The following is a 54829-nucleotide window of genomic DNA, read 5'->3' as shown; positions in this document are numbered from 1 at the left end:
CACCATCTTTAATACAAAAGATACCTTTTAAACGTTCTCCTTCGTTAAAAATAGCTTCTCCTTTTTTAATAATTTTTGATGTTTTACAATTAGACATCTTTACTATTTCCTCTTTACTTAAATGTTTAAGAGAATTTAGTTGACGAATAATACATTGCTCACATTTACTCATAATGACTGGTGATATTTGGGGTCAAAGATATTAAAAAAGTGATATATATCATATTTTAAAATGCGATTCTTATTGTAAATTTGTAAAAGGCAAAAGAGTAAATATGAAATCTACACAATGTTATCACTGTGGTGATTCTTGTGATGGTAATTTAATTAAATTTGATGATAAATCATTCTGTTGTAACGGTTGTAAAACAGTATACGAGATTTTTTCGGATAACGACTTAACTTGCTATTACAATTTTGAGGATAATCCTGGGGCAATACCTACTGAAATTCAAGGAAATTATGACTTCTTGGACAACTTAGATATTGTAGATAAACTGCTCGATTTTAATGATGGAAACACACAAATTGTAACATTATATATTCCACATATTCACTGTAGTTCTTGTATTTGGGTTTTAGAAAACTTACATAAGTTGAACCCAAAAGTATCATCATCTCAAGTTGATTTTCCAAAGAAAAAAGTAAGAATCACTTATAACTCTGATGAAACTTCATTAAAAGAGATTGTTCTTTTAATGAGTTCTATAGGATATGAGCCTTATATTAGTTTAGAAGATTATGATAGTGGCAAAAAAGCAGTTGATAGAAGCTTAATTTACAAATTAGGAATTGCTGGTTTTGCTTTTGGAAATGTTATGTTTTTGTCATTTCCAGAATACTTTCAAGTTGATGGTTTTTGGATTGAAAACTACAAAAACATCTTTAGATGGCTGATGTTTACCTTTTCTCTTCCTGTGGTTTTTTATGCAGGACAAAGTTACTTTATATCTGCTTATAAAGGTTTACGTTCTAAAATATTAAATATAGATGTTCCTATCGCACTTGGTATTGCTGTGTTATTTATAAGAAGTACTGTAGAAATTATTTTTGATTTAGGAACTGGCTTTTTCGATAGTTTAACTGGTTTGGTTTTCTTTTTATTATTGGGTAAATTTTTTCAGCAAAAAACATATAACTTCTTGTCTTTTGAGCGAGATTATAAATCTTATTTTCCAATTGCTGTTACTCGAATTTCTTCAAATCAGCAAGAAGAAAATATACAGATTTATGACATTGAGAAAGGAGATAGGTTACTTATTAGAAATCAAGAATTAATTCCTGTTGATGGAATTTTAATAAACGGAAATGCAGAAATAGATTATAGTTTTGTTACTGGTGAAGCAGAACCTGTAGCAAAAAAATCTGGTGATAAACTTTTTGCTGGAGGAAAGCAACTTTCAGGAATTCTAGAAATGGAGGTTTTAGCTTCTGTTTCTCAAAGTTATTTAACTCAGTTATGGAGTAATGATGTGTTTCAGAAAGATAAAAAATCTAACTTTAAAACGATTACAGATACTATAAGTCAGAATTTTACAATTGTTGTTTTGTTAATTGCTTTTACCTCAACTACTTTCTGGTTTTTTTTTGATGCTAGTAAGGCGTTAAATGTTTTTACAGCAGTTTTAATTATTGCATGTCCATGCGCTATAGCATTGGCCGCACCTTTTACTTTGGGTAATATGTTACGCATTTTTGGTAAGAAGAAGTTTTATTTAAAAAATGCAACAGTTGTAGAACAATTAGCAGCTATTGATACTATTATTTTTGATAAAACAGGAACACTAACAACTCATAAAGAAGATACCATTTCTTATGATGGAATTCAATTAAATAAGGAAGAGAAAAGCTTATTGAAAAGTTCGCTAAGAGCTTCTAATCATCCATTAAGTAGGACCTTGTATAGTACTTTTGATGATGTAGAAGTTTTTACTCTTTCAGATTATAATGAATTAGTTGGTAAAGGAATTCAAGTAACTTATAATGACACAAGTTTAAAGTTAGGTTCATCATCTTTTGTGAAAAATAATGATCAAAAATCTACTTTAGATACATCAGTTTATATCAGTTTTAATGATGTGTATAAAGGGAAGTTTGTATTTAAAAATTCATATAGAGAAGGAGTAAAACTATTATTTAATTCTTTGAAAAATGATTATAATTTAGCTGTTGTTTCTGGCGATAATGAAGGTGAAAGAGTCTATTTAGAAGAGAATTTACCTGAAGGTACAGATTTGCTTTTTAATCAAAAACCAGAAGATAAATTAGAAGTCATTGCGAATCTTCAAAAAGATAATAAAAAAGTTGCCATGATTGGTGATGGTTTAAATGATGCAGGTGCTTTAGCTCAAAGTGATGTTGGTATTGCTTTATCAGAAAACATTAATGTATTTTCTCCTGCTTGTGATGGAATTTTAGATGCATCAGAATTTAATAAAATAGGAACCTACATAAAAGCATCAAAAAAAGCAATTCAAATAATTAAGTATAGTTTTATATTGTCTTTGTGTTATAATGTAGTTGGGTTGTATTTTGCAACAACAGGTCAGTTAGAGCCAGTAATAGCAGCGATCCTGATGCCTTTAAGTTCTATAAGTATAGTGGTTTTTACAACAATTTCTACAAATATATTAGGTAAAAAAATAAAATAAGCATTATGAAAGTAGCTTCGTTTTTAGAAAATATTAGATACAATTCAGATAAACCAGCTTTGTCATTATTATTAGATACAGATTTTTCTAAAGAAATACGAATTGTATTTAAAAAAGGTCAAGTAATGGAAGATCACCAAGCACCATTTGCAATTATTGTTCAAGTAATTAAAGGGTGTATTGATTTTGGTGTAAACAATGAATTTGAGAAATTAAATGATGGAGATATAATTTCATTAAAACCACATGAAGTTCATAATCTTACAGCAATGGAAGATAGTGTTGTGAGATTAACTTTATCAAAAACTGATAGTGTAAAAAGGGTTAAAAAAGCCATTTCAGATAATTAAGTTGATATAAAATTTCGTATATTAGAATAAGATTTTAAGATAAAAAAAGTAGTAATATGAGTGTACATATAGCAGCAAAAAAAGGAGAAATAGCAGAAACAGTTTTACTACCAGGAGATCCTATGAGAGCAAAATGGATTGCAGATACTTTTCTAAAAGATATTGTTCAATACAATGATGTTCGTGGAATGTTAGGTTTTACAGGGACTTATAATGGAAATAAAATATCAGTTCAAGGTACAGGGATGGGAATTCCATCAACATTAATTTATTGTACAGAATTGATTGTGGATTATGGAGTAAAAAACTTAATTAGAGTTGGTTCTGCAGGTTCTTATCAAAAAGATGTAAAAATTAGAGATATTGTTTTAGCAATGGCAGCTTCAACTAATTCTGGGTTGAATACAATTCGTTTTAACGGAGCAGATTTTGCACCAACAGCAAGTTTTAAATTATTTCAAAAAGCAATTGAAGTTGCAAAAGAGAAAAATATTTCTATAAAAGCTGGAGGAATCTTAAGTTCTGATGAATTTTATGCTGATGAGTTTGAAAGTTATAAAAAATGGGCAGATTATGGTGTATTGTGTGTAGAGATGGAAACAGCAGGTTTGTATACCGTTGCTGCAAAACACAATGTAAATGCATTGTCTATTCTAACTATTTCTGATAGTTTAGTTACTAAAGAAAGAACTACTGCAGACGAAAGAGAACAGACTTTTAAAGAAATGATAGAAATTGCTTTAGAGCTTTCTTAATAAAATAGAAATGACAAAATCATTAGTACAAAAATATAATATTCCAGGACCAAGATATACGAGTTATCCAACGGTACCTTATTGGAATAAAGAAGGAATTGATAAACAAGACTGGATTCAATCTTTTCAAATATCTTTCAAAGAAAGTAATTCTACAGAAGGAATTAGTATTTATATTCACCTTCCTTTTTGTGAAAGTTTGTGTACTTTTTGTGCATGTCATAAACATATAACAAAACGTCATGAAGTTGAAGAAGAATATATTGAAACGGTTTTAAAAGAATGGAAATTGTATGTTGCTTTGGTTGATGAAACTCCGATTGTTAAAGAATTACATTTAGGTGGAGGAACTCCTACTTTTTTCTCAAAAGAGAATTTAGAATACTTAATGGATGGAATTTTTTCACTGTCAAACAAACATCCAGAAGCCGAATTTAGTTTTGAAGGTCATCCAAGTAATACAACCAAAGAACAATTACAAACGTTGTTTAATTGTGGTTTTACAAGAGTTAGTTTTGGTGTGCAAGATTATAATGAAAAAGTACAAAAAGCAATTCATAGAATTCAACCTTTTACAGAAGTAGAACAAGTTACAAAATGGTCTAGAGAAATTGGATATACTTCTGTAAGTCACGATTTAATTTTTGGTTTGCCTTTTCAAACAAAAGAAAACGTAATTTATACCATCAACAAAACCAAAGAATTACAACCAGATAGAATTTCATTTTACAGTTATGCACATGTGCCTTGGGTAAAAGGTGTTGGTCAAAGAGGTTTTAATGAGGACGATTTACCTAAGAATGATGAAAAAAGAGAGCTTTACGAAATAGGTAAAGAACTTTTTGCTGAATTAGGTTATGTAGAAATTGGTATGGATCATTTTGCTTTAAAAACGGATAGTTTGTATGAAGCAACCATCAACAAAACATTACACAGAAATTTTATGGGTTATACAGCCAATAAAACGCAGTTAATGGTTGGTTTGGGAATGTCTGCAATTTCAGATTCTTGGTATGCGTTTGCTCAAAATGTAAAAACGGTAAAAGAATATCAGAAAGTTGTAAATGAAGGTGTACTTCCAATTTTTAGAGGACATCTATTATCCGAAGAAGATAGAGTTATCAGAAAACACATTTTAAATATTATGTGTCATTTTACCACTTCGTGGGAAGAAGATACAATGAAGATAAAAAACATTGAAACACATTTAGCATTGTTAAGCGAAATGGAGCAAGATGGATTGGTTAAAATTGATGTAAAATCAAAATCATTATCAATACCAGAAAGCGCAAGGCCTTATGTAAGAAACATTTGTATGGCTTTTGATGTTCATTTATTAAAAAACAAACCAAAAACACAATTGTTCTCAATGACAATTTAAAATAATACCAAGGCGATATTTAAAACATGATAAATGTCATGTTTTAGGTAATTTTCCAATAGTATTTTTGAAAAATCAATTATCAGGCAAGATATGAGCGTAATATACCTACTACTAACTATTAGTATAATAGTGGCAATCTTATTTTTTATCGCATTTATTTATTCAGTAAGAACTGGGCAATTTGATGATTCATATACGCCATCAGTTCGCATGCTGTTTGATGATGAATTGGTGAAAGAGAAAAAAGAAAAATCAACTAAAGACTAAATATTTAATTTATGGAGATGCAACAGTTTTATTACGATAATAAAATCGTTAAGAATTTTATCTACGCAACACTACTATGGGGAATAGTAGGTATGTCAGTAGGTTTACTCTTAGCTTTTTTGTTTTTATTCCCTAACCTTACAGACGGAATTCCTTGGTTAAGTTTTGGACGTTTAAGACCTTTACATACAAATGCTGTAATTTTTGCCTTTGTAGGAAATGCAATTTTTGCAGGAGTTTATTATTCTCTTCAACGATTGTTAAAAGCGAGAATGGCAAGTAACTTTTTAAGTAACTTCAATTTTTGGGGTTGGCAATTAATTATTGTTGCTGCAGCTATTACTTTACCTTTAGGATATACATCATCTAAAGAATATGCAGAGTTAGAATGGCCAATAGATATTGCAATTGCACTTGTTTGGGTTGCTTTTGGTGTAAATATGATTTGGACGATCTTACAAAGAAGACAACGTCATTTATATGTAGCAATTTGGTTTTATTTAGCAACATTTGTAACCGTAGCTGTACTTCATATATTTAATAGTTTAGCATTACCAGTTGGTTTCTTAAAATCTTATTCTGTTTATGCAGGTGTGCAAGATGCTCTTGTGCAATGGTGGTATGGGCATAATGCTGTGGCATTTTTCTTAACAACTCCATTTTTAGGTTTAATGTATTATTTTGTTCCTAAAGCAGCAAACAGACCAGTATATTCTTATAGATTATCTATAGTACACTTTTGGTCATTAATTTTCTTATACATTTGGGCAGGACCACACCATTTATTATATACAGCTTTACCAGAATGGGCTCAGAATTTAGGAGTTGCATTTTCTATTATGTTAATTGCTCCATCTTGGGGTGGTATGATAAATGGATTGTTAACCTTGCGTGGAGCTTGGGATAAAGTTAGAACAGATCCTGTTTTAAAATTTATGGTAGTTGCAATTACAGGTTATGGTATGGCTACTTTTGAAGGACCAATGTTATCTTTAAAAAATGTAAATGCAATTGCTCACTTTAGTGATTGGATTATTGCCCACGTTCACGTTGGTGCATTAGCTTGGAACGGATTCTTTACGTTTGGAATGTTGTATTGGTTAGTACCAAGAATGTTTAAAACAAAATTACACTCTTTAGCATTAGCAAATTTCCATTTCTGGATTGGTACTTTAGGTATTATAATGTACACATTACCAATGTATGTAGCAGGTTTTGTACAAGCTTCTATGTGGAAACAATTTAATCCTGATGGATCTTTAACTTATGGTAACTTCTTAGAAACTGTAAACGAAATTATACCAATGTATTGGATGCGTGCAATTGGAGGTACTTTATTTATTCTAGGAGCATTCGTAATGTTATATAATGTTATTAGAACAGTTAGATCAGGAACTGCTGTAACAGATGATTTAGCAGAAGCTGCAGCATTAACAAAAGTTTCTGAACACAGAACTAAAGGTGAAGGATGGCATACTTGGTTAGAAAGAAAACCAATTAAATTAACAATTTATGCAACTATTGCAATCTTAATTGGAGGAGCGGTTCAGATTATTCCAACATTATTGGTAAAATCTAATATTCCAACAATTAGTAGTGTAAAACCTTATACTCCTTTAGAATTAGAAGGACGTGATATTTATATTAGAGAAGGTTGTGTTGGTTGTCACTCTCAAATGGTAAGACCTTTTAGAAGTGAGGTTGAGCGTTATGGAGAATATTCTAAAGCAGGTGAGTTTGTATATGATCATCCATTTTTATGGGGATCTAAACGTACAGGTCCAGATTTACATAGAATTGGTCAAAAATATAATGATAGCTGGCATTTAAACCACATGTACGATCCACAAAGTACTTCGCCAGGTTCTATTATGCCATCTTATAAATGGTTAGTTAGAGATGAACTTGATAAATCTGACATTGAAACAAAAATGGAAGTGATGGTTACTTTAGGTGTACCATATACTGAAGATGAAATTGCAAATGCACAACAGCATATGTTAGATCAAGGAACTAAAATTGAGCAAAATTTATATGCAGATCCTGATTTTGCAAAAAATTATGAAGCTGATAAAAAATATGCTGAAGAAAACGGAGAAGTTTTTATAGAAATGAAGAACAGAGAAATTGTAGCTGTAATTGCTTATATCCAACGTTTAGGAACTGATATAAAAGTTAAAGACGAACAAAAAACAACTAAAAACTAAGACTATGTTTAAATTTATCAAAGGTCATCTTGAGACTATTACTGGTATAGAAATATATCCTTTAATATCATTAATCATTTTCTTTACCTTTTTTGTAGGCTTATTTTTCTGGGTTGTTACAGCTAAAAAAGAATATATTAATACAGTAAGTAATTTACCATTAGATAATTAAAACGAAATAATATGAAAAAATATTTTCAATCTACGATATATGTAATTTTTGTAATTGTTACGTTTTTAGCGCTTGCAAAGTCGTTTATGGTGTACGAAAACCCATTAGATATTTATGAGAACCCGTTAGTTTGGGTAGCTCTAATTGGTTTTATTTTGGTAGTTGTTTTAAAAGAAATGGTAAATGTAATTGCCATTAGTAAAGCAACTGAACTTCAAAATGAAAAACTAGGTATTGTTCCTGAAGAAGGTAATGCATGGATTAAGAAATTAATACATTCTTGGACAGATACTAAAGATATTGACGAAGAAGAGGAAATAATTTTAGATCATAATTATGACGGAATTCAGGAGTTAGATAATAATTTACCACCTTGGTGGGTATATATGTTTTATGCAACAATTGTTTTTGCTGTAGTTTATTTAGTAAGATTCCATGTTTTAGACGGGGATACTCAAATAGTAGAGTATAATAAAGAAGTTGCTGAAGCAAAAGCATCATTAAAAAAATACAAATCAACTGCTACAGATTTAATCACTGCAGATAATGTAACTTTATTAACAGATGCTAAAGATTTAGGGAGAGGTAAAGCTATTTTTAAATTAAACTGTGCATCTTGTCACCTTGCAGATGGTGGTGGATCTATTGGTCCTAATTTAACAGATGAATTCTGGATATTAGGAGGAGGAGTGAAAAATGTTTTTACAACTATCTCTAATGGAGGTAGAGACGGTAAAGGAATGATTGCTTGGAATAAAACCTTAAAAGCTGCAGATATGGCTAAGGTAGCAAGTTATGTGATTTCTTTACAAGGAACTACACCTGCAAATGGAAAAGCAGCACAAGGAGAAAAGTGGGTAGTAGAAGAAGCAACTAAATAAGTAGAGAAAGTTAATTCGTGTAGTTATGGAAACTCCTGAAAACGAGAAATTTAGAGATAGTATCGGTACGATTGATAAATCTGGTAAACGTTCTTGGGTTTTTCCTAAAAAACCGAGTGGAATTTTTTATAAGTACAGGTCGTATGTTAGCTATTTTTTGCTCATAATCTTACTTTCAGCTCCATTTATAAAAATTAACGGAAATCAATTTTTACTATTTAATGTTTTAGAACGTAAGTTTAATATTTTCGGATTTCCTTTTTGGCCACAAGACTTTCATTTATTAGTTGTTTCATTGATAATTGGAGTGGTGTTTATCATTCTTTTTACCGTAGTTTTTGGTCGTATTTTCTGCGGATGGATTTGTCCACAAACCATCTTTCTAGAAATGGTTTTTAGAAAAATAGAATATTGGATCGATGGAGATAGAGGAAAACAAATTCGTTTAAGTAAACAACCTTGGAATGCAGAAAAAATTAGAAAAAGAGTTCTGAAATGGATTATTTTCTTTATAATTTCTTTCGTCATTGCAAATGTGTTTTTAGCTTATTTAATTGGTGGAGATACATTAATTAGTTACATCACTGGAGATCCTTTAGATAATGTTAGTACACTTATTTCATTAACAATATTTACGTGTGTTTTCTATTTTATTTTTGCATGGTTTAGAGAACAAGTATGTATTATAGCTTGTCCTTATGGTAGGTTACAAGGAGTTTTATTAGATAATAAAACGATTAATGTAGCTTATGATTATGTACGTGGAGAAGGTGAGAAAGGAAGGGCGAAATTCAGAAAAAATGAAGACAGAGCTGAAGTTGGAAAAGGAGATTGTATAGATTGTAAACAATGTGTTGTTGTTTGCCCAACAAATATTGATATCAGAAATGGTACACAGTTAGAGTGTGTAAATTGTACAGCTTGTATTGATGAGTGCGATCATATGATGGAGAGTGTTGGCTTACCAAAAGGATTAATTAGGTATGCGAGTGAAGATAGTATTGCTAAAAAGATTCCATTTAAGTTAAATGCAAGAATTAAAGGTTATTCTGCAGTCTTATTAATTTTAATAGGTATTTTAATAGGAATGTTGTTTTTAAGAAACGATGTTGAAGCTACAATTTTAAGATTACCAGGTCAATTGTATCAACATAAAGACAATAATATTATTAGTAATGTATATACTTTTAAAGTAATTAATAAAACAACAAAGGATATAAATGATGTTAGCTATAAATTATTATCACATAAAGGAACTATAAAATTAGTTTCTAATCACGATTTTATTGTGCCTAAACAAGGTTTAGCTGAAGGTACTTTATTTATAGAGTTAAATGCTTCTGCATTAAAAGGTGATAAAGATAAGCTAGAAATAGGTGTTTATAGTGGTGATAAATTAATTGAAACAACAATAACTAACTTTCTTGGACCAAGAAGTTATAAATAATTAAGATTATGAAATTTAACTGGGGAACAGGAATTGTAATTTCAATCATTGCTTTTATGAGTTTTATTATGTATTTCGTAATAACGATGAGTACAGATAAAAGATTTAAACATGATTTGGTAACAGAAAAATACTATCAAAAAGAATTAGCATTTCAAAAACAAATAGATGCGACACAAAACGCATTTAAGTTGAAAGAAAAAATAACATTAATTAATACACTAGAAGGTTTACAAGTACTATTTCCATCAAATTTCAATCCAAAAGAAATTGAAGGTAAAGTGTTCCTATATAGACCGTCTAATAAACAATTAGATTTTGAAATACCAATTTCAATCTCTAATACATATTTGCTCGTGCCTGAGAAACGTTTATTAGATGGTCGATGGAACATTACTGTTTCATGGAGCTATAAAAATACACCATATTTATTTAAAAAAGAATTGAATCTATAATGTTTCTATCGGCAATTATATTTGGTTTATTAGGAAGCTTTCACTGTGTTGGTATGTGTGGTCCTATAGCATTTATGTTGCCAATTGATAGACAAAACAAAACTAAAGGTCTTTTTCAAATTTTAAGCTATCATTTAGGAAGATTGTTTAGCTACAGTTTAATTGGATTATTATTTGGGTTTTTAGGAAAAGGTTTTTATTTCTTTGGGTTTCAACAGCAATTATCTATTGTAGTTGGTATTAGTATGATTATTGTAGTTATTTTTCCAACTTTTTTTTCTAAAGTAAATTTCTCAAAAAATATTACAAGGATTATTTCTAAAGTAAAAAATGCACTTGGAAAAGAACTAAAAAAGAAAAGAAATGATACTTTTTTTACCATTGGTTTTTTAAATGGTTTTTTACCTTGTGGATTAGTTTATATGGCTGTTTTTGGAGCATTAGCAACTACAAACGCTTTTTTAGGTAGCTTATATATGTTCATATTTGGTTTAGGTACAATTCCTTTAATGACTGCAGTTGTTTATTTGGGGAATTTCACCAAAGGATCTCTAAGAAAAAATATTCAAAAAATGATACCGATTGTTGTTGTTATTATTGGTATTCTATTTATTTTAAGAGGGTTAGGTTTAGGTATTCCATATATTTCACCAGTTCCTGTTGTTGATATTGTCTCTAATAATACTTCTTGTCACTAGTTACATTTCTTACGTTTTATTATTATTTACTTTCTATTTTATAAAGAAAGCAATAAAATCATATAAAAATTGTTTAAATACAATGTTAAATCTTTAAGATGCAAAGTATTTATTATAAGAAAAACGATATATTTGATGACCTTAAAAATAATATCACTTTAATGAAGTTAAATTACGTTCGATTCTGTTTTTTCTGTGTTTTATTTTTTTCTTTTAAAAATTATTCTCAAGAAACTTTACCTATATATCAAGATTATTTATCTGATAATGTGTTTTTGGTACATCCATCTGCAGCAGGTATAGGTAACTCAAGTAAACTTCGTATGACTGCAAGACAACAGTGGGCTGGTATACCAGATGCACCTGCTTTGCAAACATTAAGTTTTCATACAAAATTCAGTGAAGAATCTAAAGCGGGTTATGGTTTTATCTTATTTAATGATAAAAACGGTTATCATTCACAAAAAGGTGTTCAAGGTACATATTCTTATCATTTACCATTAAGTGATGGTCGTCTTTTTGAGCAACTTTCTTTTGGTTTGGGATTTACTTTTGTTCAAAATCAAGCAGATCAAAGATCTTTTGGTAATGATGATGTTGCAGCAATTATACAAAGTACAAGTTATTATAATGCAGATTTTAGTGTTGCTTACCACAAAGGAGGTTTTTCTTCTTATTTTACAGTAAAAAATTTATTACTTACTGCAAAAAATAATTTAAATGTTCAAGAACCTTTAGATTTAAGAAACTATATTTTCTCAGCAGGGTATTATTATGGTGAAGACAATTACATTCAGTTAGAACCTTCTTTAATGGTTCAGTTAAGAGAAAGTACTGGTCAAAGAATAGCTGACTTTAATATTAAAGCATATAAAACTTTTTCAGAAACTCAAATTTGGGCGGCATTGTCTTATAGAAAAAGTTTTGATACAAATGCTATTGATAATGCTCAGTTTATATCACCAATAATAGGTTTAAACTATGATAACCTTATGTTTTCATATACTTACACTAATCAGATGAATGATACCGTATTAACAAGCTCAGGATTTCATCAAATTTCTGTAGGTATTAATTTATGGACTAGAAAGCAAAGGGGAGCAGCTTGTCCTAATATCAATTCTGTTTTTGGAGGTTTTTAAAAACTTTCTTCTATAATTTCTACTTTGTTATTAGTATTTGAAATTAACATTTGTAATACTTTTCTGTCTTTGTTGATATAAAATTGATGCGTACTATTTTCTTTTGTATTGTTGATCAATTGATGCTTCTTTAAAATTGCCTTAGTTTGTTTTGCAACAGCTTCACCCGAATCTATAATTTGCATTCTATCTCCAACTAGTTTTCTAATTTGTGGAATTAAGTATGGGTAATGAGTACAACCTAAAACTAAACAATCTACATCTGCTTTTATTAAAGGTTTAATATATGACGAAAGCAGTTTTGTCATTTCATCAGAATATAATTTTCCTTTTTCAATAAGTTCAACTAAACCTTTACCAATAATTTCCTTTCTTATAATTTTTTGATTGATAGAACTTGAAGTTTTTTCAAATAATTCGCTATTTAATGTACCTTCAGTGGCAAGTATACCAATTGTATTGGTTTTAGTTTGCAATGCAGCAGGTTTAATAGCAGGTTCTATTCCTATAAAAGGAACATCGTAATTTTCTCTTAAAACTTTAATAGCATTTGTAGTTGCAGTATTACAGGCAACTACAATAATTTTACAATTTTGTTTTAGTAAAAATTCAGTATTTTTAATAGCTAAATTTATGATTGCGTGTTTGCTCTTATCCCCATAAGGAGCATTTTTACTATCTGATAAGTAAATAGTATTCTCTAATGGTAAAAGTGCGTTAATTTCTTTCCAAATAGAGGTTCCACCAACACCAGAGTCGAATATACCTATAGGAAATTTATTGAGTTTTACCATATATTGTAAAAATAAAAAAACCTACTGAATTTCAGTAGGTTTTAGTTTTATTATTAAGTAGTAATCTTAAAAACCTAATTTAGTTTTTACAGCATTGTAAATGTCTTCACCTTTTTTCACTAATAAACCTTTACCTACAGAAGCATCTAATACATATAAAATACCTTTAGTAGCTGCTACATCTTCGATAGCTTTTTGAGCTTTCTCAATAATAGGCTGTAAACCAGCGTTTTGTCTGTTTTGCATGTCTTGGTAAGCAGTTTTTCTTAATTGTTCTAATTTCCCTGCTTCAATTTGAAGTTCTTTAGCTCTTGCCTCGTTCGTTTGATTTGTTTGAGTTTTAGATTCAGCCATATATTTTTTCTGTGTAGCTTCAATCTTCTTTCCCATACCTTCTATATCATCTTGGTAAGTTTTACCAAGCTTTTCCATATTAGATTTTAATGTTTTTGTTTGTGGCATTTCTGACACTAATTTTTCGAAGTCTATATGACCTACTTTTTGTGCATTTGAAACACCAGCTACTCCTAGAGTAAATACAGCAATTAATAGTAACGTTTTAAAATTTTTCATTCTTGTTTTGATTTAATTATTATTCTTGTCTTTTTGTTCTTGTTCTTTTTTCTTTCTTAAAGCTTCTTTTTTATCACGTAAAAGTTGTCTAGCTGCTTCACGTTTTTTTAATAATGCTTCTCTTTTTTCTGCTATTAGTTTCTTTTTTGCTTCAGCAGCAGCAATTTTCTTTGCTTTAGCATCTTCTTTTTTAGTAACTACTTCTTTTTGCTTACTTGTTAATTCTTTTTTAGGAATAACTTTTTTATTATTCTTCTCGCTCTTTTTCTTCTTTTTACTATCTACTAATCGTGTACGATCTATAGTTGCTAAAACAAGGTCGCTAATATCGTATTTTTTATTTGAAAAAAGCATGACTAAGTCACTAGATTTATCAAAAACGAAATCATATTTTTTTCTTTTAGAAATACTTTGAATAGCATTGTAAACTTGATCCTGAATTGGCTTTACCAATTGTTTTCTCACTGAAAACATATCTCCCTTAGGTCCAAAGTATAAAGATTCAAGTCTTCTTAATTCTACTTGTTTTAAATTAATCTCTTCTTCTTTTTCTTCAATTAAATCTTTTGTTAGAATCGCTTTTTCGTTTGCTAAATCTGTTTTTAAAATTTCTATATGTCTTCCTTGATCATCTAATTTTTTTCTCCACTTTGCAATTTTTGCATCAAGAGTGTTTTGAGCTTCAAGATATTCTGGAACATTTTCTAGAATATACTCCATATCTATATAAGCAATTATTTGATTTCTTTGCGACCAAGAAAAAGTAACACTAAATAAAAGAACGACTAATAAAAATATTTTTTTCATTTGTATAATGTATTTAGAAAAAACCGTGCCAAAAAAACTTTTTCCTTACAGTGTTACAGTTTTTTTAGAATTGTTTTCCAATAATAAAGTGTGTTTGCCAACCAGATTTAACAGTTTGTCCAGGTAAAGGATCAAAACCATGTGCGAAATCTATACCTAATAAACCAAATGCAGGCATAAAGATTCTTACACCAACTCCAGCTGAACGTTTTAAGTCAAACGGGTTATATTCGTTAAAATTGTCATAAGAATTACCAGCTTCTAAAAAACCTAATGTGTAGATAGATGCTGAAGGAGCATCAGTGATAGAATAACGAAGTTCAAGCTGAAATTTGTTATACATTGTTCCTCCATATGTAGATGATAATCCACTATTTTCGTAACCTCTTAATCCTACTGTTTCTCTACCATCTAATTGATATGCAGCAATACCATCACCTCCAACAAAATAGCGTTCAACTGGTGTGTCACCAAGTTCACTATTATAATGTCCTAAGTATCCTAATTCTGCATTAGTCATTAAAACTAATTTGTCAGTAAAAGCAGTATACCATTTTCCTTTAAAATTCAATTTATAGTATTCTAACCATTTATATTTTTCTGTAGCATCTAAATCTGGATCAGAATAGTCTTTATCACTCAATAAAGAATATGGAAAAGTTGCTTTAGCACCTATAGAAAATTCTGAACCATAAGTTGGGAAAATTAAACTTGGTCCTGCAGAATTTCTTGATAAAGAAATGTTGTAAGATAAATTATTTAAGGTTCCGTTATTTAAGTTCAAACCAGCTAATCCAAAACTATAATCATTAGATTTTAAAGCTTGATAACCTATTGTTTGTGATAATTGAAAATAATCATCGGGCCATTGTAAACGTTCTCCAAGACCTACAGAAGCTCCAATAATACTTAAGCTTTTACTTTTATCAACATCATAAGTTGTATAATCTAATTGATATTGATTAGAAGAATATACAGAAAAAGATAATGATTTTGGTTTTTTACCTCCTAACCAAGGTTCTGTAAATGAAAAGCTATATGTACTATATGTTCTACTTGTTTGTAATCTTAAAGATAAGGTTTGACCATCTCCCATAGGTAATGGTTTGTATGCTTCTTTATTAAAAATATTTTTGATTGAGAAGTTATTAAAAGATAAACCTAAAGTACCAATGAAAGATCCACCACCATAACCACCTTGTAGTTCTATCTGACTTCCACCTTTTTCTACAACTGTAAAATCGATATCTGCAGTTTTATTTTGATAATCAGGAATAACGTCTGGCGTTACATTTGTGTCAAAGAAACCTAATTGACCAATTTCTCTAATAGATCTAATAATTGCACTTCTACTAAATAAATCACCTGGCTTAACTCTTAATTCTCTAAAAAGAACATGGTCATTTGTTTTTTCATTACCAGAAACAGTTACCTTCTTTATACGCGCTTTTTCATCTTCTCTTACTCTAATTTCTACAGTAATAGAATCATTTTTAACTCTAGTTTCAATTGCATCTACAGAAGAAAATAAGAATCCGTTATCTTGGTATAATGTAGAAATATCTTGAGAAGTAGGGCTTCCATCTCCTTTAACACGTTCTTTTAAAACAGCAGCATTGTAAACATCTCCTTTTTCAATTTTTAAATATCTTTGAAGTTGTTCGTCTGAGTATTCTTTATTACCAACAAATAATATTTCAGAAAATCGGTATTGTCTTCCTTCTTCTAAATCTAAATTAATGTTGATTGTATTATCATCATTCCAAGAAATTCCATCACTGAGAATACGAGCATCTCTATAACCTAATCTACTATAAATATCTAAAATGCTTTCTAAATCTTCTTGGTAATCTTCTTCTATATATTTTGATCCTTTCCAAAAACGACCCATAAATTTTTCTTTGGTATTCTTCATCGCCTTTCTCAGTTTTTTCCCTGAAAGCGCTTTGTTACCTGTAAAAATTATGTCTTTAATTTTAATTTTGGCACCTTTGTCAATAAAAATAGCCATATTAACGATGTTAACGTCTGATGTGTCGCTTTTAACATCTAAACTAACTTTGGTTTTAAGGAAACCTTTATCTGTATATTTTTTTGTGAAGTAGTTTTTTGTAGTAACAATAAGGTTGTCTGTAACCATTGCACCCGTTTTTAATTCAGCATCTTTTATAAGTTCTTTTGCCTTACCTTTTTTAATTCCTGTAAGTTTTATGTTGTTTAACTGAGGTAATTCTAATACATCAAATAGTAGGTATACAGTGTTGTTATCTAATCTTGCAAGATAAACGTCTACGTTGCTAAACTGTTTACTTTCGTAAAGCTTTTTTATAGCACTTGTAAGTTTGTCTCCTGGAAGTTTTATAAGTTGTCCGTTTCTTAATCCTGTAAAAACACGAACAGTTTCTTCGCTAAATTTCTTTAAACCAGTAACAGTAATCCCTCCTAGAATATATTCTTTACCTTTTTCAAAGGAAGCGTTATTGACAGGAATAGTATCTTTTTTTACAATTGATAAACTATCTTTTTGTGTTTGTGCAGTTGCACTAAAATTGAAAAATAATGCTATTAACATTATTGTAGCAGAAAATAATTTCATAAAAAATTTATTCTGTAATTTGTTCGCTTGTTTTTCCAAATCTTCGTTCTCTATTCTGATAATCTATAATTGCATCATAAAAATGCTCTTCTCTAAAATCTGGCCAAAGTATATTTGTAAAATATAATTCGGCATATGCCATTTGCCATAATAAGAAATTACTAATGCGTTGTTCTCCACTAGTTCTTATCATTAAATCAACGTCGGGCAAATTAAACGTATATAAATGGTTATTTATAGTATTTTCATCAATTTCTTCTATATTTAGCTCTTTATTAACAACTTTTTTAGATATCTTTTTAATAGTGTTAACAATTTCTTCCCTAGAGCCATAACTTAAAGCAAAAGTTAAAACAATTTTTGTATTGTTTTTTGTTTGAGATATAACATCAGCTAAAACCTTTTGAGCCTTTTTTGGTAAAGTTTCAATAGCTCCAATAGAATTAACTTTTACACCGTTTTTCATAAAATCGGGTAATTCTTTTTTCAAAGAATTAATAAGTAAACTCATTAAAGCATCTACTTCTAGTTTAGGTCGATTCCAATTTTCTGTAGAAAAAGCATATAAAGTAACTGCTTCAACATTTACTTGTGATGCTGCTTTAACAGATTCTCTTACAGCTGTTAATGCGTTTCTGTGTCCAAAAATTCTATTCATCCCTTTACCTTTTGCCCAACGCCCATTACCATCCATAATAATAGCAACATGCTTAGGGGTTCTTTGTAAATCGATAAGTAGTTTTTTGTCCATAATATTTATAATCCGTTTGTGTAACAAGCTGGTCTACCAAAAGTGTAAATTAAAGAAAAACCGGTAAACATATACCAATCATTTCCTATACCTTCTAAATTTACATTAGGTGTTTCGTTATTTGTAAAGTCTAAATCGTCTTCAAAAGTATATCTAAATTTTGCTTCAATAGCGAAGGCTAAAGTACCATATAATTTAGACTTATATCCAATTCCGAAAGGAATAGCATATGAAGTTTTATTTCCTTTAACTAATTGCCCTGAAGCAGAATGAGATTTTACGTTTGTATAATTAAAACCAACTAATTCAAAAAGTAAGTAAGGAGTCCAATTTTTATCATCTGAAGATAAATCATACTCATAAAAATTATACTCAAATCCTACAGCAATTTCATTAATTGTATTTGAAAAGTTAATTGCTCTATTTTTTCTAAAAGCTGTATCTGCATCTAAGTCATTTCCAGATATTGGTAAGTAGCTATAAGTTGCTCTTAATGCAATTCTAGGATTCCAATTGTATTTGTAAAAAACAGCTCCTGCTGGTTTGTTTGGAGAAAAATAATTATTTGCTCCAATATCACCTACATAGTTTGAGCCACCCAAAGAGATCCCAACTTCATGAAGTTGCCCCAATAAGATTGAGGTGAAACTTGCAAATACAAAAAATAGTATATTTTTTTTCATTCTAAAAATAGCGAGCAAATATAGAAATTTCAATTTGCTTTATAAAGTTAATAATCAGTCTTTTTTGAATAACAACTTTTTTTAATAAATATTGCAAGAAATAGTTTAAAGATTAGTTTTGTTTCTAATGTCTTCTCCCCACAATAATTTACTTCTTAATGTCTTTAAAAATGATTGGTTCTTCGGTAAAATGCTTTTAATTGTAAAATCGGTCTTTTCGATAAAAATTTTAGTTTCTTTAGGTACAGTAGTAACTCTTGAGTCTAAAGAGATTAAGAAACTTTTTTCTCTAGAATCTACCGCTAACTCTATTTTAGTTTCATCAGAAATTACCATTGGTCTTGCATTTAAGTTATGAGGAGCAATTGGTGTTATCACTAGGTTTTTTGAATCGGGTAAAATAACAGGGCCATTACAACTTAAAGAATAACCTGTAGATCCTGTGGGAGTTGCAATAATTAAACCATCTGCCCAATAGTTGGTAAGGTATTCTCCGTTTAAATTGGTTTTTACACCAATCATAGAAGTTGTATTTTTCTTTGCAATAGTAACTTCGTTTAAAGCAAAGTTTAACTCAGAAAAATCTTTAGTTTTTGGTTCTGTTCTTACAGATATAAGGGTTCTTTCTTGAATTGTAAAATCGCCATTAATAACTAATTCAATACTTTCTTCTATAACATCTTTGGCCACAATGGCTAAAAAACCTAATCTTCCTGTATTTATCCCTAAAATAGGAATATCTAAATCTCTAATATGTGTTACAGAACGTAAAAAAGTTCCATCTCCACCAATTGTAAACATAATATCGAAAGAACTATCTAAATCATTAAAACTAACAAATGATTTATAGATGTCTTCTAAAGCGTTACTTTTTACTAAAAGATTATAAAATTCACTTTCTATGTAGAAATCAATCTTATTTTTTTCTAAAACGTCTAATAAAGTTTTAATTTCCTTTTCTGATGAAATTGCGTAAGATTGACCGTAAATTGCTGCTTTTTTCAATATATAATGTTTTACTTAAAACCTCTAGGAAGTTTACATTTCTAAATATTTCTGTAAATATTCAGATCTATTTTTTAAATCTTCTAAATAAATATCATTCTCATGCATAGATATAATTTTATAATCATATCTTCTAAAAGTTTGCATGATTTCGTTTATTTCATCCGAAATCACTTTTATCGTAACTTGAATAATATCTGCTTTTTTTTCTGAAATATACAAGCCTAATAACTCTCCTCCATTAGATTCTATAATTTGAACAACTTGACTCATAGAATAATCATTTCTTATTTTTTCTATAATTAAAGTTTCACTTTCTTCAATCATAAAAGGACTTGTAGAAAAAACATCTAAAACATCGCGTAAATCAAAATAACCAATGTAATCTTTATGCTCATTTAAAATAGGAATGATGTTGGTGTCATTATCAGCAAAAATCTTTAACAATTCTAAAACAGTTGCTTTTTCATCTGCAAAAAATGAATTTAATAAATGCGCATAACCAATTAATTCATCTTCTTTGTTTTCTATTGTTTGAATATCTTCTTCAGCAAAAGAACCAAGTAGTTTATTATCCTCAATTACCGGAAAATGGGTAATAGGATAGTTTTTAAACACTTTTTGAGCTCTTTTTACTAGATCTTTTAATCGAAGTGGTTTTATTTCTTCTAATATGTATTCATTCATATTCATGCTTTACGAATATAGGATAAAATGATTTAATAAATTATATTTGCAGCCTAATTTTAGACAATGACAAAGTTAAGTGTAAATATTAATAAAATAGCAACTTTAAGAAATTCTCGTGGCGGAAACGTACCTAATTTATTAAAAGTTGCAAGTGATATTGAAGAATTTGGTGCCCAGGGAATCACAATTCACCCAAGACCAGATGAAAGACATATTCGTTATCAAGACGCAAGAGATTTAAAAAATATTGTAATAACAGAATATAATATTGAAGGAAATCCTATTAAATCTTTTATGGATTTGGTTTTAGAAGTTAAGCCAACACAAGTTACTTTGGTGCCAGATGCTGTAAATGCAATTACGTCTAATGCTGGATGGGACACAATTACTCACCAATCTTTTTTACAAGAAGTAATTAAGGAATTTCAACAAAACGGAATTAGAACTTCAATTTTTATTGATACTGATGCAAAGTTGATAGAAGCTGCTGCAAAAACAGGAGCAGATAGAATTGAATTGTATACAGAAGATTTTGCTACACAATTCGATTTAGGTAACAAAAATGCAGTAAAACCATATACTGAAGCTGCAATTTTAGCTCATGAATTAGGTTTAGGTATTAATGCAGGTCATGATTTAAGTTTAGAAAACATTAAATTCTTTAAAGAGAATATTCCTAATTTGGCTGAAGTTTCTATCGGACACGCACTTATTGCTGAAAGTTTGTATTTAGGTTTAGAGAATGTTGTGAATATGTATTTGCATCGTTTAAAATAGTTTTCAGTAAGCAGTAGCAGTTTTCAGTTTCAGTCCACAACAAAACTATGTTTTCTATGTTTCTATGTGGTGAAATTAACAATATTCAGTCACAGTTGTCATTTCGAAATGAGCTTTTTTAAGCGATTGAGAAATCTAATAATCCAAAATTCTAATAATCTAAATGTCTAATAAAATTTTACATTCAACAATAAAAGGAGAGGGAAAACCTCTTTTAATATTACATGGATATTTTGGAATGTCTGATAATTGGAAATCTTTAGGGAATCAGTTTTCGGAAAATTATGAAGTTCATTTAATAGACCAACGAAATCACGGACGTAGTTTTCATGAAGATGAATTTAATTATGAAGTTTTAGTTGAAGATTTACACAATTATATTGAGTATCATCAATTAGAAAAAGTTTATTTAATTGGGCATTCTATGGGAGGGAAAACAGCAATGTTATTTGCTGTAACGTATCCTGAATTGGTAGAAAAACTAATTATTGTAGATATTTCTCCAAGAATGTATCAACCACATCATAATGCAATTTTAGCAGGTTTAAATTCTATCGATTTTTCTGTTCAGAATACTAGAACTTTGGTTGATAAAAAACTATCTGAGTTAATTCCAGATTTAGGTGTTCGTCAGTTTTTGTTGAAGAATGTTTATTGGAAAGAAAAAGGACAATTAGATTACAGATTTAACTTAGAATCGTTAACAGAAAACAACCCGGAAGTTGGAGATGCTTTACCTTCTTTTACAGTTTTTGAGAATGAAACATTGTTTTTAAAAGGTTCTAAATCTGATTATATTACTCAAAACGAAGAGTCAATTATAGAAGCGCATTTTCCGAATTCTAAAATTGTTGAAATAAATAATGCAGGTCATTGGTTGCATGCCGAAAATCCGAAGCAATTTTACGCTGAAGTTTCTAGTTTTTTAAACTAATTATAAGAAAAATGAAAAAAAGTCTATTTTCTTTAATGTTTCTTTTTGCGTTTTTTATGACTCAAAGTCAGACTCAAACGCAAACGAAAACTCTTCATCAAAATCAGAAAATTTCTATCGATTTTAAAAAAGATAGAAATTTATGGCAAGCACTTACCTATGATTTAGGTAACATGGCAGGAGGAATGGGCTATGCTTATAGCAGACCTTTACATTGGAAAAGTAATCAATTTGCTAATTTAGGATATGTTGCTGCAGGAACTTCAGCTTTGTATTTGGTTGATGATCATATTGATAATTGGGCAAACAACTGGAGGGGAAATGTTCCTCGTTGGTTAGCAGATTATGGAAATGAATATGGAAGTCCTAACAATAATTTTATGCTAACAGGCGCTGTTTATGTAACGGGTTTGTTAACTAAAAATCCAAAATTAAGAAGAACAGGAGTTTTATTAATTTCTTCAGCTTCAGCTTCTGGTTTATTACAACAAGTATCTAAAAGACTTATTGGTCGTGCAAGACCAAAAGCAAATGTTGGTAAAAGTACATTTGATCCGTTGCATTTTGATAGAGTTTTTAATTACGATTCTTTTCCTTCAGGACACGTAATGTTAGGTTTTACAAATGCCTATATTCTTGCAAAACATTTCGATAATCCTTGGATAAAAGCAGGTTTATACACAGTAGGTTCTATACCTGGTTTTGCCAGAATTGTAGATCGTTTTCATTGGGTTTCTGATGTAGTTTTTTCTACAGCTTTAAGTATTTTTATTGTGGAAGCAATAGATAAATATTTAGATAGAAAATACGACGAGAAATATAATGACAAACGGAAAGCAAAAAAAATAGCTTGGGATTTACAATTTACTCCACAAAGTTTTGGAGTTGTAATGAATTTTTAGAATCCGATATTAAAATCAATTCGAATTCGATTTCCATTTTCTTTAACAGTAGTAAGAGATTTAATTTGATCTACTTTAAAACATCTTATTTTTAAGTTCATTTTTTTACCAAGAGAATATCCTGCCATTAATTCAAATCCTTTAAAATTAGTTAATCTTCCGTCAGGTGAACCTTGTGATGAATAATCCCATCTTGCCCAATCATTTTGAGCAAAAAAGTCTACTGCAGCATATTTTTCTAAATAAGTATGTGTTAGTTTAAACGTCCAATCTCCCTTTTTCGCTAATTTACCCACGCTAATATTTGCAACAAATCCGTTTTTTTGATTTTTATATTCTTGTGAAATAGTGTTTATGTTATTGTAATCTTCAATATTTTGATAAAAATCAAATCCTACTGATATGTTAGAATTTTTATTGATTTGAACTTTTGTACCAAGATGAACAATCGCATAATTCATTGTAAAAGTTTCGTTTCCATCAGGAATGTTAGGTATGTTTTTAAAGTTATAAAAACTTGGATTAAGTAGAAGTATCTTGTCTAAATGTGTTGTAACAATTTGAAAACCTTGGAAATATCCATCAGAATCTAAAGAAGTCCCGTTTGTTCTCATGATAAAATGACCCGTATTTATTTTTAAAGACTGAATAATATTATTATTGAAAGCAAATTTTCCGCTTAAAGAAATTCCTTCCGGAAAAACATTATCACTCCAAAATAATTCATGTTGTTTTTCGAAAGGAAATGTGTTTTTTCCTAACCAACCAGAAAACCATTCGTAATTAAATTCTGCATAAATTTTTTCGAAAGAGATTGGTAAAGTACCAAATTCGTTAAAACCATCACCAACTGTTAATTGAGGGTCTTGTTGTTTTTTAGGATTTCCTGTCCTAAGTCTTATTCCTAATGAAATCCAATCAGAGTATTTATATGCAACTCCAAAACGAGCTCTGTATCTTAGTCTAGTTCTATCGTTTCTATAAATGCCATCCGATTTTTGTGAGTCCCAATCTTGTTCTGCTCTAAATCTAAAATCTCCGGAGAAAGAAAGTTTTTTTGTGTTTTTATTTTGACTGAAAATGAAAATTGGAGATAATAAAATGAATAGAAAATAGATCGTTTTTTTCAAAAGATAGAGGATAAAGTTGAATTTTAAGTGTCTGTTTAAACACATAAAAGTATTTTCTTTATTCCTTTAAAATAGTGACTTTTATCAGTTTTAGTTATTTGGAATTAATAAAAATTATTCTTTAAACCTTCTTGGGTTGTTCATCCAAGAATTTCCATTTCGGTGAGCTGCTAAAGTAGTCGGATGAAAAGTTGGCCATTTAAAATTATTACTTGCATTATTAATCCTTTTTTCGCCAAACATTTCTGTTGAAGGTGTCTGATAAGGTTCTATAAGTTGTAGTAGTTCTGCTCTAATTTTTTCCGTCTCTTCATTCTCTTCTAAAGGGATGTAATCTAATAAGTTTCCAGAAGTTGCACATTTCCAGACACCTCCAAATCCGTCCATCATATAATCTTTAGTTCTAACTGTACGTTCCATATCTAAAAAACTAAAAACAAAAGGTTTTCCTTGATAAGGTTTGTTATCTAAAATTGATTTAAAACTTGTTCCGTCTAATTCTTTCATTTCAGAAACATCAATACCCGCCATTTCTAAAACTGTAGGATACATATCTGTAAAATCTACCATTACATCACTTACTCCTTTGTTTTTTAACGCACCTCCAAAAACAATTAATGGTACTCTAACTCCAAGTTCAGAACAAGAACCTTTACCGTTAGCTAAAGTTGCGTTGTCCGCTGTAAATATGATAATTGTGTTATCGTAAACATTAGCTTCTTTAAGGTTTGTAACTAATTCGTCAACATAATATTCTAAACGTTTAATTTGCGAGTTAAAACCTGGTTTTGATCTACCTGTTGGGCTATTTGCGTCTGGTGTTTCAAACCAAGGATCGTGAGGTAGAACCATTGGATAATATAAAAAGAAAGGTTTGTCTCTTTTTCTTTTTACATAATCTATTGCAAATTCTTGACAAAGATCCGGTGCAAAGGTGTTAGCATTACTTGGTTTCAGTTTGCCGTTTTCAATTACGCAACCATTCCAGTAAATAGCAGGATATTGCCCCCTTTTACTACCAATTACAGCTTTGTCTTTAAAAGTTTTTGATGGGTTTGACCAAGAAAACCAAGGTCCATCCCAAACAATTTTCTCTTTAGCAGGTGTATAATAACCACCCAATAAAGAATATTCATCCAAACCATATGCTTCTTGCTCTACACTTCCTGGTAAATGCCATTTTCCTGAGATTGCTGTTTCGTAACCCGCTTCTTTTAAAACTTTAGACATTGGTTTATGTTCATCAGGGAAATTGCGACTATGTAAACTTAATTTATTACCATAAACATTTGTTTTTGCCCCATATTTACCAGACATTAACATTGCTCTCGCTGGCATACAAAGTGGAGATGCCCAACAAGTTGTAAATTTCATTCCTTCATTTGCTAGCGCATCAATTACTGGTGTTTTATTACCAGATGGATGATTTGATGTCGCGTAACTAGAAAGTTCTACAGCACTACAATCATCAATCATAAAAAAAATGATGTTAGGTCTTTTTACTTCCTCTTTTTCTTTTTGACAAGAAATAAATATAATTAGAAGTAATAGCGGAATGAATTTATGAAATTTCATAGAATTTTAGCTTAAATTTAAATAAGCGAAGTTATCAGAAAATAAATTTAGAAACAAACTAAATCATTCGAGAATTTCTATCTTTGACTCTTTAAATTCTTAATCTTTCAATAAAGAAAAATGAACATAGAAAACGCACAAAAACAAGTTGACGATTGGATTAAAGCTCATGGAGTTCGTTATTTTAACGAGTTAACAAACATGGCACAATTAACAGAAGAAGTTGGTGAAGTTGCACGTATTATTGCAAGACGTTATGGAGAGCAAAGTGAAAAGGAATCTGATAAAAATAAAGATTTAGGAGAAGAATTAGCAGATGTTATGTTTGTTGTTTTATGTTTAGCAAACCAAACAGGTATCAATTTACAAGACGCTTTCGAAAATAAATTAGATATTAAAACAAAACGCGATCACGATCGTCATCACAACAATCAAAAATTAAAATAATGGACTTTATAAAAAATTTCATAAAAAACTTTGTAGAGGGAGCGAAAATTATTTTTGCAAGAATGAAAACCAAACTTTTTTGGGTAAATTTCGCAAAAGTTGCCATTCCATTTTTTATAATAGTTACAATAGTTTCTTTATTGATGAATAACTCTTCAGAAATTTTTTCAGGAGACTTTGAAACAGTAAATCAAAATAATTTTGCTGATGGTAAATGGAGAAAATTCTTTGGTTTCAAAGTTATTTTTACTTTTGTCTATGGTTTTTATATTACCAATAAGAAAATGAATTAATATTCTTTGACCAATTGTGCATTTTGATTCTTTTTAGTTACAAAATGCACAACCGGTTATTTTTAATGTTTTTTAAAAACTTTAATTCCAGCTTTTATTTCAACATCTAAATGATTTTTTCGAGGTGTTAACGGGCAAGAATATTTATCATTATAAGCACAATAAGGGTTATATGTGTTGTTAAAGTTTAAAAGCACCGTATTATCTTCAGTTATATCTGTGGTCATCACATCCATATAACGTCCACCACCATAAGATTCGTTTCCAGAAGTATCATCTGTAAATGGTAAAAACAAATAGTCTTTATATTTTTTATCACGCAAATCATCTTGACTTTGATAAATGGTTAATTCACAATTTTCACCATTTAATGTAAAGTTTAATAAACCATATTTTTTGTACAAAGGTTTTCTGTCTGTGGTTGTTGCCATTTCAAAAGTTGGCGCATTTTCAATTTTGGTAAATTCTGCTTTTACGATAAAAGTTGAGTCTATATCGAAAAATTCTAACCCATTAAATTTTCTTAAATCCTTCTTCTTTAAAGGTGATTTTGATGCGTCTTTATAACTTGCATTTAATTCTTTTTGATAATCAGTATCTCCCATTAAAGGACGTTTACCTTGTGAATTACAAGAGGTCATTATTAATAGTAAAGAGAATATAAATAGTACTTTTTTCATTTTTAATTAGGGTTAAAACCTGGAGTTATTGCTTTTGGTTGATAATTTTGAATTAAACTATTTGATAAATTCTCAAATTGATTTGTTTCTGAAAGGTGCTTTAATTTATTAGGGTCAAACCTACCTTTTAAATAAATAACAGATGTTTTTGCTAAAGTAGAATTAAAAATAATGGCTTGTGTAACCACATCTCCATCTTCTTTTACAGAAATTATTTTTGTCTTTTCGACAGTATTTGTACTTAAAATATCTGTGAAATTATTATTTGTCATTAAATCCATTTCTTGAATTAATGCCTGTTGTTTAAAAGCTGAAATATCAGTAAAAGTGATAAATTTAAAATCTTTAACATTACCAAACAAGTTATTTATTTCTGGAGAAATGTTCGTTAATAAAGCTCTCATAAAATTTGGTACTTGAAAAGCAGTAACACCTAAATCTCTTTTATGGTCATTAAAAAAACTTTGAAAAGATTTTTGACTTCCACAAGAAAGTAACATCAAAAGTGAAAATAGTAGAATTGTTATTTTTTTCATTTTAAATAAATTTATGCATCAAAAATACAATATTCAAATATTTTATGTAGTTTTGAACCATTAATAAAAATAAAATGAGGAAAGTCTATACATATATTACCAAGTTATCGTGTAAAAAGCGAGAAGGTCGGTGTGTTTATATGTTTTGATGATATCAATATAAAATCAAGCAATTATAAAAGTCCGACTTCACAGTCGGACTTTTTTATTTTTAGTAAATCTTGTACTCAATTTATTTTAGTGCATAAACCAACCAAACTATGAAAAAACTATACAACAATTACATAAATACTTTTAGAGGTCTCTCTATAGAAGTTTGGTGGCTATCACTGATCACTTTTATCAACAGATCAGGAACAATGGTAATTCCTTTTTTGTCTTTATATTTAAATGAAGATCTACATTTTTCTTTACCAGATATTGGTTGGATAATGTCTTTCTTTGGATTAGGCTCTGTTGTTGGTACTTGGATTGGTGGAAAATTAACAGACAAAATTGGGTATTATAAAGTAATGTTGGTAAGTCTGCTTTTAACAGGAATTCTATTCGTTTTTCTACAATATGCAACAACTTTTCATGAATTTTGTTTTGGTATTTTTGTTGTTATGTTAGTTGCAGATGCCTTTAGACCAGCAATGTTTGTTGCTTTAAGTGCGTATAGTAAACCCGAAAATAAAACACGTTCGGTAACTTTAATTCGTTTGGCAATTAACTTAGGTTTTTCTGCAGGACCAGCAATTGGAGGTTTAATAATAACAGGAATTGGTTATGAAGGATTATTCTGGACAGATGGAATTACATGTGTATTAGCTGCTTTTTTATTGTTGAAAGTTTTACATCCTAAAAAAGCAAAAGTACTAGATCAAGTAACAGTTGAAAACCCTGATTCTGCCTACGAAGACAAAGCTTTTTGGGTGTTTTTTGTGGCGATGTTTATTTTCGGATTTGTATTTATGCAATACTTTTCTACAATGCCTTTGTATTATAAAGATCATCACTTTTTATCTGAATTAGAAATTGGATTATTAATGGGTTTAAGTGGATTCTTTATTTTTATATTTGAAATGCCACTTATAAAATGGTTAGAAGATACTAATGTTTCTAAAGTTACATTGATTGCGCTCGGCTTGTTTTTAGTAGCTGTAAGTTTTATTATTTTAAACTTATTTGGTTGGGGTGGAGTTCTAGTAATTGGAATATTATTAATGTCAACTGGAGAAATGATTGCTTTTCCATTTTCAAATTCTTTTGCAATAGAAAGAGCAGAAAAAGGAAATCAAGGATAATATATGGCTTTGTACAGCATTTCGTTTTCTTTAGCACATATATTTAGCCACAAAGTTGGTATGCAAATGGTAGAAGAATTTGGTTATGAAACTACTTGGACAGCAATTACAATTTTTGCTCTTGTTGGTGTTCTAATTTTATTTTATCTACTAAGAGTTTTAAAGAAAGAAAAGATTAAATAAAGAATATGAATTTAAATCAAATTACAATTCCTTCTTTGGATGTTGAAAAAGCAACGCAATTTTATCAAAAATTAGGTTTGATTTTAATTGTTGATGCAAAACCTAATTATGTACGCTTTGAAGTGCAAGATGGCGATGCTACTTTTTCGATTCATAAGGTTGATGAAATCTCAAAAGGAGAAGGAGTTGTAATTTATTTTGAAGACAATAATTTAGATGAATTAGTTTTAGAACTTCAAGAAAAAGGAGTCGTATTTACACAATTGCCAATAGATCAACCTTGGTTATGGAGAGAAGCTCACATTGTAGATTTAGATGGCAATAAAATTATTCTTTACAAAGCTGGCGTAAATAGAAAAAATCCGCCTTGGCGGATTTAAAGAGTTAATAATTCTTATAATATTGAAATGGAATTAACCATTTAGAAATGCTGTTTTCTTCTGCATTGATTTTGTTTACAGTTAAAATATTTTTTCCTTCCACAAAATCTGTAGCTTTTAAATAGCATATAATTCCAAATTGTTTTGTTTTTGGGTGATAGTATTTGTTGAAATCAATTTCAATAATTTTATCATTTATTAGAATCTGATGATAATTGTTATAACAATCTAATTTGTTTTGCCAACCTTTTATCCTGTTCTCATTCCTGGTTTTTGTATCATCATCTTCAAACTCAGGGCAGTTTTTTTGAAAACTGTTTCTTTCATGTTCAAAAATAGGAATAAACAATTTTGTAAGTTTGGTTGTAACTACATCCGATTCTAATTGAGGTGTTAATAAAAAATCAATATCCTTATTTTCTGTTTTATAAAAGCTAGAAAAAGGTTTGCTATAATCTGTTGTAATATCGAACGACTTACCAATTAAATAGAAAATATTTGTATCCTTAATTTTGAAGAAGGAAACCAACATTCCAGAAAACATAAAGGCAATAATCAATTTTGTAAGCGCTTTGTTTTTCTTGAAATTTGACCCAAAGATCATCGTTATTTGTAAGATGTTTTTATACAAAGGTCCTAACATAAAAATGGATCCTATTTTTACAATCTTAAAATACCAAGTTTGAATTTTTACATCCTCCTTGTACTTTTTAACATTCGCAACTATCGAAATAATCATTTGTATCGTATAAACGATCAAAAAGATAATAAGAGGAATTAAAAGTATGTAAATTGATATGTATTCTGATAGAAGGTTAAAAAGCAATAAATAAACACTTGCAAAAAATGCCATATAAGTTAGCATTAATAAAAGTGTAAATGCCACAGAAAAAATAACGCTACAGAGTTTGTCTACTTTCTCAATTGAGTCTGTTAGTTTAGGTAAAATTGAAAGTATTTTTTCTGTGTAAATTTTAGAATACGCACTATCTTCTATGCTATAATCAGGAAAAACAGAATTTAACCCCACAAGACCAATCCAATAAGCTCTTAGGAAAAAATGAATAACAAACATTGCAACTAAAGTACTTATTGCAATGAGCCCAAAAAAGACAATAAAGTAAGCAACAATATATTGACTTGGATCTAAAATATCAATAAACCAATTTGTTGTCCAATTTATTACCTTAAATAATTGAAACGTACCAAAAATTGCAATTGCTGAAACTAATAATTCTGCTTCCCAACTTTCATTTTTTAGTTTCTGAAGCCAATCTTTAGAAGTAAAACTCGTATTATCTTTTGTTAAACTTGTTTCATTTTTTTCCATAGTAATTATTTATTTTAACACAGAAAACTCAATACTAGAATCTGTAAAAACAGTATGCGTTTGTGTTTTAAAATCTTTCTCATCTGCTTTATAGATATTATCTACATACGTTTGAGGATTTAAATCTATTAGAGGAAACCAAGTACTTTGCACTTGTATTTGTACTTTATGCCCTTTTTTAAAAGTGTGAAAAACATCTTGTAATTTTATATTTACGTCTGTTTTTTTGTTTGGAATAAAAGGTTCTGGTTTTTCAAAACTATTTCTAAAACGTCCACGTAAAACTTCACTTCTAACCATTAAATGATAGTTGCTCATTTTTAAATGATCTTGCAACTTATCGTTGTTTTCTTCTGAATTCGCAGGATGAACATCAATTACTTTTACAACCCAATCTGCAGCAGAACCTGTAGTCGCAACTTTTAGTTTTGCTAAAATATCTCCGGCTAAAGTAAAACCTTCTGTTAAAACATCCGTTTGAAAAACCAAAACATCTGGTCTTCTTGCAGCAAAACGCTGATCATCTGTCATGTATTTTCTTGGAGTGAAAACAGTTTTAATATCTTCAGAATAAGGAACAGGGTGTTTAACGTCACTTATAAATTTAATTTCACGCGTTAATTTACCATCATGTTTTTTCGCTAAACCTTGATTTCGATTTAAAAACCAATCTTCTTTTACTACGTTTTTAGGAGGCCAAGCGTCATAAGATTTCCATTCTTTTTTACCAGAATCAAAAACATAGGCTTCAGGTAAACCAGAATTTTTATCACCTTTTCCTTTTAAGAAATGATTAAAGAATTTAGTTTCAATGTTTTTTTGAAATTTTAAAGAAATAGAATCTCCAAAATAGTAGTTTCCAACAGAGTTTTTCGTTCTAGAACTTGCCCATTTTCCATGATCCCAAGGACCAAAAACTAAAGTATTGTAATTGTTTTTTCCGTGTTTTTCAATGGCTTTATAAGTTTCTAAAGGTCCGTATAAATCTTCTGCATCAAACTCACCACCAACAATCATTGTTGCTACAGTTGCAGGAACTTTATCTAAATGCTGAATAATTCCTTTGCTTTGCCAAACGGAATCATAATTAGGATGTTCAACAATTTCTTTCCAGAAAAAATCATCAATTTGATCTTTACTTTCAGCCGTTTTTACATCTAATTTATCATATTGAAAATATTCGTTTAAGTTTTTTAAAGGACCTTTATCTAAGAAAAATTGATATTGATCTTGCGAATTCATTTTCGGAAAAGAATACCAAGCAGAATCAGTTGGCGTGTCTTTATAAGTCCCGAATAAAGAAATTGCTCTAAAATAACTTAATAAAAAAGCGCCATTATGATGAAAATCATCAAAGAAAAAATCGCCAATACAAGCTTGTGGAGAAGCCGCTTTTAAAGCAGGATGCGCATCAATAGCAGAAATAGTTGCATAATGACCAGGATAGGAAATTCCCCAAGTACCAACATTTCCATTATTGTTTTCTACGTTTTTCACCAACCAATCAATAGTGTCATAAGTATCAGAAACTTCATCAGACTGTTTTGCTGTTTTATTTGGGATGTAAGCACGCATATTATCGTAAACGCCTTCACTCATCCAACGACCACGAACATCTTGATACACAACAATATTGCCTTCTTTCATTAAATGAACATTCGGACCGATTTTGGTTTTCATTCCTGCTCCATAAGGTCTAGAACTATAAGGCGTTCTTTGCATTAAAATAGGATATTCTTTACTCGTGTTTTTAGGAGAATAGATGGTTGTGTGCAGTTTAGCACCATCTCTCATTATAATATCTACTTCTTTTTTTGTGTAATTATCAACTACATAAGTGTCTTTTTTAGGTGTTTTTTCTTTTGATGTTTTTGCACAATTTGTAATCAGAAAAAAACTTAAAAAGGAAAGTAGTATGTATTTGTTCATATAAAAGTGGTTTATTTTGACGCTAAATCTACAAAACAAAAAAGAGTTACTAAAAAAATGAACTGTTAAAGTGAATTTAGATACTTTTATAATCCATTTAAATTCATAAAATGAAAAGAGCACTTTTGTCTTTATTAACGATTGTTATTATAAGCTGTCAATCTAAGAATATAGAAAAGAACACTGAGATTCTGAAAGAAGTTGAACAAGTTAAAGTTTTTCCAAAGTTAGAAAAAGACAGATATAATGTTGCTTTTTTAATTATGGATGGAACTTTCAACACAGAATTAACGGCTCCTTTTGATATTTTTCAACATACTATTTTTAGAGAGAATATTAAAGCAATGAATGTTTTTACCGTTGCAAATACTGATAAACCGATTACTACTTTTGAAGGAATGAGAATTCTGCCAGATTATAATTATCTAAAAGATTCGTTGCCTAAAATTGATATTTTGGTGGTTCCTTCTGCAGAACATCATTTAGATTCTGATTTAGATGATAAAGCGATGATAGATTTTGTAAAACGAGTTGATAAAGAAGCTACTTATATTACATCTCATTGTGATGGCGCTTTTGTTTTAGCAAAAGCAGGATTGTTAAAAGACAAAGTTTCTACTACTTTTCCTTCGGATATTGATAAAATGAGAGAAACGTTTCCTGAATTAGACATCAGAAAAAAGGTATTGTTTGTCCACGATGGAAAATACATTACTTCAGCAGGAGGCGCAAAATCTTTTGAAGCAGCATTGTATTTATGTGAATTTTTATATGGAAAGGAAGTCGCGCAATCTTTAGCAGGAGGTTTAGTAATTGATTGGAATGTTGATGAGATTCCGCACTTAATTGTTGAGTAATTATGGATGAAAAATTATATAGTTTTCCGCTTTTTAAAAAAGCAGAAGAGATTTATTTGTTGATACAGAAAGTTTCTTTGTTGATAGAAGAAAATGTAGACAAAGAAGATTTTGAAAATAACATATTAGTTGATTATAAGAATCAATTGAATGAAAGTGCTTTTATTATTCCTACAAAAATTGTGGGTGCATATAAGGAAAATATGTTGTATGACATTAAAATGCAAAATGCTGCAATTATTAGGAAAGAAGCACAAATGATTTTAGCAACAACTTCTGGTTTAAAAATGTGTGGATTTAAAGAATTGGATTATTTAGAATTGATTAGAAATGAGGTAGAAGAGTTTAGAGTTTTATTCGCAGAATGGGTAAAAACGTTTGATGAATGGAATTATATTATTGACAGATGGGGACTTTTTAATCCTCCTGGTGTTAATTATGACGATTATGACATTGACGATAATTTGCCTTTTAACAATCCTTTTGATGATGAGTTTTGAGTTTTTTTTCTTGTAAAGTCACAGAGGTACAAAGTTTGTTAGTTGAAAAGCTTTCTTTTATTATACAAGAAGCGAGCAAACTAGTCTAGCCCAGATTGAACGGTTTGTTTGAGCTCTTTTTTATTCTTTTCTGAATAAAAAAAGCGAGTAGTGAAAGCTGGAAATAGCTTCAAATAATTGTAAGAAAGGCATTTATAAAATAAGTGTTTCTGTCAATTAAAATTGATGTATTTTTGCAAAATATGGAAGGCACAAAGAGACATCAATTAACAGACTGGTTACCAACTACAAACAAGGAAGTGAAAATTCGTGGTTGGGAAGAATTGGATGTGATTTTATTTAGTGGAGACGCTTATGTAGATCATCCGTCATTTGGACCAGCGGTAATTGGTCGTATTTTAGAGAGTTATGGTTTGCGAGTGGCAATTGTGCCACAACCAAGTGTGAATGATAGTTTGCAAGATTTTGAGAAATTAGGAAAGCCCCGTTTATTTTTTGGGGTTACTGGTGGTTGTATGGATCCGATGGTTTCTAATTACACAGCGAGTAAACGCAGTAGAGATAAAGATGCATATACACCAAATGGTGATAAGGGTTTTAGACCAGATTATGCAACTTCTGTATATTCGAAAATATTAAAAGACAAGTATCCAGATATTCCTGTTTTAATTGGAGGGATTGAAGCTTCTTTAAGACGTGTAACTCATTATGATTACTGGTCTGATAAGTTATTACCTTCTATTTTAGAAACTTCTAAAGCAGATATGTTGGTTTATGGAATGGGAGAACAACCTTTGCGTGAAATTGTAGAATTAATGCAAAAAGGTGTTCCGTTTTCTAGTTTAAAAAACATTAAACAAACGGCTGTTTTTGTCAATGAAAAGAATGAAAGCTTGCCTATTGTAAATGATTGGGAAGATGTTACTATTAATTCTCATGAAGCTTGTTTAAAGGATAAAAAAACATTTGCTTCTAACTTTAAAGTGATTGAGCAAGAGTCTAATAAATTAAAAGCACGTAGAGTTTTACAACGAGTAGGCGAGAATACTTTGGTGATTAATCCGCCTTATCCTACAATGACAGAAAAGGAAATTGATGGTTCTTTCGATTTGCCTTTTACACGTTTACCACATCCAAAATATGACAAACGTGGACCAATACCTGCATTTGAAATGATAAAATTTTCTATCAACATTCATAGAGGGTGTTTTGGTGGATGTAGTTTTTGTACAATTTCTGCACATCAAGGAAAATTTATAGCAAGTAGAAGTCAGGAATCTGTATTGAGAGAAATTGATAAAGTGGCAAATATGCCAGATTTTAAAGGATATTTATCTGATATTGGTGGACCTTCTGCTAATATGTATCAGATGAAAGGAAAAGTACAATCTATTTGTGATAAATGTGTTGCACCAAGTTGTATTTCGCCCGTAATTTGTTCTAATTTAGATACTTCTCATAAACCTTTAACAGATTTATATCAAGCGGTTGATAAACATCCGAAGATTAAAAAATCTTTTATTGGAAGTGGAATTAGACATGATATGTTGGTGCCAGAATTCAATAAAAATGCAGATCCAAAAGAATTGGATGCGTATACAGAAGAGGTAATGACAAAACACGTTTCTGGTCGATTAAAAGTTGCGCCAGAACATACTTCAGATCCTGTTTTAAAGTTGATGCGTAAACCTTCTTTTAAATATTTTCATATGTTTAAAGAACGTTTTGATAAGATAAATATCAAAAAGAAATTGAATCTTCAGTTAATTCCGTATTTTATTTCTAGTCACCCAGCAAGTGAGGTAGAAGATATGGCAAACTTAGCTGCAGAAACAAAAGATATGGGCTTTCAGTTAGAGCAAGTGCAAGGTTTTACTCCAACGCCTATGACTGTAGCAACGGTTATTTATTATTCAGGATTTCATCCTTATACTTTAAAGCCAACTAAAACTCCGAAAACTAAAAAGGAACGTGATGACCAACATAAATTTTTCTTTTGGTATAAAAAGGAAAATAAAGATTGGATTCGTAACACGTTAAATAAAGTTGGAAGACAAGATTTATTGCAAAAATTGTTACCAGAAAATAATTCTTGGAAAAAGAATAAAAGTGCGAAAGAAGTAAAGAATACTTTTGATGATGCAGTACCTGTTCCTTTTAATAAGAGAAAGAAAAAAGCAAGTAGAACTACTTCTAGTAAAAAAAGAAGAAGGTAATATTTTACTGAAAATTTAATAAAAAAAGCCATTGTTTTAAACGATGGCTTTTTTTTGAATTAAAAACTCAATTGTTCTTTAAAAAGATAGGATTGTCTTCTTGATATTTCGATTTCTTCACCAGAATTCATTTCTATTTTTAACTTTCCGTTAAACCATGAGACTACTTTTTTAACATGATTGATGTTGATAATCTGTTGTCTGTTTGCTCTAAAAAAGACTTCTGTGGGTAATTTTTCTTCTACTTGTGCTAAAGACTTATATATTAATGGTTTGTTATTGTCAAAGAATACACGGGTGTAGTTACCAACAATTTCAAATAAAGAAATATCTTGAATTTTTACCAACCAACACTTTTCTCCGTCTTTAATAAAAATTTGTTTATCTAAACTTAAAGCATCTTCGTTTTTAGTTTTCTCTTTTGTTTTATTATTGATGCTTTCAATTACTTTTTCTATGCTTTTAGAAAAACGTTTTTGGTTGATTGGTTTCAATAAATAATCAAAAGCATTGTAATCAAAAGACTTAATAGCATATTCATCAAAAGCTGTTGTAAAAATAGTTGTTGGAACTTCATCTAACATTTCCAATAGTTCAAATCCATCTTTTTCAGGCATATTAATATCTAAAAACAAAAGATCAGGTTTTGTATCATTAATTAATTTATAACCATCATCTACATTTTCTGCTTCTCCTAAAATTTCAATTTCTTTATGTGCTTTAATAAGCTCTTTTAATTCATTACGAGCTAAACGAGAATCTTCAACAATAACTGCTTTTAATGTTATCATGTTAGTGGGATTTTAATAGTAGCAACTACTTGATTTTCTATTTCTTTTAAACTGAAAACGGCAGCTTTTCCATAAAGTAGTTCAAGACGTTTCTTAATGTTTTTCACCCCTAATTGCGTACTGTTTTTATTTTCATGTAGTTTTCCCGAATTGGCAACTTCAATATGTAATTGATTACCTTCTATTTTTGTTGATAAATTGACTTTTCCTCCGTTTTTTAAATTAGAAATTCCATGTTTCAATGCATTTTCAATTAGCATTTGAATAATCATTGGTGGAATTTGTTTACTTAATGATTCTGGATCAATATGGGTTTCAAATTGTAAACGATTTTCAAATTGAATTTTAGAAATGGCTATATAATTTTCAACCATTTCTAATTCATCTTCTAATGAAATAGAATTTACATCGCTTTTTGTAAGAGAGTAGCGTAAAGTTTCTGATAAACTGGTTAGCATATTTCTAGCTTTGCCAACATCTTCTAACATAAGTCCACGGATATTGTTTAAGCTATTAAACATAAAATGCGGATTTATTTGCCCTTTTAAAGTGTTTAATTGCGATTCCTTTAAGTTAGCTTCTAATTGTAATTGTCTAATTTGAACCGTTTTTAATTGATGATAAATCTTGATTGTTAAAAAAACAAAAAGCCATATAATGAATAAGGTTGCAAAATAAAATACATTATATATTTTACCACCTAAAGTCATAACACTATCAGATTCATATTTTGCATATTCTTGAACAAAATCAAGAATAGGCCAAATAAACAATGAGTATAAAGCCTGAACAGTCAAGAAAATTACTAAAATTTTCGAAGTAGTTGTTTTCCAACTATTATTAAAGTTAATTTTTGTGTCAATAAAAAAAGAAATTATAAACGTACACATAAAAGCTAAAATTGCACATGCAATTGTTTCTAACCAATAATACAAAACACGCTCTGAAGCTAATACTTCATTAGAAAGAAATAATTTTGGTCCAGCTAATGTTGCTGTAAACAAAAGGAACCATCCAAAGAGATTGAATATTATATAAAACTTATTTTGAGATAATTTCATTTATTATTAGTTATAATTGTCAAACTTACAATTTAAAATTCAAGATTATTTGCTTCCAAATTATTAATTTGTAGTTCTAATTCTTTTAAATCTGTTTTTAACTTTTTTGAACATGTTATTTCCAAAAGCGAAAATTATAAATAAGATTATCATGTACTTTAAAACAGTAAATGTTGTAATTTCTTTATCAACTAGATAAGCTGGAATAATGGTAAGTAGCCAAATGAAGTATATTGTTGATTCGTACTTTTCTCGTTTTAAAATATTCGATTGATACTTGTTAAATTGACTTTTTAAATTCCCTTCTTTTAGGTTGATATTTTTTAATGACAAATGCGTTAAGGTGTACCAAATTATTAATAATGCTCCGATTATTAAAGGAACAACATATTCTAATTCTGCTCTCATTTTAAATGCTAACAAAAGTGATAGAAGCACATAAATGAATGATAAGTTTCTTGCTGTGGAAGAACCTTTTAACATGTGCTTGAATTTTGATATTGGATTATTTTCTTCTTTTCTCATACTATTATTTTTAATTGATTTATCCCAATACTAATAGAATAACTAACTCAACTACTATTTTAACTAACTCTAATGCTGCTTTTACTATAAAGATCATAATGTTGTAGGTTTTAAGATGATACTGTAAATGTAAATAAGAGAATAGCTTTAATATTTGAAAATATGATGAGTGGTAATTTGAATATGAGCAACGGAAAGTTAAATCAGAAAAATAGAACAGTCTAATAATTAAGAATTTATAAGACTGTTTTTTTAATAGATATTATCAATTGAGTACTAAACCTTCAATATTAGATATCTTTTTTCTTTCGATGTTTACCTCTAGGTCCATCACCTTCATAAAGTACAATTTCGGAATGTAATAATTCAGCAGCTTCAGCAGAACCCTTTACTTTGGAAGCACTTCGTTCTATCATTTCAGATTCAAACTCAGTTAATATACTTTTTCTTATTCCTATTTCTTTCCATTGAGATAAAGGTTTACATCCTTTATATATTCCTCTAGCCAATGATAATGCATCCAACAAAGCTTGATTTGCACCTTGACCTTTAAACGGGCTCATCGGGTGTGCAGCATCTCCAATCAGCGTGACTTTAGTCCCTTTTTTTAATAAATCAGCATCTAATAATTGTCTGTCATAAACGGGATAACCAGAAATTAAAGTTTCTGGAGTCGCTTCTACAATTTGAGGAATAGGATTGTGCCACAGAGTTCTTTTACATGATTCTTCTTTTAATGCTTTTGTACCTTTTGCACTTAATTCTTTTGCTTCTTCTTCTGATAAAGGAAAGCTAAGTTGCCACATTACTGTTTCTGAATCGTATGGCATTATATAGATTCGTTCATTCCCGTTTGCTGTTTGAAATACGGTAGCAGCATCCAATAAAGAACTTTCAATATTCTTTAGATTATCCAAAGGACAAATTCCTAAAATAGCAATACAACTTAAGTAACGTAATGGAGTTGTTTCTTCTCCAATTAGTTGTTTACGAACTGTACTTCGAATTCCATCTGCTCCAACAACAAGATCTGCTTTTGTGCTTTTTATTTCCTTATTGACTTCAAAATTTAGTATTACACCTTCTTCGGATTCTTTATAACCTAATAATTGATGTCCCCATTTTATAGAATCATGACCATTGAGTTGTTCTAATAAAGCTAAGCGTAAAGATTGTCTTGCAATGTGTACGTTTTTTCTTTTTGGTGATGACTTAGTGTCTGATCTTCCCCATTTTCTGATTCCCCATTCTCCAATTATTTTTCCATCAGTTGTATGAACTACGTGTTTTGTTGAAGTCACACCTTTTTTTAAAGAGAGAATTCCAAATCCATTAAGGGATTTACTTGCTTGTTGTAAAGTAAGTCCATAGCCTTGAGATCTAGCTTCAAATCCGCTATCTCGTTCATAAAGAGTAAATGGAATTCCACGATGTAAACAAGCAACAGCAAGTGCAGTTCCTCCAATTCCACCGCCAATAATAGCAACATGTGGATAGTTTTCTTTGTCAGATAAAGTATGGTTATCAGAACTAACCAAACCAGATCCTTTACAGTTTAAGCATGTATATATTTGCCCTTTAGGTTGTACAGGAGCATTTCCTTCGCAATTTGTTTTTTCATACTGTTCTAATGCTGCTTGGTAGTTGAGTCGCGTTTTCTTTCGAATGCTCTTTTTTCTTTTACCATTACCTTTACAACTTTGGCAAATAACCCAATTTTTGTCTTTATTATCTACCTTTTCCATCGAGCTTTTCTTTATTAATTTTATTGCTTTAAAGAAACTAAATTACTTTTTTACAGCAATCATCATATGAGGACTAAAAGGCAATAAGTACTCATCGTTTTGTGTCAGATTTTGCAAAGCCTTTAATGTTTTTGACTTCTTTTTATCTAACATATTTGCAAAATATTCGTTGTCTAACCAAATCATTCCTTCAACAGCAAAAAGATTTATAAAGTTGAGGTTTTGCTCTAGAAATTCAGATTTTAAACCTTCTGGTTTATGATAAAAAGCATCTGCTAGTAAAAAAGGAAAATCTTTAGGAGCATTATGAATTCCTGTAGTGAGTTCTTCTTTACACATGTCAAAAAATGAGTTTGCATGTATCATTCCATTCATTAAACCAACCACTGTAGAAGCTGTTGCATTAATTGCAAAACCTAAAATAATCCCGCCTTTTTTAAGTACTCTTTTTGCTTCAATAATTGCAGCAACTCTATCTTCTCTTTTTTGTAAATGATATAAAGGTCCGTGTAAAATTACCAAGTCGGCAGTATTATCTTTAAAAGGCAGTTTTGTAGCTTCACCAATAGCAACGGAAAAAGGTTTTTTGAGTTTTTTAGCTCTTTTTTTAGCAAGTTTAATATGTTTTAAAACAGGCTCAACTAAATGTACTGTGTGATTGTTTTTTGATAACCACTCAGAGTATTTTCCTGTTCCTCCACCAACATCAATAATTGTGCTATTTGGTTTTGAAATATGTTGTTGTATAAGATCTTTTATTCGTTCAAATTCAAAAATCCCCATTCCTTTTTCGAGTCTAGTTTCTTCTGAAGCTTTGTTGTAAAAATCGTCTAATTCTTTACTGATAAGAGTTTTATTTTTCACCTTAAATATTTAAAAGATAAAAGTAATTAAATTAAAGTGAAATAGATTCCTGCTTTCTCAGGAATGACAAAAAAGAGAAATAATACTTATAAATGCATAAACCGTTTAAAATACCCAAGGGATATTGTAAACGGTTTATGTATTCAATAAACGAAAATAGTTTATTTGAAGTTTTTATTTATTTCTGTCCTTTTTTAAATCCATATAAGTTTTGATGTATAAAATCGGTAGGAAATTTATCATCACCTCTAAAACCGATTTCTACTTTTCCACTATCTTCAGGAATGTAATCTGTTTTAAAAATATAATCCCAAAGGCTTAAGCTAATTCCGTAATTCATACCATATTTTCCTTTTGGAAGTACATAAGCATGATGATATAAATGCATCACAGGATTGTTTATTACATATTTAAAAATTCCCCATGTAATTTTTATGTTAGAATGATTAAAATGACCAATGGTAATAGCAATAAAGTGAACTATATATGCTTGTTCAGGCTCAAAACCACCAAGAAGCATTACTCCAAAAGTTTTTAATGGTTTGTAAAAGATATTTTCCATCCAATGGTATCTTAAATGTGCAGCAAACCCCATTTCTTTTACACTATGATGTACTTTGTGGAATTTCCATAAGAAAGAATATTTATGTAATAATACATGTGTAAACCACTGAACAAAATCGAGAACTATAAAGAAAACAAGTAACTGTAGCCAAGGAGCCCAATGTGATATGTCTATAAGTGCAAAACTTTTTGCCGTAATGTTAAACTCACCAAACAACAATCCTAATACTTCATAAACTCCGCTAATTACAATTGAGAAAATGAAAAAATTGAAAAACATATAAAATGCATCCAACCAAAAATCGCGTCTAAATATAGATTGTTCTTTTCTCCAAGGAAAAGCTATTTCTAATCCCCAAACAAAAAGAGAAATAACAATAAGTCCCCAAAAGTAATTTGTGTACCAAGGCACTTCAAAAATTATAGATTTCCAAGTCCAGTCTACTGTTCCAGAAAATGCGTTTATAAATGCGTCTAAATATTTTTCCATTTTTTTAATTTTTAATTTTCTAATTTATACCAATCAATATCTTTTAAAATCATACGCCTTCCTTTAGCTATAGGAGGGTAATTTACAACCAAATAGTTTACAATAACTTTTTGATTTTCGCCCAAATCCCAGAGGTTTTGAGTCTTCTGCATCCACTTAATTGTTTCATTCCAGCGTTCAGCATTCATTCTGTTTTGCGTTACTAATTTTGCAGAATGACAATTCGTACAATTGTTAACTACAGTCATTAACCCTTCTGCATCAACTAAACCTGTTCTTAGATGAATACCATTTTCAATTTTATCATCATCTTCTTCAATATCATTATAAACCAGATCTGAATTTTTATTTTCAAAAACAGATAATGAAGGATTAAATACAGCGAAAAGAAGTAAGACAGAAGCTATTAAAGAAAAAAAGATAGCATAATAAGCCGTTTTTTTTGCTTTTTTAATTTTTTCTAAAAACTCTTTATCCTCTGTCATTAGATAACTTTTACTGCAATTCTATGACATGCATTATTTAAATATCCTTTAGGATTCCAACCAGGTAATAACATAGGTTGTGCAACATTATTTGTATCTGTAGCTCTTGCCCATACCTCGTAATATCCTGTTTTAGGGAAATCTATTGAAGCAGAAAAATGTTGCCACGCTAATCTATTTACTGGGCTTTCAATAGAACATGTAGTCCAGGTAGACCCAAAATCTATCGAATATTCCATTTTTGCAACTTCCAATTCTCCTGCCCAAGCATGACCTCTAATTTTTAGTTTTCTTCCATTATCTATTGTAGCTCCTGTTTTAGGGTATGTAATTAACGACTTTACAGGCATAGATTCTATAATGCACATATCTTCATCTTTTACTTTTTCACCTGGAGCAACAGGGTTACATGGAATGCGATAAGCAGTCCCTGTCATTTTTGTACCATCATGAATTTTATTTCGAATACTAATTCTATTTACCCATTTACCAGAAACGGATGCTGGCCAACCACCGGCAACTAAACGTAAAGGATATCCGTGAATTAGCGGAATATCTTTGCCGTTCATTTCAAAAGCTAAAATAGTTTCATCTTGCAGTGCTTTTGGCATTGGACAACCTCTAGATATTGGTTCTTTACTTGGATCCCCACTTAAATGAGTGTCTGCAGCATGGTATCCTACATATACAGCATCATCTTTTATACCTGCATCTTCTAGTACATCTTTTAAACGAACACCAGTCCAAGATGCACAATGTACAGCACCAATAGTCCATTGATTTCCTTTTGCAGGCGGATCAAATTCACTTCTACCATTACCACCACATTCTAATGTTAATTGATACGTATGGTGTTTAAATTTTGATTTTAAATCATTAAGTGTGTATGTTTTTTTAGTTGCAACAGATTCTCCATCAATAATTAGTGTCCAATCTTTTGGGTTAATTTTTTCAGGAGTCAAGCCATTGTTTCTAATAAATATTTTTGAGTTAGGCGTAATTTTATCATCTAACAAATGAGCTTGAGCTTCAATATTCCAAGGTTTGTCATTTAAGACAATCATTTCTTTGTTCTTACCAAACATTTTAAAAGGATCTGGTTCTTGAATTGCTAAAGGAGTATAACCATTAAGCATATTAGAACCAAAAACGAGTTCTGTTCCTATAATTGCAGTGAATGAGCTTAGCACTGTTTTTTTTATAAAAGATCTTCTTTTCAAAATGATGAAATTATAAGTTTATATAAAATATTTACACAAGTTACAATTAAAGATGTTGACTATGTGTAACTTATGTTACATAGAAAGAGAATATGTTTTTTTAAATTGTAAAGCTAAATAAATATAATAATTATGAGAGTAATGAAAAAAAGTTTCGAAACCAATTTTACTGGTTGGGCATTTATCCTAGCAGCAGTATTATTATGGTTTGGTTGGGCATTATCGCCTCATCATATAGGAGAATATATAGTTGCTTCTGATTTTTCTAAAATAGGAGAAAATGTTTGGTATTGGATCTGGATGTATAGATTTCACATATTTGGATGGGTAACTATGGGTATTTCTATGTTCTCATTATTATCAATCACTTCAGGGAAGCCTTATCGAGTAGTTATATTTCCTGGAATAGGAATGATTATAGTGGGTACTTTTACTTTGGCTATTGCAAATGCCTTTTTTTACAATTTTGGAGCTTGGGGTGTTGGGCAAACAGCAGGTATGTCTGCCTCAGAAATTACAGAGTTTATAGATAATATATTATTTACCAATCAGTATGTTACTTGTTTTGTACGTTTTGGACGTATCTTCTCTGGTGTAGGATTGGTATTGTTGGGTTACGCTTTTATTAAATGGAACATAGTAGCTACTTGGTTAGGTTGGTTTACAATGTTGTTAGGTTTTGTCGCAATGGGTATTATTTTATCAATACCAGATAATTATGAAATTTACAAACCTGTATTTCATATTAAAGCGATATGGTTACTTGTAATGGGAGTTGTATTATTAAAGCAAGGTATCCATTTACCTGAGTCTAAATCTTAAAAAATAAATTTATAATAATTAGAAAAAGGGTTTTTATTATAACCCTTTTTCTAATTATTTTTTAAGCTTTTCTTGAAAAAAATACGTTTTATTCACAAACTTTGCAATCTTCTTTTTCTTGAATTTCGCCAATCAAATTACCTTCTTTATTTAATACAAAACCACAACAATCCATAAAACCTTGTGCAATTAATTTTCTTGCACGTTGTATTTGAGATTTTGTAGTTGGTAAACTTTGGTTTAATTGCAGAGCAACTTCTTGCTGTTTCAGTCCTTTTATATCAGAGAGAAATAAAGGATCTCTATATTTTTTTGGTAAGTTATTTAAGATACCTTTTAAACAATCTTTTTCGGTGTGCTTATTTTCTGTGATTTCAGTTTCTGTTTCAAAATCAGCAATCTCAAAGGTCTTATTTGTAGATTTCCAATAATTTAAAATGGAGTTTCTTGCTATTGTAAAACACCAAGGTTTTAATTTATTGGCATCTTTTAATGTATGTAGTTTTGTATGAATTTTGATAAAAGTATCCTGCAAAATATCATCAGCAATAGCAGTATCTTTTACTTTGCTGATAATAAATCGTTTTAAATCATCAGAATATAAATTCCAGATTTGTTTTGTCGTCATTTCTAACAATTACAAGTAGAACATGTACAGTTTTCACACGTACAATTCTCACAATTACCAGTCTTACAACCGTCACAATTACAGGTACAATTATTATTTTTCATGATGTTATTTTTAACGTTCACTTAATAGACCTAAAGTTATCAAAAAAGATGCATTAATTTAGATAATAAATTTTTATTTCGTTTCTAATAGTAATTGTTTTAATAGTTGAGGTGTTTGTGTTTCTCCTATAAAACTTAATCAAAGTGAATAGGAGCGAGGCTACTATTCGAATAATTCATTTTTTTTCTTTACTGCCTTTTTTTATATAGGTGTTTTTAACCAATTTAATAGGTGTAAATACTTGAATTTAAGGTGTTTTTAGATAAAGTATTAATAGAATTTTTACATTTATAAAGTTCAATCTAAAAACATAACAACATATGGCATTTCCAACATCGGTAAACGATCAAATAACAGATTCGGTAACACAAACTAATATTCAAGTAGTCGGTGAAGCATCAGCAATTGCTATGGGTTCATTATATCAAACTGCATCAAATTCACTTTCTATTGCTATTCAAAATTCAGTATCCAATCAACAGCAAAACAATATTGTTGCAACAACAGCTACTTCAATATGTGTAAAAAAAATTTTAAGTAAAAAATAAAAACAATTATAACTTTAAAAACAAATAATTATGGCATTTCCAACAGCAGTAAATAGTCAAATAACTGACGCAGTAACACAAACTAATGTACAAGTATTAAGTGAATCTCCAGCAATGGCAATGGGATCATTATATCAATCTATGGCAAGCGCAATGGGACTTGCAATGCAGAATTCAGTAAGTCAGCAACAGCATTCTAATACTTTAGCGCAAGCAATTACTACTCAATGTATAGAAACTTTAATAGGTAAATAATGAGTGTAGAAGCAGAAAATAGTAGTTCTACACAAAATTCATCTGTAAATAGTCAAGTTATTGATTCTATTAAGGAGATTAATAATCTACTTGAAAAAGGAAGTGAAAATTTAACTTCTATTTCAAAACAGATACTAACACAAGCTACAGGAATGGCGATGTTAAATGTTGTAAATCAACAGCAACAGATGTTTATGTTACAAAATACAGTTACAACTGTTGCTGCAAAAGCAATGTTAGTATCTAGCCCTTTAGAGGCTGTGAAATTAATGGAAGAAGTTGTAAAAAGTAATAATGCAGCAACTTCAATTAAAGAATTACAAGATTTAATTATTGAAATGAATAAAGAAAAATAATAAAAACCTAAATGATGAGTAATTCAGAAGAAGATTTATCCAACGAGCAAAACAATAAGAATGCGTCAGTTTCAGAAGATACTAATACGAATGATAATATTGAAACAGAATTATTAAAAGCTCAATTAGAAGCAGAAAACGCAGTAAAAAAAGCTGTGTTGAATATTAGTAAAATAATTAATTCCTAAAAATAAATCTATTTAAGCTTCACAATATGTGAAGCTTAAATAGATTTATTTTTAGGTTATTTATGTTTCAATAATTATATCAATTTATAACTTATCTGGTTATAAGGATTTAGTTAAAGCTTTGAGTGCAAAAATTGGTGGTTTTTCAATCTATTTAGGAATTGAATGATACTTTTTATTGTATTCTTTTTAAAAGGAAGAAAAGCAAGTAAAGAGAATAACTTAAAAATAAAATTGTAAATTTTATGAAAATAGTAATAGCTGGTGGAACAGGGTATTTAGGACAAATTTTAACCAAACATTTTGCTAAAGACAAGAATAATTCAATTTATATATTGAGTAGAAAACAGCTTGTAAATAAAGAGAATATTTCTTACTTAAAATGGGATGGAGAAACAGAAGGTTATTGGATAACTTTTTTAGAAGCTACAGATGTATTGATAAATTTAACTGGTAAATCTGTAAACTGTAGATATACAGAAACTAATAAAGAAGTGATTTATAGTAGTAGAATTATTAGCACAAATCTACTTTGTAAAGTAATTCAACAATTAAAGTTTCCGCCAAAAGTATTTATTCAATCTTCATCAGCTACTATTTACAGACATTCAGAAGGTACATTAATGACAGAAAATAAAGGTGAAATTGGTATAGATTTTTCTATGGATGTGTGCAAGAAATGGGAAACAATTTTTAATTCTTTTAATTTACCCAAAACAAGAAAAATAATTACAAGAACTTCTATCGTTATTGGGAATAAAGGAGGAGCTTTTCCTATAATGAAGAGATTAGCTAAATTAGGATTTGGAGGTAAACAAGTTTCAGGAAATCAGTTTATAAGTTTTATAACAGAGGAGGATTATGTGAAAGCTATTGCGTTTTTAATTGATAAAGAAGCAGGGGTTTATAATTTATGTGTTCCAAATCCTATTAGAAATAAAGATTTTCAAAAGAAATTAAGAAAAAAATTAAACTGTTTTATCGGAATTCCAACGCCGAAATTTCTTCTAAATTTAGGAGGAATATTAATAGGAACAGAACCTGAATTAATTTTAAAAAGCAGAAAAGTCTATCCAGAAAAATTATTAGAAAAAGGATTTGAGTTTTCGATTGATAAGTTTGATTTAATTAAAGTTTAAAATAAAAAAGCCACACAATTTGTGTGGCTTTCTCTATTTTTAAATATGAATTGTATTATTTGGTTTTAACAACTATAACACCATTTGCACCTCTAATACCATAAATAGTTGTGTCTGGACCTTTTAAAACAGTTATAGATTTAATGTCATTTGGTATAATTCTTCCAAATACTTCTTGTGATATATTTGTACCATTCAATATAAAAAGAGGCGTCATATTTCCGTTTATAGAATTGTATCCTCTTATTGCAATTATATTATCTGAAGAAACATGTACACCTGGGATTTTTCCTCTTAAATAATCATAAATAGTATTAAATTGACTAGAATTTGATCCTTTTCGTTTTGGATTGGTTGAAACTACATGTGCATCATTTCCTTTCTTTATTTTTAATAAGATGTTTTCTCTTCCCTCATATTTTATTTTTGTTATTCCAATATTAGGGTGAAAAGCACTTATTTCTTTAGGTGCAACTTTAAATTTTGTTTTAAAAATTCCTTTTGAATTTGTCCATACTTTTTGTTTTACATTATCAAAAAGAATGATTGCACCAGCAACAGGTTTATTATTAACGTCTTTAACTCTAATGGTAATTTTCTTTTCTTGAGAATGAATATTAACACTAAAGAATAATACTCCTAATAGAATAACGATATACTTTTTCATAGTCATAATTTTTTTTTAACAAATATAATTGGTTTTTACATATTCCTTCTATATTGTCCACCAACTTTAAACAAAGCTTCTGTAATTTGACCTAAAGAACAAACTTTTGTCGCTTCCATTAACTTATCAAATAAATTTTCATTCTGAATTGCAGCTTCCTGTAAAATTGCAATTTGATTTTCAACTTTCGTTGGATTTGCTTTATTCAACAATTCTTTAGTTTGAATCTGAAATTGTTTTTCTTCTTCAGTTGCACGAATAATTTCCTCTGGTTGCACAGTTGGTGATCCTTTAGAACTTAAAAAAGTATTTACGCCAATAATTGGGAATTCTCCATTATGTTTTAAAGTTTCGTAATACAAACTTTCTTCTTGTATTTTAGAACGTTGATACATGGTTTCCATCGCTCCTAAAACGCCTCCACGTTCTGTAATTCTATCAAATTCTTCTAATACTGCAACTTCTACTAAATCTGTTAATTCTTCAATAATAAAAGCACCTTGTATTGGGTTTTCATTCTTTGTTAATCCTAATTCTTTATTGATAATTAACTGAATCGCCATTGCTCTTCTTACAGATTCTTCAGTTGGAGTTGTAATTGCTTCATCATACGCATTTGTATGTAGAGAATTACAGTTATCATTGATAGCGTACAAGGCTTGAAGCGTAGTTCTAATATCGTTAAAGTCAATTTCCTGAGCATGTAAAGAGCGTCCAGAAGTCTGAATGTGATACTTTAACATTTGTGCTCTCGGATTTGCACCGTATTTATTTTTCATCGCTTTTGCCCAGATTTTACGAGCAACTCTACCAATTACTGAATATTCTGCGTCAATTCCATTAGAAAAGAAAAATGATAAGTTCGGACCAAATTTATTAATATCCATTCCACGAGATAAATAGTACTCAACGTATGTAAAACCGTTAGACAAAGTCAATGCCAATTGTGTAATTGGGTTTGCTCCAGCTTCGGCAATATGATAACCAGAAATAGAAACAGAATAAAAGTTTCTTACTTGTTTTTCGATGAAATACTCTTGTACATCACCCATTAATCTTAATGCAAATTCCGTAGAGAAAATACACGTATTTTGAGCTTGATCTTCTTTTAAAATATCAGCTTGTACAGTTCCTCTAGCTTGCGCTAAAGTGTCTTTTTTTATTTGTTGATAAACGTCTGATGGTAAAACTAAATCTCCAGTTAAACCTAAAAGCATCAAACCTAAACCATTATTTCCTTCTGGTAATTTACCTTGATAAACAGGTCTTTCTAAAGCTTTTAAATCATAAACTTCTATAAAAGTGGCTTCAACTTGTTTTTCTAATTTGTTTTCTAAAATGTATTTCTCACAATTTTGATCAATTGCAGCATTCATAAAAAAACCTAACAACATCGGTGCTGGTCCATTTATGGTCATAGAAACAGAAGTCATTGCGTGACTTAAATCGAAACCAGAATATAATTTTTTAGCATCGTCTAAACAGCAAATAGAAACTCCTGCATTTCCTATTTTTCCATAAATATCGGGTCTTTTACCAGGGTCATTTCCATATAAAGTAACAGAATCGAAAGCTGTAGAAAGGCGTTTTGCGTCCATTCCTAAACTCACATAATGAAACCTGCGATTTGTTCTTTCTGGTCCACCTTCTCCAGCAAACATTCTTGTTGGATCTTCACCTGTTCTTTTAAATGGATACAATCCTGCTGTGTAAGGGAATTCTCCAGGAACATTTTCCTGTAAATTCCAACGTAATAAATCTCCCCAAGCTTGGTATTTTGGTAACGCAATTTTAGGTATTTGAGAATGCGAAAGTGATTCGCTATGTGTTTCTATATTTATTTCTTTATCACGTACTTTAAATGTATAAATGGGGTCTTTATATTTTTGAACCTTGTCTTTCCAGTTTAAGATAACTTCCCAATTGTAAGGGTTTAGGTTCAATTTTACTTTTTCGAATTGAGCAAAAAGTAATTTTAAGAATTCTTTATCTTCTTGTGTGTTTTCAATTGCTAGAATTTCATCTTCATTCAACCCAGTTTTAATAATATCTATAGATGAATTTGTAATCGATTCTATTGTTTGATAAATTCCATATAGTTTTTGAGCAACAATAACTTGTTCATCAACTTTTTTATCATATGCTCTGTTGCTTTCTGCTATTTCAGATAAATAACGAACTCTTGCAGGTGGAATTACAAATATCTTTTCAGACATTTCTTTCGTAATTTCCATTTTCGATTTTAAATCTACACCAGTTTTCTCAACCAACTTATCCATAATACTTTTATACAAAGTATTCATTCCAGGATCGTTAAATTGTGATGCAATTGTACCATAAACAGGTAAATCATCTTGATGAATATGCCACAAATTATTGTTACGCATATATTGTTTTTTTACATCTCTAACTGCGTCTAAAGCACCGCGTTTATCAAACTTATTAATGGCTACTAAATCAGCATAATCTAGCATATCAATTTTTTCTAATTGAGTTGCAGCACCAAATTCTGGAGTCATTACGTATAAAGAAGTATCAGAATGTTCTATAATTTCTGTATCAGATTGTCCGATTCCAGAAGTTTCTAAAATGATTAAATCGAATTCAGCCGCTTTTAAAACTTCAATAGCTTCGTTTACATGTTTAGATAAAGCCAAATTAGATTGACGAGTAGCTAATGAGCGCATATAAACACGTTCATTATTAATTGCATTCATTCTAATTCTATCGCCTAAAAGTGCGCCGCCAGTTTTTCTTTTTGACGGATCAACAGAAATTAAACCAATTGTTTTTTCTGGAAAGTCAATTAAAAAACGACGAACCAATTCATCTACTAAAGATGATTTTCCAGATCCACCAGTTCCAGTTATCCCTAAAACAGGGCAAGAATCATCTTTTGATTTCTCTAAAGGAGAAAATAGTTTGTCAAATTCGGTATGTTGATTTTCTGCAAAAGAAATTAATCTTGCAATTGTATTTATATTTTTTTCTTTTAAAGAATCTGCTACTTTTTTTCCCTTTGGAAGGATTAAGGATGGCGTTTTAAAATCAGAAATTTCAACCAAATCATTAATCATTCCTTGTAAACCAAGCTCACGACCATCATCTGGAGCATAAATTCTTGTAATTCCATAATCCATCAATTCTTTAATCTCTTCAGGAAGAATTACACCGCCTCCACCACCAAAAATCTTAATATGTTCAGCGCCTTTTTCTTTTAATAAATCGAACATATATTTAAAATACTCATTGTGTCCTCCTTGGTAAGAAGTGATTGCAATGGCATTTACATCTTCTTGAATGGCGCAATTGACCACTTCTTCAACACTTCTATCATGACCTAAGTGAATGACTTCAACTCCTGTAGATTGAATAATTCTACGCATAATATTTATGGCAGCATCATGTCCATCAAAAAGAGCAGCAGCAGTTACAATACGTACTTTATGTTCAGGTTTATATGGTGTAGTTTGTTTCATTCGTAATAAATGTTTATTTTTATGCTCGAAATTTACGGAATTCTTAAAAAAATACAACAATTCTTTAAGTTAATTAAAAATATTTTATAAAATCCCAGGTTTTTCTAGTCTTAAAGTAGGATAAATTGTATTCATTTTGATAAGCTTCACGTTCAAAACTTAGATTTTTGTAGGTAAGATAACCATTTTTATAAATAAAAAATTTAATAATCCACTCGAAACCGTAAATAATGTAGAAAAGCAGTACCAATAATTCTCGTTGTTGTCTTAAATGAATTTTTTCATGATTGATAAGAATTTGGTTTTGTTTTAAAGCTTCCTTTTTTAATATAATAAAAGGAAAAAGCGTAATTCCAACAAAACCATTTGGAACGATATGTTTAGAAATAAAAATCATAAATAGTAGTAGAACAAATATTAGTCCAAAATAAATATATTTGTTAATCCACACAAATTAAGTTCGTAATGACATTTAAAGAGCAAATCCAAGAAGGTATTCCTAATATTTTACCAAGTATAAAACAGTATGATTTAAAAATGAATCATGCTCCAAAACGAAAGGATATTTTATCTGCTGATGAAAAAAAGTTAGCCTTAAGAAATGCACTTCGTTATTTTGATAAAAAACAACACGCTGAATTATTACCCGAATTTGCTGAGGAGTTAGAGAGTTATGGTCGAATTTATATGTACAGATTTAGACCAGCATATAAAATGTATGCAAGAGATATTGCTGAATATCCAGGAAAATCTGAACAAGCAAAAGCAATTATGTTAATGATTCAGAATAATTTAGATTATGCTGTTGCACAACATCCTCATGAATTAATAACTTATGGAGGAAACGGAGCTGTTTTTCAGAATTGGGCACAATATTTATTAACGATGAAATATTTATCAGAAATGACAGATAAACAAACGTTAACCATGTATTCTGGTCATCCGATGGGATTATTTCCTTCTAATAAAAATGCACCAAGAGTTGTGGTAACAAACGGAATGGTGATTCCGAATTATTCAAAACCAGATGATTTAGAGAAAATGAATGCTTTAGGAGTTTCTCAATATGGACAAATGACAGCTGGTAGTTATATGTATATTGGTCCACAAGGAATTGTACATGGAACAACAATTACTGTTTTAAACGGATTTAGAAAAATTAAAAAAGCACCAAAAGGAAATTTATTTGTTACCTCGGGTTTAGGAGGCATGTCTGGAGCACAACCAAAAGCAGGAACAATTGCTGGTTGTATTACGGTTTGTGCTGAGGTGAACCCTAAAATTACACAAGTACGTTTAAATCAAGGTTGGATTGATGAAAAAATCACGGATTTAGATGCGTTAGTAGCTAGAGTAAAATTAGCAAAATCAACTAAAGAAACTGTTTCAATCGCTTATTTAGGAAACATTGTTGATGTTTGGGAAAAGTTTGATGCAGAAAATATTCACATAGATTTAGGTTCAGATCAAACATCATTACATAATCCTTGGGCTGGAGGTTATTATCCTGTTGATATTTCTTTTGAGAATGCCAATGTAATGATGGCAGAAAATCCGAAGTTATTTAAAGAAAAAGTACAAGAAACATTAAGAAGACACGCATCAGCAATAAATAAACACACTGTAAAAGGAACTTATTTTTTCGATTATGGAAACGCATTCTTATTAGAAGCGAGTAGAGCTGGAGCAACTGTTTATAAAGATAGCAAAGGTGTTTTCTGTAGCAAGAGTGAGTTAAAATCGGATAGCGAAGCTTTCGCTTATAATAGTTATGTTCAAGATATTATGGGGCCAATGTGTTTCGATTATGGATTTGGACCATTTAGATGGGTTTGTTCATCAGGAAAACCAGAAGATTTAGAAAAAACGGATGCAATTGCTTGTAAAATTTTAGAAAAAATAAAGAAAAATTCTCCAGTTGAAATTCAGCAACAAATGACTGATAATATTCAATGGATAAAAGGAGCTCAAGAAAATAAGTTGGTAGTAGGTTCTCAAGCAAGAATTTTATATGCAGATGCAGAAGGAAGAATTAAAATAGCAAAAGCATTTAATAAAGCCATTAAAAACGGAAAGATTGGAGCTGTAGTTTTAGGAAGAGATCATCATGATGTTTCTGGTACAGATTCGCCTTATAGAGAAACATCTAATATTTATGATGGTTCTAAGTTTACTGCAGATATGGCTATTCAGAACGTAATTGGTGATAGTTTTAGAGGCGCAACTTGGGTTTCAATTCATAATGGAGGAGGTGTTGGCTGGGGAGAAGTTATAAATGGAGGATTTGGCATGCTTCTTGATGGTTCTAAAGCAGCATCAAAGCGTTTAGAATCAATGCTTTTTTGGGATGTGAACAACGGAATTTCAAGAAGAAGTTGGGCAAGGAATAAAGAGGCTATCTTTGCAATTAAAAGAGCAATGAAAGCTAAAAAAGATTTACAAGTTACACTTCCAAACTTAGTTGATGATGCTTTAATAGATTCAATAACTTAAAATAATTATTATGAAAAAAGGTGTCCTTTTATTAATAAGTGTCATTTTATTATCTTCCTGTAACGCTGTAAAAGTTGTTACAGATTATGATTCTAAAGTAGATTTTAATAAATATAAAACGTTTGCTTTTTACAAACCGGA

Annotated in this window: 56 protein-coding genes and 1 pseudogene (2 of these 57 cut by a window edge); 30 read left to right on the top strand and 27 right to left on the bottom strand. The window is 29.8% G+C overall.

The features are described 5' to 3' along the window. Nucleotides 1-172, bottom strand: partial view of a Crp/Fnr family transcriptional regulator gene (locus BTO07_RS08810; RefSeq protein WP_087520880.1) — the 5' portion only. Its footprint begins 515 nt before the window's first position; 172 of the gene's 687 nt are visible here — the first part of the coding sequence; its start codon is at nt 170-172; the stop codon falls past the left edge of the window. 103 nt (nt 173-275) lie between these two features. On the opposite strand from BTO07_RS08810, the gene BTO07_RS08805 reads away from it, so the two are divergent. The 12 genes from BTO07_RS08805 to BTO07_RS08750 all read left to right on the top strand — a co-directional run bounded on the left by BTO07_RS08805 (nt 276) and on the right by BTO07_RS08750 (nt 12409). Beyond that, a complete protein-coding gene (locus BTO07_RS08805) occupies nt 276-2651 on the top strand; it encodes a heavy metal translocating P-type ATPase (RefSeq protein ID WP_087520879.1) in 2376 nt (791 codons plus the stop codon). Between the two features lie 5 nt (nt 2652-2656). Then, the gene (locus tag BTO07_RS08800) at nt 2657-3001 is read left to right on the top strand and encodes an AraC family ligand binding domain-containing protein (RefSeq protein ID WP_087520878.1); all 345 of its coding nucleotides are present in this window, start codon (nt 2657-2659) and stop codon (nt 2999-3001) included. A 56-nt stretch (nt 3002-3057) separates the two neighbouring features. Beyond that, on the top strand, nt 3058-3756 hold the full coding sequence (gene deoD / locus BTO07_RS08795) for a purine-nucleoside phosphorylase (protein WP_087520877.1): 699 nt from the start codon (nt 3058-3060) through the stop codon (nt 3754-3756). Nucleotides 3757-3766: 10 nt separating this feature from the next. After that, nucleotides 3767-5137 (top strand): oxygen-independent coproporphyrinogen III oxidase, encoded by a 1371-nt coding sequence (hemN, locus tag BTO07_RS08790; protein WP_087520876.1) that lies wholly within the window; start codon nt 3767-3769, stop codon nt 5135-5137. A 93-nt stretch (nt 5138-5230) separates the two neighbouring features. Further along, a complete protein-coding gene (gene ccoS / locus BTO07_RS08785; protein ID WP_087520875.1) occupies nt 5231-5407 on the top strand; it encodes a cbb3-type cytochrome oxidase assembly protein CcoS in 177 nt (58 codons plus the stop codon). Nucleotides 5408-5418: 11 nt separating this feature from the next. Next, nucleotides 5419-7614 carry a cytochrome-c oxidase, cbb3-type subunit I gene (ccoN, locus tag BTO07_RS08780; RefSeq protein ID WP_087520874.1) on the top strand — a complete coding sequence of 732 codons (2196 nt, stop codon included), beginning with the start codon at nt 5419-5421 and terminating at the stop codon, nt 7612-7614. 4 nt (nt 7615-7618) lie between these two features. Next, on the top strand, nt 7619-7786 hold the full coding sequence (locus BTO07_RS08775) for a CcoQ/FixQ family Cbb3-type cytochrome c oxidase assembly chaperone (RefSeq protein WP_087520873.1): 168 nt from the start codon (nt 7619-7621) through the stop codon (nt 7784-7786). 11 nt (nt 7787-7797) lie between these two features. Continuing rightward, nucleotides 7798-8667, top strand: coding sequence for a cbb3-type cytochrome c oxidase N-terminal domain-containing protein (locus BTO07_RS08770; protein WP_087520872.1), 870 nt, complete (start codon nt 7798-7800; stop codon nt 8665-8667). 25 nt (nt 8668-8692) lie between these two features. Next, the gene (gene ccoG, locus BTO07_RS08765) at nt 8693-10114 is read left to right on the top strand and encodes a cytochrome c oxidase accessory protein CcoG (protein ID WP_087520871.1); all 1422 of its coding nucleotides are present in this window, start codon (nt 8693-8695) and stop codon (nt 10112-10114) included. 8 nt (nt 10115-10122) lie between these two features. Further along, nucleotides 10123-10569 (top strand): FixH family protein, encoded by a 447-nt coding sequence (locus BTO07_RS08760; protein WP_087520870.1) that lies wholly within the window; start codon nt 10123-10125, stop codon nt 10567-10569. Beyond that, a complete protein-coding gene (locus BTO07_RS08755) occupies nt 10569-11267 on the top strand; it encodes a sulfite exporter TauE/SafE family protein (RefSeq protein ID WP_087520869.1) in 699 nt (232 codons plus the stop codon). The genes BTO07_RS08760 and BTO07_RS08755 overlap by 1 nt, the downstream gene beginning before the upstream one ends. Before the next feature lie 98 nt (nt 11268-11365). After that, nucleotides 11366-12409: a PorP/SprF family type IX secretion system membrane protein gene (locus BTO07_RS08750; protein ID WP_232456997.1), complete on the top strand. Its 1044-nt coding sequence runs from the start codon at nt 11366-11368 to the stop codon at nt 12407-12409. Here the strand turns inward: BTO07_RS08750 and murI are convergent. The 8 genes from murI to BTO07_RS08710 all read right to left on the bottom strand — a co-directional run bounded on the left by murI (nt 12406) and on the right by BTO07_RS08710 (nt 20305). After that, nucleotides 12406-13203, bottom strand: coding sequence for a glutamate racemase (gene murI / locus BTO07_RS08745; RefSeq protein WP_087520868.1), 798 nt, complete (start codon nt 13201-13203; stop codon nt 12406-12408). The genes BTO07_RS08750 and murI overlap by 4 nt on opposite strands. A 66-nt stretch (nt 13204-13269) precedes the next feature. Beyond that, nucleotides 13270-13776: an OmpH family outer membrane protein gene (locus BTO07_RS08740; protein WP_087520867.1), complete on the bottom strand. Its 507-nt coding sequence runs from the start codon at nt 13774-13776 to the stop codon at nt 13270-13272. A gap of 12 nt (nt 13777-13788) precedes the next feature. After that, nucleotides 13789-14583, bottom strand: coding sequence for an OmpH family outer membrane protein (locus BTO07_RS08735; protein WP_087520866.1), 795 nt, complete (start codon nt 14581-14583; stop codon nt 13789-13791). Between the two features lie 64 nt (nt 14584-14647). Continuing rightward, the gene (gene bamA, locus BTO07_RS08730) at nt 14648-17179 is read right to left on the bottom strand and encodes an outer membrane protein assembly factor BamA (protein ID WP_087522588.1); all 2532 of its coding nucleotides are present in this window, start codon (nt 17177-17179) and stop codon (nt 14648-14650) included. 7 nt (nt 17180-17186) lie between these two features. Beyond that, on the bottom strand, nt 17187-17930 hold the full coding sequence (locus tag BTO07_RS08725; protein ID WP_087520865.1) for an isoprenyl transferase: 744 nt from the start codon (nt 17928-17930) through the stop codon (nt 17187-17189). Between the two features lie 5 nt (nt 17931-17935). After that, entirely contained in the window at nt 17936-18613 is a 678-nt protein-coding gene (locus BTO07_RS08720; protein WP_198342445.1) for a type IX secretion system protein PorG, read from the bottom strand. 105 nt (nt 18614-18718) lie between these two features. Continuing rightward, nucleotides 18719-19618 carry an NAD kinase gene (locus BTO07_RS08715; protein WP_087520864.1) on the bottom strand — a complete coding sequence of 300 codons (900 nt, stop codon included), beginning with the start codon at nt 19616-19618 and terminating at the stop codon, nt 18719-18721. Between the two features lie 33 nt (nt 19619-19651). Further along, complete coding sequence (locus tag BTO07_RS08710; protein ID WP_232456996.1) at nt 19652-20305, bottom strand: CBS domain-containing protein; 654 nt, start codon at nt 20303-20305, stop codon at nt 19652-19654. Nucleotides 20306-20371: 66 nt separating this feature from the next. Here BTO07_RS08710 and BTO07_RS08705 point away from each other — a divergent pair, with 66 nt between their 5' ends. The 3 genes from BTO07_RS08705 to BTO07_RS08695 all read left to right on the top strand — a co-directional run bounded on the left by BTO07_RS08705 (nt 20372) and on the right by BTO07_RS08695 (nt 22921). Beyond that, nucleotides 20372-21085: a pyridoxine 5'-phosphate synthase gene (locus tag BTO07_RS08705; RefSeq protein ID WP_087520862.1), complete on the top strand. Its 714-nt coding sequence runs from the start codon at nt 20372-20374 to the stop codon at nt 21083-21085. Between the two features lie 163 nt (nt 21086-21248). Then, nucleotides 21249-22019: an alpha/beta fold hydrolase gene (locus tag BTO07_RS08700; protein ID WP_087520861.1), complete on the top strand. Its 771-nt coding sequence runs from the start codon at nt 21249-21251 to the stop codon at nt 22017-22019. Between the two features lie 11 nt (nt 22020-22030). Continuing rightward, nucleotides 22031-22921: a phosphatase PAP2 family protein gene (locus tag BTO07_RS08695; RefSeq protein ID WP_232456995.1), complete on the top strand. Its 891-nt coding sequence runs from the start codon at nt 22031-22033 to the stop codon at nt 22919-22921. Here BTO07_RS08695 and BTO07_RS08690 read toward each other — a convergent pair. Together BTO07_RS08690 and BTO07_RS08685 are read right to left on the bottom strand one after the other, a co-directional pair. Then, the gene (locus BTO07_RS08690; RefSeq protein WP_198342444.1) at nt 22918-24051 is read right to left on the bottom strand and encodes a putative porin; all 1134 of its coding nucleotides are present in this window, start codon (nt 24049-24051) and stop codon (nt 22918-22920) included. The genes BTO07_RS08695 and BTO07_RS08690 overlap by 4 nt on opposite strands. 114 nt (nt 24052-24165) lie before the next feature. Next, a complete protein-coding gene (locus tag BTO07_RS08685; RefSeq protein ID WP_087520858.1) occupies nt 24166-25626 on the bottom strand; it encodes a sulfatase-like hydrolase/transferase in 1461 nt (486 codons plus the stop codon). Nucleotides 25627-25746: 120 nt separating this feature from the next. Here BTO07_RS08685 and BTO07_RS08680 point away from each other — a divergent pair, with 120 nt between their 5' ends. Further along, nucleotides 25747-26073: a nucleotide pyrophosphohydrolase gene (locus BTO07_RS08680; RefSeq protein WP_087520857.1), complete on the top strand. Its 327-nt coding sequence runs from the start codon at nt 25747-25749 to the stop codon at nt 26071-26073. Nucleotides 26074-26135: 62 nt separating this feature from the next. Beyond that, nucleotides 26136-26366 carry a hypothetical protein gene (locus BTO07_RS08675; protein ID WP_087522586.1) on the top strand — a complete coding sequence of 77 codons (231 nt, stop codon included), beginning with the start codon at nt 26136-26138 and terminating at the stop codon, nt 26364-26366. A 62-nt stretch (nt 26367-26428) separates the two neighbouring features. Here the strand turns inward: BTO07_RS08675 and BTO07_RS08670 are convergent, their stop codons facing one another. Beyond that, a complete protein-coding gene (locus BTO07_RS08670) occupies nt 26429-27046 on the bottom strand; it encodes a DUF1684 domain-containing protein (RefSeq protein WP_087520856.1) in 618 nt (205 codons plus the stop codon). A gap of 2 nt (nt 27047-27048) precedes the next feature. Next, nucleotides 27049-27582, bottom strand: a complete 534-nt coding sequence (locus tag BTO07_RS08665; protein WP_087520855.1) for a DUF4252 domain-containing protein — start codon at nt 27580-27582, stop codon at nt 27049-27051. 260 nt (nt 27583-27842) lie between these two features. Here BTO07_RS08665 and BTO07_RS08660 point away from each other — a divergent pair. Both BTO07_RS08660 and BTO07_RS08655 read left to right on the top strand, forming a co-directional pair. After that, nucleotides 27843-29051 (top strand): annotated as a pseudogene (locus tag BTO07_RS08660) (MFS transporter). 5 nt (nt 29052-29056) lie between these two features. Next, the gene (locus BTO07_RS08655; protein ID WP_087520854.1) at nt 29057-29431 is read left to right on the top strand and encodes a VOC family protein; all 375 of its coding nucleotides are present in this window, start codon (nt 29057-29059) and stop codon (nt 29429-29431) included. Between the two features lie 4 nt (nt 29432-29435). Here the strand turns inward: BTO07_RS08655 and BTO07_RS08650 are convergent, their stop codons facing one another. Further along, nucleotides 29436-30761: a hypothetical protein gene (locus tag BTO07_RS08650; RefSeq protein WP_087520853.1), complete on the bottom strand. Its 1326-nt coding sequence runs from the start codon at nt 30759-30761 to the stop codon at nt 29436-29438. 9 nt (nt 30762-30770) lie between these two features. Beyond that, nucleotides 30771-32690, bottom strand: coding sequence for a CocE/NonD family hydrolase (locus tag BTO07_RS08645; protein ID WP_087520852.1), 1920 nt, complete (start codon nt 32688-32690; stop codon nt 30771-30773). A gap of 110 nt (nt 32691-32800) precedes the next feature. Between BTO07_RS08645 and BTO07_RS08640 the strand changes: the two genes are divergently transcribed. The 3 genes from BTO07_RS08640 to BTO07_RS08630 all read left to right on the top strand — a co-directional run bounded on the left by BTO07_RS08640 (nt 32801) and on the right by BTO07_RS08630 (nt 36263). Beyond that, nucleotides 32801-33547 carry a DJ-1/PfpI family protein gene (locus BTO07_RS08640; RefSeq protein ID WP_087520851.1) on the top strand — a complete coding sequence of 249 codons (747 nt, stop codon included), beginning with the start codon at nt 32801-32803 and terminating at the stop codon, nt 33545-33547. A gap of 2 nt (nt 33548-33549) precedes the next feature. Next, nucleotides 33550-34047 (top strand): hypothetical protein, encoded by a 498-nt coding sequence (locus tag BTO07_RS08635; protein ID WP_087520850.1) that lies wholly within the window; start codon nt 33550-33552, stop codon nt 34045-34047. A 242-nt stretch (nt 34048-34289) separates the two neighbouring features. After that, nucleotides 34290-36263 carry a YgiQ family radical SAM protein gene (locus tag BTO07_RS08630; RefSeq protein WP_087520849.1) on the top strand — a complete coding sequence of 658 codons (1974 nt, stop codon included), beginning with the start codon at nt 34290-34292 and terminating at the stop codon, nt 36261-36263. Between the two features lie 59 nt (nt 36264-36322). Here BTO07_RS08630 and BTO07_RS08625 read toward each other — a convergent pair whose 3' ends face one another. The 8 genes from BTO07_RS08625 to BTO07_RS08590 all read right to left on the bottom strand — a co-directional run bounded on the left by BTO07_RS08625 (nt 36323) and on the right by BTO07_RS08590 (nt 44008). Then, the gene (locus BTO07_RS08625) at nt 36323-37054 is read right to left on the bottom strand and encodes a LytR/AlgR family response regulator transcription factor (protein ID WP_087520848.1); all 732 of its coding nucleotides are present in this window, start codon (nt 37052-37054) and stop codon (nt 36323-36325) included. After that, nucleotides 37051-38115 carry a sensor histidine kinase gene (locus tag BTO07_RS08620; RefSeq protein WP_087520847.1) on the bottom strand — a complete coding sequence of 355 codons (1065 nt, stop codon included), beginning with the start codon at nt 38113-38115 and terminating at the stop codon, nt 37051-37053. The genes BTO07_RS08625 and BTO07_RS08620 overlap by 4 nt, the downstream gene beginning before the upstream one ends. A 63-nt stretch (nt 38116-38178) precedes the next feature. Next, nucleotides 38179-38640, bottom strand: coding sequence for a hypothetical protein (locus tag BTO07_RS08615; protein ID WP_087520846.1), 462 nt, complete (start codon nt 38638-38640; stop codon nt 38179-38181). Nucleotides 38641-38930: 290 nt separating this feature from the next. Then, the gene (locus tag BTO07_RS08610) at nt 38931-40385 is read right to left on the bottom strand and encodes an FAD-dependent oxidoreductase (RefSeq protein ID WP_087520845.1); all 1455 of its coding nucleotides are present in this window, start codon (nt 40383-40385) and stop codon (nt 38931-38933) included. A gap of 42 nt (nt 40386-40427) precedes the next feature. Continuing rightward, the gene (locus BTO07_RS08605) at nt 40428-41249 is read right to left on the bottom strand and encodes a class I SAM-dependent methyltransferase (protein ID WP_087520844.1); all 822 of its coding nucleotides are present in this window, start codon (nt 41247-41249) and stop codon (nt 40428-40430) included. A gap of 178 nt (nt 41250-41427) precedes the next feature. Beyond that, nucleotides 41428-42303: a sterol desaturase family protein gene (locus BTO07_RS08600; protein ID WP_087520843.1), complete on the bottom strand. Its 876-nt coding sequence runs from the start codon at nt 42301-42303 to the stop codon at nt 41428-41430. 11 nt (nt 42304-42314) lie between these two features. Next, on the bottom strand, nt 42315-42788 hold the full coding sequence (locus tag BTO07_RS08595) for a monoheme cytochrome C (protein ID WP_087520842.1): 474 nt from the start codon (nt 42786-42788) through the stop codon (nt 42315-42317). Then, nucleotides 42788-44008 (bottom strand): sulfite oxidase, encoded by a 1221-nt coding sequence (locus BTO07_RS08590; protein WP_087520841.1) that lies wholly within the window; start codon nt 44006-44008, stop codon nt 42788-42790. Before BTO07_RS08590 ends, BTO07_RS08595 begins: the two co-directional genes overlap by 1 nt. A gap of 141 nt (nt 44009-44149) precedes the next feature. Here BTO07_RS08590 and BTO07_RS08585 point away from each other — a divergent pair, with 141 nt between their 5' ends. Then, the gene (locus BTO07_RS08585; protein ID WP_087522585.1) at nt 44150-44830 is read left to right on the top strand and encodes a hypothetical protein; all 681 of its coding nucleotides are present in this window, start codon (nt 44150-44152) and stop codon (nt 44828-44830) included. A gap of 88 nt (nt 44831-44918) precedes the next feature. Here BTO07_RS08585 and BTO07_RS08580 read toward each other — a convergent pair whose 3' ends face one another. Then, the gene (locus tag BTO07_RS08580; RefSeq protein WP_087520840.1) at nt 44919-45458 is read right to left on the bottom strand and encodes a sigma-70 family RNA polymerase sigma factor; all 540 of its coding nucleotides are present in this window, start codon (nt 45456-45458) and stop codon (nt 44919-44921) included. A 425-nt stretch (nt 45459-45883) separates the two neighbouring features. Between BTO07_RS08580 and BTO07_RS08575 the strand changes: the two genes are divergently transcribed. From BTO07_RS08575 to BTO07_RS08560, 5 genes are all read left to right on the top strand, one after another. Then, nucleotides 45884-46111 carry a RebB family R body protein gene (locus BTO07_RS08575; RefSeq protein WP_087520839.1) on the top strand — a complete coding sequence of 76 codons (228 nt, stop codon included), beginning with the start codon at nt 45884-45886 and terminating at the stop codon, nt 46109-46111. Nucleotides 46112-46141: 30 nt separating this feature from the next. Further along, nucleotides 46142-46366 carry a RebB family R body protein gene (locus tag BTO07_RS08570; RefSeq protein ID WP_087520838.1) on the top strand — a complete coding sequence of 75 codons (225 nt, stop codon included), beginning with the start codon at nt 46142-46144 and terminating at the stop codon, nt 46364-46366. Next, nucleotides 46366-46722, top strand: a complete 357-nt coding sequence (locus BTO07_RS08565) for a RebB family R body protein (RefSeq protein WP_087520837.1) — start codon at nt 46366-46368, stop codon at nt 46720-46722. The genes BTO07_RS08570 and BTO07_RS08565 overlap by 1 nt, the downstream gene beginning before the upstream one ends. Before the next feature lie 14 nt (nt 46723-46736). Next, nucleotides 46737-46910 (top strand): hypothetical protein, encoded by a 174-nt coding sequence (locus BTO07_RS17310; RefSeq protein ID WP_157663314.1) that lies wholly within the window; start codon nt 46737-46739, stop codon nt 46908-46910. Between the two features lie 245 nt (nt 46911-47155). Next, nucleotides 47156-48049 carry a TIGR01777 family oxidoreductase gene (locus tag BTO07_RS08560; protein WP_087520836.1) on the top strand — a complete coding sequence of 298 codons (894 nt, stop codon included), beginning with the start codon at nt 47156-47158 and terminating at the stop codon, nt 48047-48049. Between the two features lie 55 nt (nt 48050-48104). Here BTO07_RS08560 and BTO07_RS08555 read toward each other — a convergent pair whose 3' ends face one another. The 3 genes from BTO07_RS08555 to BTO07_RS08545 all read right to left on the bottom strand — a co-directional run bounded on the left by BTO07_RS08555 (nt 48105) and on the right by BTO07_RS08545 (nt 52592). Then, nucleotides 48105-48716, bottom strand: a complete 612-nt coding sequence (locus tag BTO07_RS08555; protein WP_157663313.1) for a TonB-dependent receptor plug domain-containing protein — start codon at nt 48714-48716, stop codon at nt 48105-48107. 35 nt (nt 48717-48751) lie between these two features. Further along, complete coding sequence (locus tag BTO07_RS08550; RefSeq protein WP_087520834.1) at nt 48752-52195, bottom strand: methylmalonyl-CoA mutase family protein; 3444 nt, start codon at nt 52193-52195, stop codon at nt 48752-48754. Between the two features lie 73 nt (nt 52196-52268). Then, nucleotides 52269-52592 carry a hypothetical protein gene (locus BTO07_RS08545; RefSeq protein ID WP_087520833.1) on the bottom strand — a complete coding sequence of 108 codons (324 nt, stop codon included), beginning with the start codon at nt 52590-52592 and terminating at the stop codon, nt 52269-52271. A gap of 68 nt (nt 52593-52660) precedes the next feature. Between BTO07_RS08545 and BTO07_RS08540 the strand changes: the two genes are divergently transcribed. Further along, on the top strand, nt 52661-54688 hold the full coding sequence (locus tag BTO07_RS08540; protein ID WP_087520832.1) for a urocanate hydratase: 2028 nt from the start codon (nt 52661-52663) through the stop codon (nt 54686-54688). A 10-nt stretch (nt 54689-54698) separates the two neighbouring features. Further along, nucleotides 54699-54829, top strand: partial view of a DUF4136 domain-containing protein gene (locus BTO07_RS08535; RefSeq protein WP_087520831.1) — the 5' portion only. 409 nt of this gene lie beyond the right edge of the window; the window shows 131 of its 540 coding nt (coding positions 1-131); its start codon is at nt 54699-54701; its stop codon lies off the right edge, out of view.

Source organism: Polaribacter sp. SA4-12, assembly GCF_002163675.1.
Classification (GTDB): Bacteria; Bacteroidota; Bacteroidia; order Flavobacteriales; family Flavobacteriaceae; genus Polaribacter.
Note: the sequence above shows the minus strand (reverse complement) of the source record. Positions and strands in the feature narration are given on the sequence as shown.

Excerpts from the sequence above, each read along its gene's own strand:
- BTO07_RS08805 (WP_087520879.1), top strand. The coding sequence starts at position 276 with ATGAAATCTACACAATGTTATCACTGTGGTGATTCTTGTGATGGTAAT.
- BTO07_RS08800 (WP_087520878.1), top strand. The coding sequence starts at position 2,657 with ATGAAAGTAGCTTCGTTTTTAGAAAATATTAGATACAATTCAGATAAA.
- deoD (WP_087520877.1), top strand. The coding sequence starts at position 3,058 with ATGAGTGTACATATAGCAGCAAAAAAAGGAGAAATAGCAGAAACAGTT.
- hemN (WP_087520876.1), top strand. The coding sequence starts at position 3,767 with ATGACAAAATCATTAGTACAAAAATATAATATTCCAGGACCAAGATAT.
- ccoS (WP_087520875.1), top strand. The coding sequence starts at position 5,231 with ATGAGCGTAATATACCTACTACTAACTATTAGTATAATAGTGGCAATC.
- ccoN (WP_087520874.1), top strand. The coding sequence starts at position 5,419 with ATGGAGATGCAACAGTTTTATTACGATAATAAAATCGTTAAGAATTTT.
- BTO07_RS08775 (WP_087520873.1), top strand. The coding sequence starts at position 7,619 with ATGTTTAAATTTATCAAAGGTCATCTTGAGACTATTACTGGTATAGAA.
- BTO07_RS08770 (WP_087520872.1), top strand. The coding sequence starts at position 7,798 with ATGAAAAAATATTTTCAATCTACGATATATGTAATTTTTGTAATTGTT.
- ccoG (WP_087520871.1), top strand. The coding sequence starts at position 8,693 with ATGGAAACTCCTGAAAACGAGAAATTTAGAGATAGTATCGGTACGATT.
- BTO07_RS08760 (WP_087520870.1), top strand. The coding sequence starts at position 10,123 with ATGAAATTTAACTGGGGAACAGGAATTGTAATTTCAATCATTGCTTTT.
- BTO07_RS08755 (WP_087520869.1), top strand. The coding sequence starts at position 10,569 with ATGTTTCTATCGGCAATTATATTTGGTTTATTAGGAAGCTTTCACTGT.
- BTO07_RS08750 (WP_232456997.1), top strand. The coding sequence starts at position 11,366 with ATGCAAAGTATTTATTATAAGAAAAACGATATATTTGATGACCTTAAA.
- murI (WP_087520868.1), bottom strand. The coding sequence starts at position 13,203 with ATGGTAAAACTCAATAAATTTCCTATAGGTATATTCGACTCTGGTGTT.
- BTO07_RS08740 (WP_087520867.1), bottom strand. The coding sequence starts at position 13,776 with ATGAAAAATTTTAAAACGTTACTATTAATTGCTGTATTTACTCTAGGA.
- BTO07_RS08735 (WP_087520866.1), bottom strand. The coding sequence starts at position 14,583 with ATGAAAAAAATATTTTTATTAGTCGTTCTTTTATTTAGTGTTACTTTT.
- bamA (WP_087522588.1), bottom strand. The coding sequence starts at position 17,179 with ATGAAATTATTTTCTGCTACAATAATGTTAATAGCATTATTTTTCAAT.
- BTO07_RS08725 (WP_087520865.1), bottom strand. The coding sequence starts at position 17,930 with ATGGACAAAAAACTACTTATCGATTTACAAAGAACCCCTAAGCATGTT.
- BTO07_RS08720 (WP_198342445.1), bottom strand. The coding sequence starts at position 18,613 with ATGAAAAAAAATATACTATTTTTTGTATTTGCAAGTTTCACCTCAATC.
- BTO07_RS08710 (WP_232456996.1), bottom strand. The coding sequence starts at position 20,305 with ATGAATGAATACATATTAGAAGAAATAAAACCACTTCGATTAAAAGAT.
- BTO07_RS08705 (WP_087520862.1), top strand. The coding sequence starts at position 20,372 with ATGACAAAGTTAAGTGTAAATATTAATAAAATAGCAACTTTAAGAAAT.
- BTO07_RS08700 (WP_087520861.1), top strand. The coding sequence starts at position 21,249 with ATGTCTAATAAAATTTTACATTCAACAATAAAAGGAGAGGGAAAACCT.
- BTO07_RS08695 (WP_232456995.1), top strand. The coding sequence starts at position 22,031 with ATGAAAAAAAGTCTATTTTCTTTAATGTTTCTTTTTGCGTTTTTTATG.
- BTO07_RS08685 (WP_087520858.1), bottom strand. The coding sequence starts at position 25,626 with ATGAAATTTCATAAATTCATTCCGCTATTACTTCTAATTATATTTATT.
- BTO07_RS08680 (WP_087520857.1), top strand. The coding sequence starts at position 25,747 with ATGAACATAGAAAACGCACAAAAACAAGTTGACGATTGGATTAAAGCT.
- BTO07_RS08675 (WP_087522586.1), top strand. The coding sequence starts at position 26,136 with ATGAAAACCAAACTTTTTTGGGTAAATTTCGCAAAAGTTGCCATTCCA.
- BTO07_RS08670 (WP_087520856.1), bottom strand. The coding sequence starts at position 27,046 with ATGAAAAAAGTACTATTTATATTCTCTTTACTATTAATAATGACCTCT.
- BTO07_RS08665 (WP_087520855.1), bottom strand. The coding sequence starts at position 27,582 with ATGAAAAAAATAACAATTCTACTATTTTCACTTTTGATGTTACTTTCT.
- BTO07_RS08655 (WP_087520854.1), top strand. The coding sequence starts at position 29,057 with ATGAATTTAAATCAAATTACAATTCCTTCTTTGGATGTTGAAAAAGCA.
- BTO07_RS08650 (WP_087520853.1), bottom strand. The coding sequence starts at position 30,761 with ATGGAAAAAAATGAAACAAGTTTAACAAAAGATAATACGAGTTTTACT.
- BTO07_RS08645 (WP_087520852.1), bottom strand. The coding sequence starts at position 32,690 with ATGAACAAATACATACTACTTTCCTTTTTAAGTTTTTTTCTGATTACA.
- BTO07_RS08640 (WP_087520851.1), top strand. The coding sequence starts at position 32,801 with ATGAAAAGAGCACTTTTGTCTTTATTAACGATTGTTATTATAAGCTGT.
- BTO07_RS08635 (WP_087520850.1), top strand. The coding sequence starts at position 33,550 with ATGGATGAAAAATTATATAGTTTTCCGCTTTTTAAAAAAGCAGAAGAG.
- BTO07_RS08630 (WP_087520849.1), top strand. The coding sequence starts at position 34,290 with ATGGAAGGCACAAAGAGACATCAATTAACAGACTGGTTACCAACTACA.
- BTO07_RS08625 (WP_087520848.1), bottom strand. The coding sequence starts at position 37,054 with ATGATAACATTAAAAGCAGTTATTGTTGAAGATTCTCGTTTAGCTCGT.
- BTO07_RS08620 (WP_087520847.1), bottom strand. The coding sequence starts at position 38,115 with ATGAAATTATCTCAAAATAAGTTTTATATAATATTCAATCTCTTTGGA.
- BTO07_RS08615 (WP_087520846.1), bottom strand. The coding sequence starts at position 38,640 with ATGAGAAAAGAAGAAAATAATCCAATATCAAAATTCAAGCACATGTTA.
- BTO07_RS08610 (WP_087520845.1), bottom strand. The coding sequence starts at position 40,385 with ATGGAAAAGGTAGATAATAAAGACAAAAATTGGGTTATTTGCCAAAGT.
- BTO07_RS08600 (WP_087520843.1), bottom strand. The coding sequence starts at position 42,303 with ATGGAAAAATATTTAGACGCATTTATAAACGCATTTTCTGGAACAGTA.
- BTO07_RS08595 (WP_087520842.1), bottom strand. The coding sequence starts at position 42,788 with ATGACAGAGGATAAAGAGTTTTTAGAAAAAATTAAAAAAGCAAAAAAA.
- BTO07_RS08585 (WP_087522585.1), top strand. The coding sequence starts at position 44,150 with ATGAAAAAAAGTTTCGAAACCAATTTTACTGGTTGGGCATTTATCCTA.
- BTO07_RS08580 (WP_087520840.1), bottom strand. The coding sequence starts at position 45,458 with ATGACGACAAAACAAATCTGGAATTTATATTCTGATGATTTAAAACGA.
- BTO07_RS08575 (WP_087520839.1), top strand. The coding sequence starts at position 45,884 with ATGGCATTTCCAACATCGGTAAACGATCAAATAACAGATTCGGTAACA.
- BTO07_RS08570 (WP_087520838.1), top strand. The coding sequence starts at position 46,142 with ATGGCATTTCCAACAGCAGTAAATAGTCAAATAACTGACGCAGTAACA.
- BTO07_RS08565 (WP_087520837.1), top strand. The coding sequence starts at position 46,366 with ATGAGTGTAGAAGCAGAAAATAGTAGTTCTACACAAAATTCATCTGTA.
- BTO07_RS17310 (WP_157663314.1), top strand. The coding sequence starts at position 46,737 with ATGAGTAATTCAGAAGAAGATTTATCCAACGAGCAAAACAATAAGAAT.
- BTO07_RS08560 (WP_087520836.1), top strand. The coding sequence starts at position 47,156 with ATGAAAATAGTAATAGCTGGTGGAACAGGGTATTTAGGACAAATTTTA.
- BTO07_RS08555 (WP_157663313.1), bottom strand. The coding sequence starts at position 48,716 with ATGAAAAAGTATATCGTTATTCTATTAGGAGTATTATTCTTTAGTGTT.
- BTO07_RS08550 (WP_087520834.1), bottom strand. The coding sequence starts at position 52,195 with ATGAAACAAACTACACCATATAAACCTGAACATAAAGTACGTATTGTA.
- BTO07_RS08545 (WP_087520833.1), bottom strand. The coding sequence starts at position 52,592 with ATGATTTTTATTTCTAAACATATCGTTCCAAATGGTTTTGTTGGAATT.
- BTO07_RS08540 (WP_087520832.1), top strand. The coding sequence starts at position 52,661 with ATGACATTTAAAGAGCAAATCCAAGAAGGTATTCCTAATATTTTACCA.